Raw genomic sequence first — 53,692 nt, 5'->3', positions numbered from 1 at the left:
CAGCAACAAAAAAGCGTTGCTTGAATATGGCGCCCTGAGCATCAACCGCCCGGAACACATCTGCAGCGTAAACGGGAAAGCCATCCATCTCACAGTTCGCGAGTTTGACCTGCTGAGCACGCTGATGGAGCAACCCAAGCAAGTAATTAGCCGCGAGCAGCTGATCACGGAAGTGTGGGGTGAAGACTATTTTGGCGATATCACCGTGGTTGACACGTACATCAAATATCTACGCGTGAAACTCAGAACCCATGGACTGGGCGAGATGATCCAGACCGTCCGTGGCGTTGGTTTCACTTTACGGGAGAGTGATTAGGCTAGGGCGCCCCAGAAAGACCCCGCACGGCCTCTTGCAAGAAAGATGACTGGGCAAGGCACTCTTGAAATGTTCCGGAGGCCTCAACCTTGCCTCGGTTGATCACCACCATATGGTCACAGTCTCGAACGGTAGCGATTCGATGAGCCACTACGATGCGGGTAATCGATCGCTGTCGCAAGTTTTCAATGATCACCGATTGCGAATAGGCATCGAGGGCACTCGTTGCTTCATCCTCAAGCAGCATGCGCGGATGATTGAGTAGAGCCCGAGCAATGCAGAGCCGCTGCCTCTGACCACCCGAGATCACCGATGAGCCCTCGGAGAGAATCGTCTGAAGCTTCATGGGCATCGCTGCCACTTCTTCAGCAATATTGACGAGACTGAGCGCTTGCCAAACATTGTCCTCTGATGTCTCGAGGCTACCGGTCACAGCATCAAGAATCGAACCCGGCGTGAGCTCAGATTGCTGGAGAACAGCTCCGATTTGCGACCTGAAAGCGCGAATATCAAGCTTGTTGAGTGGAATCCCATCAATAAGAATTGAGCCATCCTGAGGAATCACAAACCCAAGGATCAGCGATAGGATGGTGGACTTACCGGATCCACTGGGGCCAAAGATCACATTAAACTTTCCGGGCTTCAGATCAAAGTTCAGCCCAGAGAAGAGGGGAGAACTACTCTCCGCGCCAGCATAAGAAAAAACCACATCCCTGAATTCAATAGCGCCGTCAAGGCTCTTGCGTTCGTCGCCAAAGTAGGCCGTAGACTCGTCCGACTGCCTGAGCAAGGGCAATACGCGGTCAATCTCGACCAGAAGCGTGCCAGTTACAGTATTAACAAGAGAAGCAAGTGACAACAGCGCATTGGAAAAACCAGAATACGCATTGGTAAAAACGATGAAGGTTGACACCCCCAACGCCACCTGCTCCAAAGAGTTGGCACCGAGAAGCTTGCGAATTAAAGCCACATACAAGATGGCGATGCCAAGCGTTTGCAAGACGCTGGAAGCAGCCCTGTTCCAGTCGGATAACTTCTCAGCCTGGATATTAAGACGCAGGATACCCAATAGACTGGAGTACCACCTTTGCAGAAAGAAAGGCTCGTTACCAGATACCCTGATCTGGGCAATAGACGACAGGGTTTCAATCGTGAGATCATAATTCTCAGCACCCTGAGGAACTGACTGCCGATAGAGCTTGAGCTGCCTGCGAACCAACAGAACCTGGATGATTGAGCTTAAGAAGACATAGATAAACAGTGGCACGCTTAGGCCTGCATCCAGATAGAGCATCATCCCTCCATATCCCAGCAGAGATAAGGAGTTCAACAGGGTGGCGAGAGACTGGGAAGAGATCGTAGAAACAATGCTTGAGATGGAATTCAGACGGGTACTCAGATCTCCGGTGGTGTACTGCTCAAGAAAACCCACCGGCAAAGCCAACACGCGATGAAACAGCGCGGGGTCGAGTCGAAGCGTGAGTTGATTAGAGATTCGAGCGGTATAAAATGACTTGAGATAAGAAAATGCAGACTGATAAACAGCAAGGATGATACCGATCACAAATACAGCAGCTACCCAAGCCAGATCTCCACTTGGCACCACATCACCGACAACACGTCCAGTGATCAACGGAGAAACAAGCGCAAAAGCGATCAGGACAATCGCCAGTGCCAACGAACGAATCAGATCAGCCTGGATGGCGGGCAGAATAAACGCAATCAGAGCCCTAACAGAGGTAGCACCTTCAGGGAGCAGTGGATAAACCTCATATCCAGAGTCGCCTACACGATCAGCGAGCCCAACAGGATCGTGAATTCGCTCTTCAGCAAAATCTTCCAGACTGATCAGGGCCATCTGCCGTGATCTAGTATCAAGAACTGAGAGATTATTACCATCAGGCGAATCAACAAGTATCGGGTTAGATTGCCATGATGGTCGATCTTTCTTCAGGGTTACAGGACGAATGAAGAATCCATTGATAGCGAGAACATCTTCGACTGTATCCGCATCTTTGACAGCGCTCTCCTCAGAAAGGCCAAAATAACGACGCAGAAAGATGATCAGCTTATGCGTTGAATCTTCGTCTGTGAGACGACTAGGTAACTGGCGCCCCTGGGGTTCGAATTCAACGAGAGTGTTAGCAGAAGCCAGAATCTGCTCTTGTAGCTCGCGACTGGAAGATTGAGAAGCCATCGTCAGTCGTTAGGGGTGATGTCGATACTGGATTCGAAGCTGAGCAAATTGGAATAAATTGAGGACTGTTGTGAATTGAGTTCGGAAGGAGAGCCCCGCTCAACGATTGAACCAGCGCGCATCACCACAACTTGATCACTCATTTCAGCTGCGACCAGCCGGTGAGCAACACAAAGAACAGTAATACCGAGCGAGCGAACCGACTCGAGAATCGCCCGCTCTGTAGGAATATCCAAGGCACTAGTGGCCTCATCGAGAATCAAAAGCTTTGGTGAACGGCAAAGCGAACGTGTAATCGCAAGCCGCTGAAGCTGGCCTCCAGATAGGGCCATTCCACCATCCTTGAGACGGGTTTGCAAGCCTCTTGGCAACTGAGCAACCACCTCTGCAAACCGAGCAAGATGAGCAGCTTGCTCAACCTCGGCCTCAGAGATTGACGAATCAAAAAGGCGTATATTATCAAGAATAGTGCCACGAATTGGAATGTTGTCTTGCGAGACGTAACCAAGCGCTGACCGCAATGATGCATCTTCATAATCAGCCCACGTCAAACCATTGAAGAGAAGTGATCCTTCATAAGCACCAGAAAGACCTGCAATAATCTTTAAGAGTGTTGACTTACCGGAGCCGCTAGGACCAACGATGGTAGTCATCGAACCAGGCGGAAGATCGAGGTTGAGCCCTGAAACAACTGGCGCCTGAAGAGGCGAGAATGCGTAGCTGAGATTGACAATTTGCAGATGGAGTGGTTGATCACTCAAGAGGGCACCATTGGAAGGCCTCTGCTGAACAGCGCGGGGGGCGAATCGACTTTGTTGGGCAATAAGATCTAAAGATTGGATTCGAGTATCGTCCTGCACACCAAAGAGATCAACAAGGCGCCCCAGCGAAGCATTCGCACGTTGAAGATCTTCGAACATGGAGGCAAGCTGGGCAATTGGTGCGGTGAGATATCCCCTCAGTGTTTGAAAAGCCGTAAAACCCGCTAGGTTGATATCTCCCTGAATCACGAGTAGCGCCGCCAAAGCAATCGAGCTGTATTCATAAAAAGCCGATAAAAAATCGCCTACAAGCCCTAAGCTGCGTATTTTCAGGTCAATTTGCTGCGTCTTGACCAGCAAAGGCGCATTGAGATCTAGAATTTCTGAGATATAGCGGAAGTCTAGGTTGCAGGCCTTAATGAGGCGAATATCCTTCAGCATCCGGACATAGATTCCAGACACTTTACCCGATTCAAGATCGATCGATCTAAGGTCGTCAACGGTGCTCAACGTTGTTAGAGCCGACAAGGAAGTCGTTAACAACAAATAGATAATCGTCAGCAGAGACAACTGCCACGAGATCAGGAGAATAAAAGGGGCCACGAGGATAGACCCCATAATATCAACAAACTTGGGAGTAAATGTGTGAAAGAGCTCTGAAGAAACCTGATTGCCAATACTCAGACGGCCCGCAATATCGCCGATAAAACGTGTTGTGTAGAAGTCAAAGTTAACTGTAAAGAGCTTCTGCCCAATATCAAGCGTAAGCTTTTTTGAAAAGTCAACTCTTAGCCGGCGATATAGATTGGAATTGAGAAGAGAGTCGACAATGTTGAGAAAAGCGATCAGCAGTGTGAGCCATACAATTGGAATTCCATAGCCAAAGCGCTGATTCTGAATAAATTCCGAGAGAAAAGCTCCGGACAGACCAGCAGAGAATAGGGAAAGCGGGGCCCCAAAGACTGCTAAAACAATAATAATTGCCAGGACAGTCTTATAATTCAGTAAATGCTTTAGAAACGACTGAAATTCACGTTCAGGTCGACCGGCTTTCACAAAGGAAGCGGTTGGCTCTAGCAACAAGGCAATGCCAGAGAAGTGATGATTGAAATCAGATAGGCTCAGTTTGTATCGCCCTTGAGCAGGATCCACAATGCATGCCTTGCGAGAGTGAATTGACTCGAGCACAACAAAGTGATTATAGTCCCACCAGCAGATACAAGGCTGCTTGGGTGAATAGGAAAACATTTCATCCGCAGTCAACTTAATGCCACTACAGCTCATGCCAAGCGTCTCAGCAGCCTTCTTGATATTGAGAAGATTGCTTCCATCTCGACTCACTCCGCATTCATAGCGCAGCTTAGATAGAGGCAGAAAGAGCCCAAAGTATCTAAGAACCATTGATAACGAAGCGGCCCCGCATTCGGCCACCTCATACTGCAGAACAAGAGGAACCTTTCGTCTTAAGACTGCACTTCTCCATGCAGAAAAACGCGCCATCACACCTTGTGGCATCTTATTGACCACCGCCTGCCTGAAGATTGCGGAAGCGCGCTGGCTCTTCCAATCCCATGAACTCCTTAACCGCTGGGATCAGCATTTCCAGAGGAGTTCGATAGCGCGTAGTAAATTGAACTTGCATCAGCATTCCTTCTCGCGGTGGCACGGGAGGATTACTACGGTTATTCCAGACATAGCCACCACGATTGGATCCCACCTCTTCCCTGGAACTTGACGTGTTAACGACACGTTGAAGCTGGACAAACACCTGATAGGCACCACCAGAGGCCACGGTGCTCGCTAAACCCTCAGAGCCCAAACGCTTCGTTAATTGCGCCACCGATAAGGGTTGAGCATCAATGCTGGACACACGACCTTTGATGCCGCCCACCTCCGCTGCACTGAAGCCAGAGGGTGTAGCAATAATTTGGTTGCCAAGCGAAATCATAGAAGCTGAGCGCTGATCAACAAAAACGGGAATGGTATTGGGCTTGAGTTTTTGACTCCACGAGATGGTCATCACTTCCGCCCCAGGCTGTACTTCACTCCACTGCGGTGCAATGAGTGCATCCACACGACCTGGATCATTCGCAAAGACGACCGAGGAACGCAGATAGTCAGAAAAGACATTCTTTAACTCTATTTTGTTTTGAGATATTTCGGTTTTAATCTTATTCAATTGACTGATCTGGCTCGCCTGATTCGACTTTGATGCCGAAAGGCTTGACTTGGACTGCAAGAACTGTTCCCGATTGATCGCACCTTGCTCGTAGACCTTCTGTAGGCGCTTGAGCAAATCAGCCTGCTCGTCAAGAGTTGCTTGCCCATACTCAGTAGATTCTTTCTGGCTGCTCTGCACAGCCTGCAGAAGCTCAATGCTTTCCGTCAGTGCCAAAAGGGCTCCTTGAAGCTTGGTGCGTGCCGCCGAGTTCTCAATGATCACGATCACATCATTCGCCGCAAAATCAAGCGTATAATTCTCACCATCACGTTTAAGGCCACGATTGGCACTATCAACGGGGAATCTTTCTGTATCGTAGACTGTAATTGATTCAAGAACCGACTGAATCAAGCGATAGAGATCTTCATCGGACACACTCCGAGGATTTTCAAGATAATCAAATGCCTGCTTACTCCAAGCTGGTGGCGAGTACCGGTACTGATCCTTAACCCAACGGATGGGGTACAAGACGGTGCCACTCCCGTTCGCCGAAATCGAAAACACGCTATCAATTGGCGTTAGCGTGCCCAATCCAGTTGTGGTCTCAGGAATTCTTGCTAAAACCGCCCAGCCCGTTAGCACCGCCGTCACCGCCACCAATCCACTGGCAACCCAGAACAAGGGAGGCCTCAGGATCTGAAAAGCCTGCTTGCTCGTCTGCTTGACACGGAGTCGCATCGCCGAGCGAAAACCGGATGAATATGAGCCCAAGCCTAGCAGGATACAAGGATCACGATTCAATTGTTTTCCAGAGTTGAACTACAACCCTGCAGCCAATGACGTGATCGATTCGCATCTCTCCAGCAAGAAGATCTATAGCCATCGCAAACATGTTCAACCGAGCATGAGGCTCCCCGCGATCACGGCCCGTTGAAAGAGAGGATGTTGAGCCAGGCGATAGCGCCTTGGCACCACCATCACGACACCATTCGGCGCCACCAATCGACGTTGCCCAACAGTTTCGATCGCTTTCAACGCAAGCCGTTGACGATCTAGGAAATCAAAATCAGTTGAATGCCTTATCACCGAAGGCAATCAAAAGATCGTTTAAAACGGAGAGGGAGGGATTCGAACCCTCGACAGAAGTTGCCTCCTGTAACTCCTTAGCAGGGAGCCGCTTTCAACCACTCAGCCACCTCTCCAGCGGCTCGCCAAGCTTATCAGGCGTCGGGACCAGCCATCGGCAGGCGCGGCAGCCGATGCTTGAACCCGCAGAGGATCTCCCAGGGGATCGTGCCGCAGGGATCGCTCCAGGCCAGCGGATCGATGCGCTCGCCGCCATCGCTGCCCAGCAGCGTCACCACGCTGCCCTGCTCCAGCTCCGGTGCCTCCGTGGCATCGAGCACCAGCTGGTCCATGGTGATCGCCCCCACCTGGGGGATGCGGCGGCCATGGTGCAGCACCTGCAGCCGGTTGGAGAGCAGCCTTGGTACCCCATCGGCATAGCCGATGCTCACCACCGCCAAGCGGCTGGGGCGCTGGGTGGTGAAGCGATGGCCGTAGCTCACACCCGTGCCGGCCGGCACCTCCCGAATCAGGCTCACCCGCGCCCGCACCTGCATGGCCGGCTGCAGCGCCAAGCTGCCCCCCAGGTGCACTGCCGGCCGCTGGCCGTAGAGGGCCAGCCCCACGCGCACCATGTCGTAGTGAAGTTGGGCGGTACGCAAGGTGCCGGCGGAATTGGCCAGGTGGCGGCTGCCACAGGCCAGGCCGGCCTCCTGAACACCGGTGAGCACCTGCTCGAAGCGCTCCTGCTGCTGACGGGTGAGCGGATCGAGGACCGTGCCAGGGGCATCGGCATCCGCCAGGTGGGAATAGAGCCCGGCGAGCTGCACCGCCTCTAGAGCGGAGATGGCCTCCGCGATGCGGCGCCCTTCCTGCCAAGGCGCACCGAGGCGAGCCATGCCCGTATCCAGCTTGAGCTGCACCGCCATGGGCCGGCCGCTGCCCGCCGCCAGGTTCTGGCAGAGCAGCGCCTCGCGCATGCCGCTGAGGGTGGGCATCAACTGCCAGTGCAGGCAGGCCCGCAACTCCTCCGGTTGGGTGAGGTTGCCCAGCACCAGCACCGGCTGACGCAACCCCGCCTGGCGCAGTTCCACCCCCTCCTGCAGGGTGGCCACCCCAAAAGTGCTAGCGCCACCAGCGGCGGCGGCCCGCGCCACCGGCACCGCACCGTGGCCGTAGCCGTCGGCCTTCACCACAGCCATCAGCTGGCAACCGGGGGCCAGGGAACGACGCAGGCTGCGAGCATTGGCCTGCACAGCCGCTTCGCACACCTCCACCCAGGCCCGCTGGCGTGGATGGGGCCAGGGGTCACCCGAAGGGCTGATGGCCGGGGAAGGGTCTGTCATCCGGCAGGGCGTTGCCGAAAGCGTAAGCGGGACTGCATCACCTTTCGAACAGGGCCCTTAGCATGACGGGCAATTCCAGGGCTGCCAGGGGCCACTCCCATGGGCCACGTACTGGTTCTCAACGCCTCTTACGAGCCGCTCAACATCACGAGCTGGCGGCGCGCCACGGTGATGGTGCTCAAGGGAAAGGCCGAAGGCCTGGAGCACGCCAGCGATCTGCAGTTGCGCCCAGGCTTGCACCGCCCCACGGTGATCCGCCTGCGCCAATTTGTGCGGGTGCCGTTCCGGGCCCTGCCGCTCACCCGCCGCAATCTGTTCCAACGCGATGGCCACCGCTGCCAGTACTGCGGCAGCGAGAGCGAACGGCTCTCGATCGATCATGTGATGCCCCGCAGCCGCGGCGGCAGCCACAGCTGGGACAACGTGACCACCGCCTGCCTGCGCTGCAACGTGCACAAGGGCAATCGCACCCCACGCGAAGCAGGGATGCTGCTGCTGCAGCCCCCGCGTCGGCCGCTGAGTGGGCCGTTGTTCGAGGCCCAGCGGCAAATGGCCCGTGGCCAACACAGCGAGTGGGCCAAGTACGTGCAGGGCTGGGACGACAACGGCCAGAACGCCGCAGCCTGAGCCAGCCTCAGCCGCCGGCCTGCTCCGCCAATTCCTCAAGCTGACGGCGCTGATCGGCCGACACGCACGCGCCGATCAGCTCGGCCAACTGACCCTGCAGCACTGGCTCCAACGAGAAGTTGCGGCCGAGGCGGTGATCGGTGGTGCGGTTGTCTTTGTAGTTGTAGGTGCGGATCTTTTCGCTGCGATCGCCCGTGCCCACCTGCGCCAGGCGAGCCGAGCGCTCCTCGGCGTTGGCAGTCGCCAGCTCACGCTCATAGAGCTTGGCCCGCAGGATCTCCAATGCCCGCTCGCGGTTCTGCAACTGGGAGCGCTCCTGGGTGCAGAACACGCGGATGCCCGTGGGTTTGTGGAGTAGATCCACGGCGGTTTCCACCTTGTTCACGTTCTGGCCGCCGGCACCGCCGGAGCGGGCCGTGCTGATCTCCAGGTCGCCGGGGTCGATCTGCACCTCCACGGGATCAGCCTCCGGCATCACCGCCACCGTGGCGGTGGAGGTGTGTACGCGGCCCTGGGATTCGGTAGCCGGCACCCGCTGCACCCGGTGCACGCCGGCCTCAAATTTCAGCTGGCTGAATACGCCATCGCCCTTGATCGCCAGGATCAATTCCTTGTAGCCGCCGAGCTCAGCTTCCGAAGCACTCACCGGCTGCACCTTCCAGCCCACGCTCTGGGCATAGCGCTCATACATGCGCGCCAGATCACCGGCCCACAGCGCCGCCTCATCGCCGCCGGCCCCGGCGCGGATCTCCAGCATCACGCTGCGTTCATCGCGGGGATCACGGGGCAGCAAGGCCAGGGTGAGCTGTTCCTCCAAAGCGCTGATGCGCGTCGCCAGCTCAGCCAGTTCCTCCTGAGCCAGGGCCTCGAGGTCGAGATCACCGCGGCTCTCGCGCAGCAGCTCACGGGCCTGCTGCTCCTGGCCTTGGAGGGTCTGAAGTTCGTCGTAGCCCATCACCAGGGGCTCCAGCCGAGCCCGTTCGCGGGCGATCGGTTCGAGCTGGGCAGGGTTGGCGGCCACATCCGGATCCGCCAGCTGCCGCTCCAGGGTGTCGAAGGTGGTGCGCGCCGCGTCGAGGCGCTCACTCAGGAAGGAGGCATCCATGCAGGAAAGGAACGGCCAGGAACCGGTGGGCAGCAAAAAGCCGGATGCCCTGAAGCATCCGGCTCTCGGTGATCACGGCGCCGGAAGCGCAGCAACCATCAGGGTGAAGGCGATCAGGCCTTGGCCTCGGCGGCCTTCTTCTCGCCAGCATCGGCAGCGGCGGCACCGCCCATGCCGTACTTGCGCATGAAGCGATCCACACGACCCTCGGTGTCGAGGATCTTCTGGGTACCGGTGTAGAAGGGGTGGTTGCCACTCCACACATCCACGTGGAGTTCGGGCGAGGTGGAGCCGGTGGTCATCACCACCTCTCCGTTGCAGATCACCTTGGCATCGGGATACCAGGTGGGATGGATTTCGGCCTTCGGCATGACGAGTAGGGGCTGAGAAGCGAACGCGGGATCAGCGCTTGGAGAACTGAGGAGCCTTACGGGCTTTCTTCAGGCCGTACTTACGACGCTCCTTGGCGCGGGGGTCACGGCTGAGGTGACCTTCGGTTTTGAGGGGCTTGCGGTTCTCGGGGGAGAGCTCACACAGCGCACGGGCTGCACCCTGCTTGATGGCGTCGGCCTGGCCGGTAAGACCACCGCCGCGCACATTCACCAGCAGGTCGTACTCGCTGGCCAGACCCAGGGTCTGGAGAGGAGCGGTGACCGCAGCCAGATAAACGGGGTTGTAGTTGAGGTAGTTATCGCCGGGGCGACCATTGATGGTCACGGTGCCGGTGCCGGGAACCACACGCACACGGGCGACAGCGGTCTTGCGGCGGCCGGTTCCCCAGTAGACGACGGAGTTGGTGCTCATTGGGCGGAAGCGGCGGGATCGAGGGCGAGGGCCTGGGGCTGCTGGGCGGCGTGGGGGTGCTCGGCACCCTTGTACACCTTCAGCTTGCGGAACAGCTGACGACCGAGGGCGTTGTGGGGCAGCATGCCCTTCACGGCCTTCTCGATGATCCGCTCAGGGATACGTGCCTGAAGCGCCGCAAAGGATTCGGTCTTCATGCCACCGGGACGACCCGAGTGACGGCGGTAGACCTTCTCGGTGAACTTGTTGCCGCTGACCTTCACCTTCTCGGCATTGATCACCACGACGAAATCGCCGGCATCAATGTGAGGAGCGAAGTTGGGGTTGTTCTTGCCCCGGAGCACCGATGCCACTTCGCTGGCGAGACGGCCGAGGGTCTGGTTCTCAGCATCCACCAGATACCACTGGCGACTGGAGGGATCCTGAGGGGGAACGAGAGTCTTGTTCATCGCACCGGCGGGCCGGATCGGTAAGAGCTCCACTGCTCAAGCGAGCAGGGGGCGGGACAGGGCGTCTGGACGGAAGGTCTGGACTGGGACGGCAGGGCATCCGATCACTCGGACGTCTGAAGCTCGTGGAGCGACCCTACCTCGCCGCCTGACACGCCCCCTTCACGGAGGGCTTACTCAGGCGCGGGGTGGAGAGTCGGAACACTCCAGCAAATACCGCGGTTGACAATCGTACCAGGCAGCGTCGGGAAACACTGTTGTGGGGTAACCCACCCGCAGCAGGGTGAGCCCGTGGGGCGGTGCGGCTTCTTTCACCTCATCCCGCGCACGGCTGCGCCAGCGCCGCTCAAAGGCGGCCAGGCTCAGGCGCTGCTCCCCCACCGCCACCAGCTGGCCCATCACCAGCCGCACCATGCCGTAGAGAAAACCGCTGGCCTGCAGCTCCACCTCGATCAGATCACCACGCCGCTCCACCGTCACCTCCTGGAGGGTGGTGCGCGAGTGAGACCGGGAACTCCCGGCCCGCTCAAACGCCGCAAAGTCATGCTCGCCGAGCATGCCCTCCAGGGCCTGGCGCATCAGCTGCTCATCGAGGCGCAGCTGATAGCGATGCCAGCTCCAGGGCGCGAGAAACAGATTGGGCAGGCGAGCGTTGTAAAGCGTGTAGCGGTAGCGGCGGTAGCTGGCGCTGAAGCAGGCATGCCAGTCGGCGGGCACCTCCGCACCGGCGCGCACGCGGATGCTGGCGGGAAGCCGCCCGTTCAACGCAGCCGGCCATCGCTGGGCAGGGATAGGCCCCTCAGCATCGAAGTGCACCACCTGAGCTGCGGCGTGCACGCCGGTATCGGTGCGACCGGCGGCCTGCACGCTCAGCGGGCGGCGGGGATCCAAGGCGGCAATCGCCCGTTCGAGGGTCTCCTGAACGCTGGGGTCGCGTGGCTGCCGCTGCCAGCCGCAGTAGGGGGCGCCGTCGTATTGCAGGCAGAGCGCGATGCGCCGTGCTGCGGGAGTGAGAGGGTCAGCAGACGGTTCCACGACGGCGAAGGCACACGGGCCAGACACAACAAAGCCGCGCGGATCCAGGGATCACGCGCGGCCGGTTGAGGCGTTGAAGCTGGATCAGACCAGCTCGATGATCGCCATCTCGGCGTTGTCACCGCGGCGGGGCACGGTGCGGATGATGCGGGTGTAGCCGCCGTTGCGATCGCCGTAACGCTCCTGGGCCTTGTCGAACAGGGCGTGCACGAGCTGCTTGTCGTAGATGTAGCCGATGGCGCGGCGACGGGCAGCAAGGCTGCCGTCCTTGGCCAGGCTGATCATGCGCTCGGCTTCATCGCGCAGAGCCTTGGCACGGGCCTTGGTGGTGGTGAGGCGACCTTCGCGGATCAGCTGCGTGGTGAGAGCGCGCAGCATGGCTTTGCGTTGGTCAGCGGGGCGTCCCAGCTTGGGAACTCGGCACTGGTGGCGCATGACGGATGCGGAGGATGGGTGTGAACAGAAAAGGGAACGACTCGCGCTCGATCAGGCGCTGGTGCGGCTCTGGGGCAGGGAAATGCCGATGCGCTCAAGCGCTTCGATCACTTCATCGGCCGACTTGGAACCGAAGTTCTTGATCTCCAGCAGATCTTCGTAGCTGAAGCCCATCAGGTCGGACACGGAGTTGACCTGGGCACGCTTCAGGCAGTTGTAAGCACGCACGGAGAGATTCAGTTCCTCGAGAGGAATCTGGGCCTCGGCGGAAGGCTCGGGCTCCAGGCCGGGCTCGTCCACCATGGTGAGGCTGGCCAGGGGCTGGAACAGCGCAATCAGCTGGTTAGCCGCCTGGGCCATGGCATCGTCAGGGGTGACGGAGCCGTCGGTTTCGATTTCGAGGCGCAGGCGCTCGCGGGCGGAGCCACCTTCACCCACAGCGGTTTCATCCACGCTGTAGTTCACGCGGCGCACCGGCATGAACACGGCATCGATCTGCAGCAGATCGATGGCGCTGGTGTCTTCGCTGCGACGATCGACGGGGCGGTAACCCACGCCACGCTCCACGTGCACTTCGAGCTCGAGGCTGTAGCCGTCGGCCACGGTGGCGATCGGACGGTCGCCGTCGATCACGCTCACCTGCGAGGAGAACTGCAGGTCGGAGGCGGTGACGGTGCAGGGGCCGTTGGCCACCAGGCGACCGATCTCCAGCTCGCGGGTGCGGCTGCTGACGGCGATGTCCTTGCAGTTGAGCAGGATGTCGAGAACGTCTTCGCGCACACCGGGAACGGTGGCGTACTCGTGGTTCACGCCGGCGATGCGCACGGCGGTGATGGCGCTGCCCTCAAGGGCTCCCATCAGCACGCGGCGCAGGGAGTTGCCGAGGGTGATGGCCTGACCCCGCTCAAGGGGGCCGATCACAAAGACGCCGGTCTGGGAACGGTCGTCGGCGATCTGGTGTTCAACCCGATCGATCTGGTACTGCAACACGGTCTGAAGCTCGAAAGAAGAGGAGGAGCCCCCTCTGGGGCGGGGCAAGGCGTCGGATCAGACCCGGCGACGCTTGGAGCGGCGGCAGCCGTTGTGGGGCAGGGGGGTGACGTCGCGAATCAGGGTGATCTCCAGACCGGCCACCTGCAGAGCACGGATGGCGGTTTCACGGCCGGAACCAGGACCGCGCACCAGCACCTCGATCTGGCGCATCCCCTGCTCAAGGGCGCGACGAGCGGCTGCTTCTGCGGCGGTCTGGGCGGCGAAAGGCGTGCCCTTACGGGCGCCCTTGAAGCCGCTGGCTCCTGCGGAGCTCCAGGAGATCACTTCACCAGCGGTGTCGGTGATCGAAACGATGGTGTTGTTGAAGGTGCTCTGAATGTGCGCCACACCGTTGGGCACATTCCGCTTGGTCTTCTTGGCGCCGGATTTCTTGGCGGGCTTGGCCATGGATAAAGCCCTGCAAGAGCAGGGAGGTGATCAGGGAACTGAGGGGGGCAACCTGGTGACGCCGGTGCCCTATGGGAACCGAGCGGCAGGTGCGAAGGGTTGGGCCGAAGGCCGGAAGTGAGGTCAGGCCTTACTTCTTCTTACCGGCAACGGTCTTACGGGCGCCACGGCGGGTGCGGGCGTTGGTGCGGGTGCGCTGACCACGCACGGGCAGGCCGGCACGGTGACGACGACCACGCACGCAGCCGATGTCCTGCAGGCGCTTCATCGCCATGCCTTCCTGGCGGCGCAGGTCGCCTTCCAGCGTGTAGGACTCAGCGGCGCCGCGCAGCTTTTGCACGTCGGCGTCGTCGAGGTCTTTGACGCGTGTATCAGGGTTGACACCGGTTTTGGCCAGGATTTTTTGGGCCGTGGTCAGGCCAATCCCGTACACGTAGGTGAGGGCGATTTCGATCCTCTTGTCGCGAGGAATATCAACGCCGGCAATCCGAGCCACAGAAACTAACGATGGGGTGAGCAGGGGAGGGGTTGGCCCGAAGGCCGATGGCAAGACTCAACCAGGGATCAACCCTGGCGCTGCTTGTGCTTGGGGTTGGCGCAAATCACCATCACCCGGCCGTGGCGACGAATCACCCGGCACTTGTCGCACATTTTCTTGACCGAGGCACGCACCTTCATGGGAGCGGTCTCTCCAATTTTGCAAACGACGAACCTACCACAGCGGTCAAGCCAAGACCTGGGCGATCCGCGCTCCGATCTCCTCCACCGTGCCTGCGGCTTCAACGGGAGCCAGGAGCTGACGCTCGCGGTAATAAGCGATCAGGGGTTCGGTCTGCTGGCGGTACACCTCGAGGCGGTGGCGGATCACCTCCTCGTTGTCATCGGCGCGGCCGCGGGAGAGCAGGCGCTGCACCAGCACCGCATCGTCGAGCTCCATGAGCACCACCAGCTCAATCTGCTGGCCGAGTTCCTCGAGCAGAGCCGCCAGGGCATCGGCCTGGGCCACATTGCGGGGGAAACCATCCAGCAGCCAACCGCCGCTGTGCGACTGCAGACGGCTGCGCACAATCGCGAGCACCAGCGCGTCGCTCACCAGTTCGCCGCGGGCCATCACCGCTTCGGCTTCCTTCCCGAGCTCACTGCCGGCAGCCACCTCAGCGCGGAGCAGATCGCCGGTGGAGAGATGGAGCAGCCCCTGGCTCTCGGCGAGGCGCTGGGCCTGGGTGCCTTTGCCAGCACCAGGGGGACCCAGGAAGAGGAGGCGTTGCTTCATGACCGAATACGCGAACGGGAACGAGAGAACAAACGGAATCGAGGCAGGCGGGTCGCCCTACTGGCGCACCATGCCCTCGTAGCGCTGCGAGATCACAGCGGTTTGAAGTTGTTTGGCGGTTTGGATCGCCACACCCACCAGGATCAGCAGGCTGGTGGCGCCCAGGCCCTGGAACGTTTTCACCTGGGTGGCCGATTCCACGGCGGAGGGGATGATCGCCACCGCTCCAAGGAACAGAGCACCCAGCAGGGTGAGCCGGTTCTGCACACCGCTGAGATAGCCAGCGGTGGCTGAGCCGGGGCGAACACCTGGAATGGCCACGCCCGAGCGCTTGAGGTTGGTGGCCACATCCACCGGGTTAATCGTGAGCGTGGCGTAGAAGAAGGAAAACCCGATGATCAGCCCGAAAAAGAGCAGGGCATACAACCAGGGGGTACCGCTGTTGGGGCTCAGAGCCGCAGCGATGTTGATCAACCAGGGCTGCTTGGTGATGTTGGCAATGGTGAGCGGCAGAAACACCACGGCCGAAGCAAAGATGATCGGCATCACGCCGCCGGCGTTGAGCTTCAGGGGCAGATAGCTCTGGCGCGCCGAGAGGGTGGCACCACCCACCTGCCGCTTGGCACTAACGATGGGAATGCGGCGGCTGCCCTCCTCCACGCAGACGATGCCCACGATCGTGATCAGGAACACCGCCACCAGCACCACGATGCCGCCAACGGTGCTGCGGTCGCCGCTCTGGGCGAGCTCGATCGTGGAGCCAAGCGCCCGCGGAAGCGTGGCCACGATGTTGAGGTAGATCACCAGCGAGGCGCCCTGACCAATGCCGCGCTCCGTGATCACCTCACTGATCCACATCACCACCATCGAGCCCGTCACCAGGGCGACGGCGGTTTGCAGCACAAACACCAGCTCGGAGGTACCGGCCGTGGCATAGGGCCGCAGGATCAGGGCGAACACCACGCTCTGCAAGATGCCCCAGCCCAACGCCACGTAGCGGGTGTATTGGGCGATCTTGCGGCGGCCCGCCTCACCCTCGTTCTTCTGCAGATCTTCCAGCTGCGGCAGCGCTGAGGTGAGCAGCTGCAGGATGATCGAGGCGTTGATGAACGGAAGAATTCCCAGACCAAACACCCCAAGGGTGGAGATACCACCCCCGGTGAAGATGTCGAGGAAGCCGATCAGCTGACCACCGCGGGCGATGAAGTCCTGAAAGGCGGCCCGATCGATGCCGGGAACAGGGATATAAATCCCCAGACGCACCAACAGGAGCAAGCCCAGGGTGATCAAAACGCGGTTGCGCAGATCCTTGGCCTGAATCAGCTGGGTGAGGATTTCACCGGCACTGGGGTTGCGACCCCGGCTGACGAGCATGACGGGCGGGCGGAGAAGGGAGTACAAAAAACCGCCTGGAGAAGCCGGGAGGCTCCGCCAAGCGGCACCGACGCTAATGGGTCGGGGTCAGAACCAAGCCGAAGCTCAGATCACTTCGCAGGTACCACCGGCGGCCTCGATCTTCTCGCGGGCGCTGGCGGTGAAAGCGGCGGCCTGAACGGTGAGCTTCACCTTGAGGTCGCCGGTGCCGAGCACCTTCAGGGGGTGCTTGGGGCTGGTGACGATGCCGTCCTTCACGAGGCTGTCGAGGTTGACGGTGCTGCCGGCCTTGATCTCAGCCAGCTTGCCGACGTTGATCACCGTGAAGTTCTTGGGGTTGATCACGGTGAAGTGCTTGAGCTTCGGCACACGGCGGTACAGAGGCATCTGGCCACCTTCGAAGCCCGGACGGGTGGGACGACCCGAGCGGGACTTCTGACCGCGCATCCCGAAACCGCAGCTGGCACCCTGGCCAGCAGCGATGCCACGGCCCTTGCGGAGCTTGCGGCGACGGGCGCCCTTCTGGGGGGCGAGGGATTGGAGATTGAGCGACGTCATGGCAATCCTCAGGAGTAGATCTGCTCGAGGGAGATGCCACGCTCCTTGGCGGTCTCCTTGTGGGTACGCAGGCCAGCCAGGGCATCCATGGCGGCACGAGCGTTGTTGAGGGGGGTTTTCGAGCCGAGGCGCTTCGCCAGCACGTTCTTGATGCCGGCGAGCTCCAGCACCGTGCGGATCGAGCCACCCGCGATCACACCGGTACCCGGAGCAGCGGGGCGGATCAGCACGCTGGCGGCACCGTCACGGCCGTTGCCGAGGGTGGGGATCGAGGAGTGACGGGTGAGGGGCACCTTCACCAGGTGCTTCTTGCCATCGGCCACGCCCTTGCGGACGGCTCCGATCACATCGCCGGCCTTGCCGACGCCCACGCCCACCTGGCCCTTCTCGTTGCCGACAACAACGATGGCCCGGAAGCTCATCTTCTTACCGCCTTTCACGGTCTTGGAGACGCGGCGGATTTGCACCACGCGCTCTTGCCATTCGGAGTCACGCTCCTGGCCACGGCGGTTGTCACGGCCGCGACCGCGGCGGTCACCCCGGCCCTCGCCCCGGCCACCACGGCGCTCCTGCTGGCCTTCGGCCGCTGCAGGAACATCAGCCGCGCCCGGGATGTCGTTGGACTGGATTTGGTTGGTTTCGGTCATGGTGAGAGCAGGGATCAGAACTGAAGGCCCGCTTCCCGGGCGGCGTCAGCCAGGGCCTTGACACGGCCGTGGTACAGGTTGCCGCCTCGATCGAAGACCACCTGTTGGATGCCCTTGGCGAGGGCACGCTTGGCGACCAGTTGACCAACGGCGACGGAAGCATCGCAGGTGGCAGCGGCCGAGACGTTGGAGCGCAGCTCCTTATCGACGGTGGAGGCAGAGCAGAGGGTGCTCTGCGCTTCGTCGTCGATGACCTGCGCGTAGATGTGGTTGTTGGAGCGGAACACAGCCAGGCGCGGACGCGCGGCGGTGCCGGAGAGATTGCGACGCAGACGCCGGTGGCGTTTCTGCGTCTGCTGCTTGCGGGACAGTGTGGACATGGCAGTACAGGGTAACGACGCTCAGGCAGACCTCATTTCTTACCGGTCTTACCGGCCTTGCGCAGGATGCGTTCACCCTCGTACTTGATGCCCTTGCCCTTGTAGGGCTCAGGCGGACGAATGGCGCGAACCTTGGCTGCTTCGTTGCCCACCAGTTCCTTGTCGGCACCGGTGACCAGCACGGTGGTGTTGCCATCAACGGCGAAGGTCACGCCGTCGGGGGGCACCATCTCCACCTGGTGGCTGTAGCCAGCGCTCACCACAAGCTTCTTGCCTTGAACGGCAGCGCGGTAGCCCACGCCAACGATCTCGAGCTTGCGGGTGTAGCCCTTGCTCACCCCTTCCACCATGTTGGCGACGAGGGTGCGGCAGAGACCGTGGCGCTCGCGGGAGCGACGGTTGTCGCTCGCGGGAGAAACCACCAGGTTGCTGCCGTCCTGGGCAATGGTCACACCGTCGGGGAGGGTGCGGCTCAGTTCACCCTTGGGGCCTTTGACTTTGACGTCGAGGCCGCTGAGGGTGACGGTGACGCCGCCCGGCACGGGAATCGGCGCTTTACCAATACGAGACATGGATCAACCTCCCTGATCAGTAGACGTAAGCGAGCACTTCGCCGCCGACGCCCTGTTTGCGGGCATCGCGGTCGCTCATCACACCTTTGGAGGTGGAGATGATGGCCACGCCGAGACCGCCCAGCACCTTGGGCAGCTGGCGGGTGTTCTTGTAGATGCGCAGACCGGGCTTGCTGACGCGCTGCACGGTGCGGATCAGCGGCTGACGGTGCTTACCGCTGTACTTGAGTTCGAGCACGAGGTGCTTTTCAACGCCTTCACCCTCTTCAGAGATCTCGGCGATGAAACCCTCCTGCTGCAGCACCTTGGCGATGCTGCGTGCCATGCGCGATGCAGGCACCTTGGTGGATTGATGACGTTTCTCACTCGCATTGCGGATGCGGGTGAGCATGTCGGAAATCGGGTCGTGATTAGCCATGGTCGGGTCCGAAGAGGGCTCAGTTACTGCGGAACGGCATTCCCATCTCGCGGAGGAGGGCCCGGCCCTCTTCGTCGTTACGGGCAGTGGTCACGATGGTGATGTCCATGCCCCGGATGGCATCGATCTTGTCGAAGGAGATCTCAGGGAAAATGATTTGCTCCTTCACCCCAAGGGTGTAGTTGCCCCGACCGTCAAAGCTCTTCTCGCTCACGCCGCGGAAATCGCGGATGCGCGGCAGAGCCAGATGGATCAGACGCTCGAGGAACGCATACATGCGGTCGCCACGCAGGGTGACGGCCACACCGATCGGCATGCCCTGACGGATCTTGAAGCCGGCGATGGCTTTCTTGGCGCGGGTCACATTCACCTTTTGACCGGTGATCGTGGCCAGCTCCTCGATGGAGGCCTCGAGGGCCTTGGCATTCTGGGCGGCTTCACCGAGGCCCCGGTTGACGGTCACTTTGACCAGCTTGGGGACTTCGTGGATGTTCGAGAGGTTGAGATCCTTCAGCAGCTTGGGCTGGATCTTCTCCCGATAGTTCTGTTTAAGGGACATGACGGGGGACAGGGGTTGCGCTTCTGGGCTTGGTCAGAAGGCGGACAAGGTTGATAGAGATGGAGATCAGTCGAGGATCTCGCCGGTTTTCTTGAGGCGGCGCTTCTTGGTGCCGTCTTTCTCCACCACGATTTCGACGCGGCTGGCCACCTTTTTGTCGGTGGAATACAGCATCACGTTGGAGGCGTGCAGGGAGGCTTCCTCGGTGACGATGCGGCCGGTCTCGCCCTCTTGGGTGGGCTTGACGTGACGGGTGCGCAGGTTCACACCCTGCACCACCACACGGTTTTCATAGGGAAGGGTGCGCAGGACCTCACCGGTCTTGCCCTTGTCCTTACCGCTGATCACCTGAACGGTGTCGCCCTTCTTGATGCGCATTTTGGTGCGCACCTGAGCCTTGGCTTTAGGGGTGGCAGTCGCCATCTCAGATCACCTCCGGAGCGAGGGACACGATCTTGGTGAAGTTGCGGTCGCGCAGTTCGCGAGCCACAGGACCGAAGACGCGGGTGCCCTTGGGGTTGTTGTCAGTGCCGAGGATCACGGCAGCGTTGTCGTCGAAACGGATCGAGTTGCCGTTGACGCGACGCAGGGTGGCCTTGGTGCGCACCACCACGGCCTTCACCACATCCGACTTCTTGACGCCCATGTTGGGCATGGCGTCTTTAACGGCGGCCACGATCACATCGCCCACGTGGGCGTAGCGACGATTGGTGCCCAGCACACGGATGCACTGGATGCGCTTGGCGCCGCTGTTGTCAGCGACGTTGAGGAACGTTTCCTGTTGAATCATCGGGAGATCTCCTCAGCTGGCGCTGCTGGTGTTCAGCACCTCGGCCACGGCCCAGCGCTTGGTGCGGCTGAGGGGACGGGTTTCGGTGATGCGGACGCGGTCTCCCACCTTGCAGGCGTTCTCCTCGTCGTGCGCCTTGTAGCGCTTGGTGCGGCTCACCGTCTTTTGATAGATGGGGTGAGGGAAGCGGTTTTCCACCGCCACCACCACGGTCTTATCCATCTTGTCGCTGACGACGGTGCCGACCCTTTCCTTGGTTGCCATAACGGTTACTTAGGGGATCAGGAAGCGGCGGAGCGCTGGCGCTCCGTTTGCACCGTCAGCAGCTGGGCCAGCTTGATGCGGGCGGCCTTGAAGCGGTGCGGTTGCTCGAGACGGCGGGTGGCCTGCTCGAAGCGAAGGGTGAACAGCTCGCGACGGGTGTCGTCGATCTGGGTGGTGATGTCGCCGTCGGAAAGCTTGCGCACCTCGGCGATGTCGGGACGGGCCATGGTCAGGACTCCACGGTGGTGGCCGCTTCGGCAGCCAGGGCAGCTTCCTGATCCGCGAGGGTCAGGAACTTGGTCTTCACGGGCAGCTTGTACTGCGCCAGGCGCATGGCTTCCTTGGCGATCTCGGGGGTGATGTCGGCACCGCCCATCTCGAACAGGATGCGACCGGGCTTGATCACGGCCACCCAGAACTCGGGGTTGCCCTTACCGGAACCCATACGGGTTTCAGCGGGGCGCATGGTCACCGGCTTGTCGGGGAAGATCCGGATCCAGATCTTTCCGCCCCGCTTGACGTAGCGGGTCATGGCACGGCGGCTGGCCTCAATCTGGCGGGAGGTGATCCACCCGCACTCCTGGGCCTGCAGAGCGAACTGACCAAAAGCGATGGTGTTGCCACGGGTGGCGACACCGCGCATGCGGCCGCGCTGCTGCTTACGGAATTTGACGCGTCTTGGACTCAGCATGGTTCAGGCCTCCTGATCACTCTTCGTTCGAACGGTCTTCGAACTGTTGGGGCCGGCGGCTGGCGCGGCGCTTCGGCGCTGCACCCACGGGCACCTTGTCCTTATTGCCGGGCAGCACTTCGCCCTTGAACACCCACACCTTGATTCCCAGCACCCCGTAGGTGGTGGTGGCCACCTTGGTGGCGTAATCGATGTCGGCGCGGAGGGTGTGCAGGGGCACACGGCCTTCGCGAGTCCACTCGGTCCGAGCGATCTCGGCACCGTTGAGGCGGCCGCTCACCTGGATCTTGAGGCCAAGCACGCCAGCGCGCTGGGCACGCTGGATCGCCATGCGCATCACGCGGCGGAACGCCACGCGCTTCTCCAGTTGCTGAGCGATGTACTCGGCCAGCAGGTAGGCGTCGGCGTCGACACGCTCCACTTCCACCACGTTGATCCGCACCTGACGGGAGGTATCACCAATGGTTTTCTGGATGCCGCTGCGCAGCTCCTCGATGCCGCTGCCTTGACGGCCAACGAGCACGCCGGGGCGGGCGGTCTTGAGTTCCACTTCAAGCTGATCGGCCTTGCGGGCGATCACCACGTCGCTGATGCCAGCGGCGCCGTACTTCTTGTGGATGAACTTGCGAATCCGATCGTCTTCCTGCAGAAGGGTCGGATAGGTCTTGCTGGGGGCGTACCAGCGGGACCGGTGCTCCTGGGTGATCCCCAGGCGCAGTCCGGTTGGATGGATCTTGTGTCCCATCGGTCGGTGTCCTCGGGGGTCAGGCGGCAGGAGCCACAGCAATGCTGATGTGGCAGGTCTTTTTCTGGATCGCGTAGGCGCGACCCTGGGCGCGGGGGCGATAGCGCTTCATCACCGGACCCATGTCCGCCGTGGCGGAGGAGATCACGAGAGAAGAGGGATCGAGACCCAGGTTGTGCTCGGCGTTGGCCACCGCACTGCGCAGCACCTTGGTGATCGGGCCGGTGGAGCGGTAGGGCATGAACTCGAGCATGATCAGCGCGTCGCGATAGCTGCGACCGCGGATTTGATCGAGCACCCGGCGCACCTTCGACACGGAACCGCGGATGTAGCGGCCGTGGGCTTGGGCAGTGGTGGATGTGGTGTTAGCCATGTCCTCAGCGGCCTCCTTTCTTGTCCTTGATGTGGCCGCGGAAGTTGCGCGTGGGCGCAAATTCCCCGAGCTTGTGGCCCACCATCTGCTCCGTCACGTAGACGGGCACGTGGGCCTTGCCGTTGTGCACGGCAATGGTGTGGCCGATCATCATCGGCAGGATCGTGGAAGCACGCGACCAGGTTTTGATCACGGACTTGTCATCAGCCGCGTTCTGCTTTTCAACCTTGCGCAGAAGGCTGTCGGCAATAAACGGACCTTTTTTGAGTGAGCGTCCCATAGCGGTTTAAACGAACAGCAAAGCGGTGAGTTGGATCACGAATCGCGTCCGCCGCGGCTCCGCTTGGAGGTGCGACGACGTTTCCGGAGCACAAACCGATTGCTGGGTTTGTTCCGCTTGCGGGTCTTGAGGCCGAGGGCCGGCTTACCCCAGGGGGTAACAGGACCAGAACGACCGATCGGAGCGCGGCCCTCGCCACCACCATGGGGGTGATCGCAGGGGTTCATCACGCTGCCTCGCACCTGCGGGCGACGACCCAGCCAGCGGCGACGACCGGCCTTACCCAGGCTGGTGTTGCGCACTTCCGAGTTGCCCACTTCGCCGAGGGTGGCGTAGCACTCACGGCGCACCAGGCGCACCTCGGTGGAGGGCAGCTTGAGGGCGACGTAATCGCCTTCCTTCGCCATCACCTGGGCGCTGGCACCAGCGGTGCGCACCATCTGGCCGCCACGACCGGCATACAGCTCAACGCAGTGAACGCTGGAGCCGAGGGGGATGGCGGAGAGGGGCAGAGCGTTGCCGTTCTCGATCGGAGCCTCAGGGCCCGACACCACGGTGGAGCCCACAGCCACACCGGCCGGAGCCAGGATGTAGCGCTTCTCGCCATCGGCGTAGAAGAGCAGCGCCAGACGGGCGTTGCGGTGCGGGTCGTAGTGGATGGCAGCCACCTTGGCGACCACACCGTGCTTGTCACGGCGGAAGTCGACCAGGCGGTAGAGGCGCTTGTGGCCACCACCGCGGTGACGGCAGGTGATCACACCGCGGTTGTTGCGGCCTTTGCGCTGGTGCTTGGCCACCACCAGGCCCCGTTCGCGACCGCGGCCGGTGACTTCAGCGAAGTCGCTGGCGACACGGGTGCGGGTGCCGGGGGTGATGGGGCGGTACTTACGGATTCCCATGATTCGTTAAACCCCTCAGGCTTCAGGGAACAGCTGGATGGCGTTGCCATCGGCAAGACGCACCACGGCTTTTTTCACCTGGGCACGCTTGCCGGCGAAACGACCGACGCGACGGGACCGACGCGGAGGATTCATGGTGCTGACGCCGACGACCTTGACGTCGAACAGCTGCTCGACGGCGGCCTTGATGTCGGGCTTGGCAGCGCGGTGGTCCACCTCGAAGGTGTACTGGTTCTGCTCAATGGCCCGGGTGGCCTTCTCAGTGATCAGCGGCCGGCGGATCACATCCGCCAGACGACCGTTAAAGCGTTCAGTCATCGCCGTAGACCTCCTGAATCTTCGCGAGCGCTTCCTCGCTCACCACCAGATGGTTGGCGTGGAGCAGATCGAACACGTTGAGCTGATCAGCGGCGATCAGCTTCACCTTTTCAAGGTTGCGCACCGAACGGCGCACCACCTCGCTGGGGGCATCCAGCACCACCAGCACCTTGGCGCCATCGGCGATGCCGAAGCGGCCCAGGGCTGCCGTGATTTCTTTGGTCTTGGGGGTGTCCAGACCAGCAGCGAAGCCCTTCACCACCGTGATGTCGGCGGCGCGGCTCATCAGCGCGGTGCGCAGGGCCAGACGACGCTCCTTGCGGTTCATCGCCAGGTTGTAGGTGCGGGGCTTGGGCCCGAATACCACGCCACCACCGGGGCGCAGGGGAGTGCGGATCGAACCCTGACGAGCGCGACCGGTGCCCTTCTGCTTGTAGGGCTTGCGACCACCACCGGCCACTTCGGCGCGGGTGAGGGTGCTGGCGGTGCCCTGACGGGCGTGGGCCAGCTGACGCACCACAGCGCGGTGCACCAGGTCGTTAGCCGATGTTTCCTTGGCGACCTTCAGCTCAAGGGTGGCCTTGCCGGCCTCCTTGCCCTGCCAATCGCGAACAACACAGTTAGCCATTTCTGTCCTCCTCAGTTCGCGGCTTTAGCGCCCACCCGCTTGGCGGGGAGGATGTTCAGCAGGGCGCCGGGCTTACCGGGCACCGAGCCCTTCACCACGAGCAGGTTGCGCTCGGCATCCACTTTCAGGATCACGAGGCCGCGGGTGGTGATTTGCTTGCCGCCGTAGCGACCAGCCATGCGCTTGCCGGGGTACACGCGGCCGGGGGTGGTGCCGGCGCCGGTGGAACCCGGTTCGCGGTGGTTCTTTGAACCGTGGGTCATGGGGCCGCGGCTGAAGCCGTGGCGCTTCTGATAACCAGCGAAACCACGACCGATGGTGTCGCCGCTCACATCGACCTTCTGGCCCGCCTCAAAGGCGGCCACGGTGATTGCACCACCGAGCTCCAGACCGTCGACGGTGTCGACGCGGTACTCCTTCAGGTGGCGCAGAGGCTCGCTGCCGGACTTGGCCAGGTGACCCTTGGCCGGCTTGTTGACGAGCTTCTCGCGGATGTCACCGAAGCCCAGCTGAACGGCGGTGTAGCCGTCGGTGCTGTCGGTTTTGAGTTGGGTAATCCGGCAGGGACCCGCCTCGATCACGGTGACCGGGATGGATCTGCCTTCGTCGTCGAAGAACTGGGACATGCCCAGTTTCTTCCCAAGAATGCCGATGGACATATGGAGGGAGAAACGCCAGCAGGACCACCACTCCTCAGGAGTGGCGTGGCTGAATCGGGTTGCGCAGTTGGGCCGGATCGGTTGGGCTGCATCCGGAGCGATCCGGGGAAGCAGCGCGCAGATTCGGTTGGGCTAGCAGCGTCGAAACAGCGGGGGCTGGGACTTGCTGGGATGCGCGGGAGACCCGTTCATCAGATTCAGCAGTTTCCCGGTGACTCGTGAGAGCCACACAGGCCCGGGAAGGCCGCCACCACTGGCGACCTTGTGCAGTGCGCTGGAGGCCCGGCTAGCGGACGGGCACAGTTGCAATTGCACAAGCGAACATGGTATCTCACGACCCGACACCCCATGGCGAGGCGGTGTCCTGCCAGACTCGCCCCAGCATCCCGCCCAGCCCATGCCCCTGCTGCTCACCGGCCGCGGATTTCGCCAGGAGCTGGAGCGCGCTGGTGCCCTCGCCCTCTACGCGCCATTAGAAGGTGGCGCCGAAACGCGTCTGCTGCGCCGGTTGCGCGCCGCGGGCTACAGGGCCCAGATCACCTCAGCCCGGGGACTGGGCGATCCCGAGGCGTTTCTGCTCCAACAGCACGGCGTGCGCCCGCCCCACCTCGGCCACCAGAGCGTGGGCCGTGGCGCAGCCGTGGGTGAAGTGCACATGGCAGCACCGCAACTCGGCCACCTCTTTGATGGCAACGCGCCGGTGTTGCTCTGGCTGCTGGAAGGGCAGGTGCTCTCCCAGGCTGAACTGGCCGCCCTGCTGGAACTCACCCGGCGTGAACCTCGCCTGAAGATTGTGGTGGAACTGGGCGGTGCCCGAGCCCTGCGCTGGCAGCCCCTCGCTTCGGTACTCGCTCAGGCCGCTTGAGCGCTCCGGCGGCTGCCGAAGCCGCCCTGGCGGCCGGCCGCTTTGTGAAGCTGATCTGCGGCGCCGGCAACCAAGACCTGGCCGCGATTGAAGATCTCTGTGCCGTGTACAGCCTGGCGGGCGTGCACTGCATCGATGTGGCCGCCGATGCAGCCGTCGCTGCCGCGGCGCGGCGCGGCATGGCCTGGGCTGAGGAGCGCGGCGCCACCCGCCCCTGGCTGATGCTCAGCCTGAGCGATGGGGCTGATCCCCATTTCCGCAAGGCCAGCTTTGATCCACAGCGCTGCCCCAGCTCCTGCCCTCGGCCCTGCCAAAGGGTCTGCCCCGCCTTGGCGATTGGAGACAGCGGCGGTGTGCTGGCTGAGCGCTGCTACGGCTGCGGCCGCTGCCTGCCGGCCTGCCCTCTCGGGTTAATCAACGAGCAACAGGTGCTGCTCAGCCCGGAGGTGGTGCCGCAGCTGCTGGCGAGCGTGCAACCCGATGCCGTGGAGCTGCACACCCAAGCGGGGCGCCAGGAGGCCTTTGCCCAACGGCTGCAGCAGGTGCAGGCCAGCGGCGTGCCCCTGCAGCGCCTGGCGGTGAGCTGCGGTCTGGAGCGGGGCGCCGGCGCGAAGAGCCATCCAGACGCACCAGCTCCGGAGGCACCTCTCACTGCCCGTGAGCTGGCCGCCGAGCTGTGGCAGCGCTTCGCCTTGGTGCGCCAGGCCCAGCTCCAACCGCTCTGGCAGCTCGATGGCCGGCCGATGAGCGGCGATGTGGGCGTAGGCACAGCCCGCTCCGCCGTGAAGTTGCTGGAGGCGATCCGCCCCTGGGCCCCACCCGGCCCACTCCAGCTGGCCGGCGGCACCAATGCCAGCACCGCTGGATTGCTCGCCGACGATGCCGGCGCGGCGGGTGTGGCCTTTGGCGGGATGGCCCGCAGCCTGCTGCAACCCCTGCTGGTGGAGGCCGAGGGCCACGACCTACCGCTGCGGGACCAGCCCCACCTGCTGGCGCAGGCCTTGAGCCTGGCCAAAGCACTGATCGCGCCCTGGCAGAGCCGCTGATGGCTAGAACGCCAGTTCAGGACGCTCGGCGCCTCTGCCGGCTCAGCCACCCGTGATGGTTTCCGCTCCGATCAGCCCCCAGCGCATCACCGACGACCTCGACCGCCTGCTGGAGGTGCTGCCTGAGGCCGTGCGCCAGGCCCTGGCCCCGCCTGAGGCCCGCGAGCAATTGCTGGAGGTGGTGCTGGATCTGGGGCGCGTTCCCGAGGCCCGCTACCCCGGACGGGCCGTGGGCCTGGGCGATGCCGTGGTGGAGCGGGCCGACCTGGCGGCCGTGGTGGAGCAGCTGGGCGCCTTCGGTGGCGACAACCGCGCCGGCATTGAGCGCACCCTGCACCGCATCAGCGCCATCCGCAACCGCACCGGCACGATCGTGGGCCTCACCTGCCGTGTGGGGCGAGCCGTGTTCGGCACGGTGGCAATGGTGCGCGATCTGATGGATTCGGGCCAATCGCTGCTGCTGATGGGCCGCCCGGGCGTGGGCAAAACCACGGCCCTGCGTGAAATCGCGCGGGTACTGGCCGATGAGCTGGGCAAGCGGGTGGTGGTGATCGACACCAGCAACGAGATCGCTGGCGATGGCGACATTCCCCACCCCGCCATCGGCCGGGCCCGGCGCATGCAAGTGGCCCGCCCTGAACTGCAGCACCAAGTGATGATCGAGGCCGTGGAAAACCACATGCCGGAAGTCATCGTGATCGATGAAATCGGCACGGAGTTGGAAGCCCAGGCCGCGCGCACCATCGCTGAGCGCGGCGTGATGCTGGTGGCCACGGCCCACGGCAATGAACTGGCCAACCTGGTGAAAAACCCCACCCTCAGCGACCTGGTGGGGGGCATTGAATCGGTGACGCTCGGCGATGAGGAGGCCCGGCGACGACGCAGCCAGAAAACCGTCCTGGAGCGCGCGGCTGAACCCACCTTCCCGCTGGCGGTGGAGATGCACACGCGCAACCGCTGGCTGGTGCACCGCGATGTGGCCCGCACCGTGGATCTGCTGCTGCGGGGACAACTGCCGCGGCCGCAGGTGCGCGAACTTGATGGCGATGGTCGCCTGCACCTCCAGGAACCGAGCCCTCCCCAGGCCCTGATCCGCCCCGAACCAGCCCAGGGCGGTCGGCCGCCGCTGCCACGCCGCCCACGGGACCTGGCCCCGGTGCCGCTTCCGGATCCCGTGGCTGCTCCTGAGCCCGAACCAGCACCGGATGAAGCCCAAGCCGGCGCCCCCCAATCGCCCTTGCTGCTCTACGGGGTCGGCGTGAGTGCACTGCTGCTGGAGCAGGCGATCCGCAGCCGCCGCCTGCCGGTGCAGTGCGTGGAGACCGTGGAGGAGGCCGATGTGGTGCTGGCTCTGCGTCAACACCTGGGCCAGCAACCGGAGCTGCGTCGCCGCGCTCAGCAGGCCGGCGTACCAATCCTGGTGATCAAGGCCGACACCCTGCCGCAGGTACAACGGGGCCTCGAGCGGCTGCTGCAGCGGCGAGAGCCGGCGGAACCGCCCCAGGCCGAGCCAGGCCGCAGCGGCGCCGACGACGATCTGGCCGCCCTGGAGGAGTGCCGCTTAGCCGTGGAGCAGCTCGTGCTGGCCAAGGGGCAACCGGTGGAATTGCTGCCCCGCAGCGAGCGGGTGCGTCGCCTGCAGGCGGAGCTCGCCGCTCGCTATCAGCTGGCCACCGCCGACTTCGGCAGCGGCCGCCAGCAGCGGCTGCGCATCTTTCCGCGCTGACGGCGGGAGCAAGATTGGCCGGCGAGATTGACGAAGGTCGACCCGCTGTGGGTAACTATCTGAGTGCTCGCACAGCAGCGCCTCGGCGCCTGACCTGAGCGACTCGTTGGGCCGTCGCCAAGTGGTAAGGCAGCGGGTTTTGGTCCCGCCATTCCTAGGTTCGAATCCTAGCGGCCCAGTTTTCAGAGCTTCCAGCCATGGCTGATGCGCCACTGCTGGTGTTCGATTTCGATGGCGTGCTGGTCGATGGCATGGCCGAGTACTGGTGGAGTGCCCGCCGCGCCGCCCTGGCACTCTGCCCCCAGTGCACGCTGCCCGAGCAGGCACCCCCCGGGTTCAGCCAACTGCGGCCGCTGATCCACAAGGGCTGGGAAATGGTGCTGGCCGCTCTGGAGCTCTCCAGGCCGGAGCTCAACCTGCCCGATTACCTCAGCCATTACGACCGCCATCTCCAGGCCGCACTGGTGCGCTGGCAGGTTGAGCCCTACACCCTGCAACGCAGCCTTGAAGCGCTGCGCCAGGAGGCGATCGACACCAACCCCGAGGCCTGGCTGGCTCTGCACCAGCCCTACCCCGGCGTGATCGAACGGTTGCAGGCCCTGAGCCAAGGCGGCAGCCCCTGGCGGGTGCTGACCACCAAGGGCGGCGCCTTCGCTCAGCAACTGCTGCAGGCCTACGGGCTGGAGCCCGAAGCCGTGGATGGCCACGAGCAGGGCAGCAAGCCCGAGGTGCTGCTGCAGCTGAGCCGCCAGCGGTCTCACCCGATCTGGTTTGTAGAAGATCGCCGGCCCACCCTCGAGGCCGTTCGCGCCACCGCAGGACTCGAGGCCGTGCGCTGCTTCCTGGTGACCTGGGGCTACCTGGCCCCCGGCGACCTGGCGGACCTCCCAGCCGGCATCAGCCCCCTGGAGCCGGAGCAGTTCGCCGCACCCCTGGCGAGCTGGCCCTGATCCGCTAGCGTACGCCTGTACTACAGCCAGGTGAAGCCCTCAGCGGTGAAACATCTGGCGCCTGCGGTGGCACTTCTGTTGATGAGGTCGCCCAGGATGAGCTCGGTTCCGCCGGCTCACTGCACCGCGGCCTGCCCCCATCGCTGAATCGCAGACATGCCAGCCGACACCAAAACCAGCAGCCCCGCCGCTGGCGCCTCCAACACCAACCCCGAGCGCGATAAGGCCCTGGGCCTGGTGCTCAACCAGATCGAACGCAACTTCGGCAAGGGCTCGATCATGCGCCTGGGGGATGCCTCGCGCATGCGGATCGAAACCAGCCCCACCGGCGCCCTCACCCTCGACCTGGCCCTGGGCGGCGGCTACCCCAAGGGCCGTGTGGTGGAGATCTACGGCCCGGAGAGCTCCGGTAAAACCACCCTCACCCTGCACGCCATCGCCGAGGTGCAGCGCCGCGGTGGCGTGGCCGCCTTCGTCGACGCTGAGCACGCCCTGGATCCGGTGTACGCCGCCGCCCTGGGGGTCGATATCGAGAACCTGCTGGTCTCCCAGCCGGATACCGGCGAAATGGCGCTGGAGATCGTGGACCAACTGGTGCGCTCCGCCGCCGTCGACATCGTGGTGGTCGACTCGGTGGCCGCCCTCACCCCGCGCGCTGAGATCGAAGGCGAAATGGGTGATCTGGCGGTGGGCAGCCAGGCGCGTTTGATGAGCCAGGCGATGCGCAAGATCACCGGCAATATCGGCAAATCCGGCTGCACCGTGATCTTCCTCAACCAGCTGCGCCAAAAGATCGGCGTGACCTACGGCAACCCGGAAACCACCACCGGCGGCAATGCCTTGAAGTTCTATGCGTCGGTGCGCCTCGACATCCGCCGCATCCAGACCCTCAAGCGCGGCACCGAGGAATACGGCATCCGCGCCAAGGTAAAGGTGGCCAAAAACAAGGTGGCCCCGCCCTTCCGCATCGCTGAGTTCGACATCCTGTTCGGCCGCGGCATCAGCACCGTGGGCTGCCTGCTGGATCTCGCTGAAGAGAACGGCGTGGTGGTGCGCAAAGGCGCCTGGTACAGCTACGAGGGCGACAACATCGGCCAGGGCCGCGACAACACGATCACCTGGCTCGAGCAAAACCCTGAGCCGAAGGAACAGATCGAGCGCCAGGTGCGCGAGAAGCTGAGCGAAACCAGCGACTCGCTCAAACCCGTGGCCGCCGCCGCCGCTCGCCTGGCCGCCAGTGGCGCCGCTGCCAGCAGCGAGGAAGCTGTGCCAGCCGCCAGCTGAGGCAGCGGTCCAGCCCCCTTCAACGCGAAAGCCCCCGCCGATCAGCGGGGGCTTTTTTGTGCAGACGCATTCAGAGCAACTCAGACAAGTGCCCAGGGAAGCTGCTTCAGGCGCTGATCACGGCCGCGGCCTGGGCTGACTGGGCATGCAGGGCCGCAGCCACACGCTCGAGTTCCTGAATGGCTTCTGCACCCTCGAACTTCACCAGCTCGTGCCCATTGCGGGATTCCACCCAGCTGATGCCGTAGTCGGACACAAGAAAACGCACCATGTGGCCATCGCCGAGATCGGCCACAAAGGAAGCGCCATGACCATCACGGTCATCACCACAGACATAGCAAGTGGCGGCAAAACCCTGTTGCTGCAGACCATCGGCGAGAGCGCGAAGGCTCATCACCAGATCTTCCACAACCGATCGATAGTGCTCAGCCAGACGCGCGAACATGGGCGTAGAGCATTGAATAGAGGGATCCTAAGCTTTTCTTCAGGATTGCGTGGGTAGGAATACTCAGCGCGGCGACTCTGTCACCGTTTGCCGACGCATCGGGATCAGTGGTGATCAGCCATCCGCCAGGGCCCACCAGCCGGCAGCCGGGCCGATGAAGCGCACAATCACCCAAAACAGCACCAGAGCCGCGATCCCAATCCAGGCACCGCGGGTGGTGATCTGCACAAATTGCTCGCCCTGGCGCTGGGTGAGGGGCAACCAGGGCGCCAGGCGCGGTGAGGTATCGACAGGCTTGGTCTTGGCCGGCTTGGGCCGCGGGGGCAATCCCTGTTCAGCGCGGCGCTTGGCCTCTCCCATCGAGCCTGTTCGCATCAGCGCCCCAGGGTAGAGGGCTTAATCGGGCCGCAACCGCGTCAACGCCACCCAAGGCTCGAGTGCCTCCAACACCGTGCGCCCCCAGCCCCGGCGGCGCAGGCGCCCATCCAGCACCGCCAGCCGGCCGCTGTTGCGCCGCACGCCGGCCACGGCCAACTGCAGCCGCTGCAGCGACTCCGGCAACAGCAGCTCCCGAAACCAATCGCGGCCCCGCAGGCGCAGCGCCGACACCCGGGCTGCCGTGAGGGGATCCTCCAGGCTGGCGATCGGCAAGGTGGCGGCCACCAGCTGCGCAGGCAGAGGCAAGCGCTCCTGATGCTCGAGCCACCAGCTCCAGGCGCAACAGATCACACCATTGCTCTCCGGCGCCGTGAGCTGATGCCCCACCCGGGAGCCGAATTCAGCCGCCAGCGCGCTGGTGAGCCGCAGGCGCTGGCCTTCGTCGTCCACCAGCACCACCGTCAGCCCGCTCTGCCCGAGCACGAGCCGGCGGCACTGATCCAGCAGATGGGTGTCGTAATGGGGGGCATTGGGCAGGGGCTGCCCCTGGGGCGCAAACAGCGGTAGGGGATCCAGCAGCGGCGGATCCGCCAGGCTTAACTCCACCTGGGGGGTGAAACCCAGCACCGGGCCCTGGGCCTCTGGCCAGGGGCCCACCAACACCACGCCGCGGCTGTGCAGCAACCCGGGCAGTTCAGCCAGGGGCTGCAGGGGCTGGCGATGCCATTGCCACTGCAAAACGGTGGGATTCACCTGGGCCCAGCTGGTCCAAGCCTCGCCGCTGCTCTCCAGCCAGCGGGGCCAGGGATCGGGCAAGGGGCCAAGCAACGCCAAGAGCTGCCGCAGGGGGGCTTCCTCCTCGGGCGCGATCGCCACCTGCTGATGGGGGCCGCAGGGCCGGGCCAACAGGCGCCGGCTGAGGCGTTCATGCAACTGCAGCAACGTCGCCGCCGCCGAAGGAAGGCTGCGGCGGAGCTGTTCCCAATGCTCCGTCTCGATCACCACGGCCAAGGCCTCGCGCAGCAGAGGCTCCAGTAGCTCCCCCTCCGGCACCACCAATTGGCGGTCCTCCAGAGCACCAGAGCTCCAGGCCTGCGTCAGCTGCTCGTGCTGGAGCAGCCACAACCGGCCAGCCGGTGGGGGCTGGGACCCTTCCCAGCAGGCCAGCTGCAGGCCCACCGCCTCCAGCCGCGGCAGTTCCACCTGCAGCAGCCGTTGGCGCAACGCCGGGCTCACCAGCATCGCCACACCCTCGGAGTGCAGCGCCAGGGGCACCAGCAACCCCAACAGCCAGCTGGGATCACTGCCTGGAGCCAGGCGGATCAGGGTCTGGTCGCCGCGGCGGAGGCTGCGGGCCACCAAACGGCTCAAGGTGAGGTGATGGGGCCAGCGCGGTTCACCGGCCTGGCGGAGCAAGGCCTTGAGTTGATGGTGGGCCCGCGCTTCCAGCATCGTGAAAGCGTAGGAAGCTGGCCAAAAGCCACTGTTCAGAGATGACATCCAGCCAAGGGGAGTCCGCCCAGGGCCCGGGCGCTCTGCACGCACGGCCCGTGGGCCTCGTGGGGTTGGGGCTGATCGGTGGATCGCTAGGGCTGGATCTGCAAGCCGCGGGGCTGGAGGTACGGGCCCTGGTGCATCGCGAACGCACCGCCGAGCGGGCGCGGGAGCGCCGGCTGGCCAATCGGATCGACACCAACCCAGCGGTGCTGCAGGGCTGCGGCCTGATCGTGCTGGCCCTTCCACTCGATCGCCTGTTGGATCCAGCGGCGGAGCTGCTGGCCGCCCTGCCCAGCGATGCCGTGATCACTGACGTGGGCTCAGTGAAGCAACCGGTGCTCGAGCGCTGGCAGCCGCTGCATCCACGCTTCGTGGCCAGCCATCCGATGGCTGGCACCGCTGAAGCCGGCGTGGAAGCAGGTGTACGGGACCTGTTTAGCGGCCGCCCCTGGGTGGCCACCCCCACCGCCAGCACCGACCCCGCTTCCCTTGCCCTGGTGCAGGAGCTCGCCGCCACCGTGCAGGCCCAGTGGCTCTGCTGTGACGCCACTGCCCACGACCAGGCAGTCGCCCTGATTTCGCACATGCCCGTGCTGGTGAGCGCAGCGCTACTCGAAACCGCAGAACGGGGCGGCCAGGCCGCCGCTGCTGACACCCTGGTGCGGCAACTGGCCTCCAGTGGCTTTGCCGACACCAGCCGCATCGGTGGGGGCAACCCGGAACTGGGCACCCTGATGGCCCGCTGCAACCAAGAGGCCGTGCTGCAGGCGATCCAGCACTACCGCCAACAACTGAGCGAGCTAGAAGCGCTGGTGGAGCAGAACGCCTGGCCGGCCTTGCAGCAGCGGCTCGAACACTGCCAGGCCTTGCGCCCTGAGTTCCTCTAGGGCGCCAGCTGCAGCTCACGGCCTGCGGCGGCGAGCAGCTGCCGGCAAGCGGTGAAGGCCGAGAGGCTCACCCCCGCGGTGCCCTCACCCGGATAAATCGCATCACCGCAGAGCCAGAGACCCGGCAGAGGCGTACGGCTGGCCAAGCCGAACGGGCCAAAGCGGCTCGGGTGCTGCCCCAGCCCCCCCACAAAACCGAATGGCCGGCCCGTCCAACCGGAGAAACCCCGGGGCGTGGCCAGTTCAACGTGCAGGTAATGCTCGGGCTGGAGGCCCAGCAGCTGCTGCAAGCCAGCCTGAATCCCGCTCAGGGCCTTCTGTTTGCGCGCTTGATAGTCGGCCTCCGGCAAGCCAAACCAGGGCTTGGCTGGGGTGAACACGCTGGCAATCACGGTGGCCTGCCCGGCCGGGGCGCGGCCATCGCCCTCGGCACTGATCGATACGAACAAGTTGCCGGGCTCAGCCCACTCCAACTGGGCATGCAGCCCCAGATGCTGGGGCAGGCAAGAGCGGGGCACGGCGCCGTAGAGCACCACCGCACCGGAAGGATCAGGGAAGCCAGCAATCCGCTGGCGATAGGCCTCCGGCAGATGCTCGCCCAGTAGCTCAGGCAGCAGCTGCGGCGGAAGGGTGTTCACCACCTGATCGGCCTGCAGCGCAAAGGGCCGCTGCGCTGCCGCCTGCCCGTTCAGCTGCCAGCCAGCTGCTACGGGCTCAAGGCTCTGCACACGGTGGCGCAACCGCAGCCGGCCACCGGCCTGGGCGAGCGCCTGCTCAAGGGCGGTGCTGAGCGCCTGCATCGAGCCCTGCAGATGCCAGAGGCCCAGGGGGGCCTGGGCCATCGCCAACACGGTGGCGCCATAGAGGGCCGCGGTGCGATCGGCGGGCTCCTGGGAATAGAGCTTCAGCTGCAGATCGAGAAAGCGGCGCAGGCGCTGATCGCGGCCGCAGCCGCAGAGCACCAGCAGGTCGGCGACCGTGGCACCCACCAATGCACCACTGGCGAGGCTGCCGGGGCCTACCGCACCCAGCAACTGGCGAAGATCCCAGAGGCTGCGGGGAGGCAGCACCGGATCACGGCCGGCGAAGGCCCAATTGCTGCGATGCAGCCAGGCACACAACTGCCAGAAGCGCTCACTGCCGGGGAACTGGCGCTGCCGCTCCTGCTGCCAGCGCTGGGGGTCGCGCCAGAGGGCGATGGGCTCGTGTTCCCCGGCAAGCTGCACGCTGCAGCCGGGATCCAGCGGGGTGGCCGCCGGCAACGGCAGGCCGAAATGGCGAAACAGGCGCTCATGGATTCCGCCCGGCTCAAACCCAGCCACCTGGGTGGCGCCCGCATCAAAGGTGTAGGGACCCCGGCGGAAGGTGCCGGCGCAACCGCCGCTCTGGCTGTGGGCTTCCAGCAGCTCCACCTGCAGCCCCTCAGCGGCCAACACAGCTGCAGCAGTGAGGCCGGCAATGCCGCCCCCCACCACCGCCACATCACAACGGCTCACCATCGCGGCATGCTGGCAGCGCGCGCGTCGGGATCGGCCATGCAGCAGCAGGTGATGGCGCGCTGGCTGGCGCAGCAGGGGCTCGAGCTAGCGGCGATGCAACCGGTGGGCGGCGGCTGCATCCATCGCGCCTGGCAACTGGAGCTCAGGGATGGCAGCCGGCGCTTTGCCAAAACCAACCGCGCCGCTCTGCTGCCGGTGCTGGAGGCCGAGGCCGACGGCCTGGCCGCCCTGCAGGCCGCTGCAGGCAGCGCAGGCTCCGCAGCAGATCTGCCCACGATTCCTGAGCCCCTGGCCCTCGCCGAGCTTGAGGGTGAAGCGGTGTTGCTGCTGAGCTGGCTCGATCTGGGCGGCAGCCATAAGCAGGGCTGGCGAGAGTTGGGCAGAGGCCTTGCGCGGCTGCACCGGGCAAGCCTCAACAGCGGCGACGGGCGCTTTGGCTGGCACCGCAGGAATTTCATCGGCTCAGGCCCGCAACACAACAACTGGCATTGCAGCTGGGCTGAGTTTTTCAGCGAACAGCGCTTAGTGGTGCAGCTGCAGCTGGCAGCAGAGGCGGGCCGGGCGATACCCCAGGCTCAAGCGCTGCTGGAGGAGGTGCCCCACTGGCTGGCCGCTCATGAACCGGAGGCCTGCCTGGTGCACGGCGATCTCTGGAGCGGCAATGCCGGATTGCTCCATGGCGGCGGCGGCGCCGTGTTTGATCCAGCGGTGTACCGGGGCGATCGCGAAGTGGATCTGGCGATGGCCCGCCTCTTTGGCGGATTTCCAGCGGCCTTCTTTGAGGGTTACCAGCAGGAATGGCCGCTACCCGCAGGCCACCAGCAGCGCGTGGAGCTCTACAACCTGTATCACCTGCTCAACCACGCCAACTTGTTCGGCGGTGGCTACTGGCATCAAAGCGCCGCTTGCATCCAGGAGCTACTGCGCTCCTGGAGCTGACGGCGCTGAAGGAAGGAGCCCTGGCTCAGCCCAGGTATTCCTTACGCAGGCTCTGCACCTTGGTGATCACAGCGGAGCGCTTATCGCTGGTGGTGAGGTTCTGCCAGCTCCATTGGCCCACCACCACCAGGCCCAGCAGCTCCAGCAGGCCGGGCACCACGGGCAGCAGGTTGATGGTGTCGATCACGCCCTTGATCAACACCTGGGCGACGATCACCACCACAAGCACGCCCACACCCTTGCCGATGCGGCCCATCTGGCTCCAATCGACCTTGTCGAGGGTCTCGTTCACCTTGCTGAGCACTTCGCTGTAGCGCTCGGTGAAGCTGGCGCCGGACTCATCAGCAGGGCTGGCCTGGTCCTTGAGGTCGGGGGTCTCGACGGTCATCGGCCAGGTCATGAATTATTACTTCGCCATAAGGTATCCGGGTGCGTGCACTAATGCCAGAGCACCTGCAGTTCGATGGGCATTGCCTGATCGTTCTGGAGCGCACCCTGCAGGCCGCAGAACCCGAGGAGGGCTGCGCCTTGCTGCTGGGCACCCGCAGCAGCACCACCCTGCGGGTGCAATGGATCTGGCCTTGCCGCAACGTGTGGCAACCAGCCCAGGAGCGACCTCAGCGCTTCAGCCTTGACCCGCGCGAACAGCTGCTGGCCCAGCGCTGGTGCCGCAGCCGCGCACTCACGGTGCTCGGCGCTGCCCACAGCCATCCGACCAGTGCTGCCGTGCCATCGCCTACCGACCGGCAGCTCTGCGTGGGCCCCACCCTGATGGTGATCCGCAGTGGGCTCGAGCCAACCAGTGCGGCCCTGCGCGCCTGGTGGATGCAGGAGGGGTATGGCAGCTCAGCCCTGGCGGAGCCCCAAGAACTCACGATTGAGCCGCCGGCAGCGACCGCAGGGGCCGGGCATTTGGGAGAGTAGGGAGCTGGACAGCGTTTCGCTCGCCCCATGCTTCCCCCCGACACCACCGGCATCGAGCTCAGCCCCGATGAGGTGGCCCGCTTTGCGCGCCATCTGATCCTGCCGGAGGTGGGCATGGAGGGGCAGAAGCGCCTCAAAGCCTCCTCGGTGCTGTGCGTGGGCACCGGTGGCCTCGGCTCACCGCTGCTGCTGTACCTGGCGGCAGCCGGCGTGGGCCGCATCGGCATCGTGGACTTCGATGTGGTGGATCACTCCAACCTGCAGCGCCAGGTGATCCACGGCACGAGCTGGGTGGGCAAGCCCAAGATCGAATCCGCCAAGGCGCGGATCCTCGAGATCAACCCCCACTGCCAGGTGGATCTCTACGAAACGGCACTCACCAGCGAGAACGCTCTGGAGATTGTTCGCCCGTACGACATCGTCTGCGACGGCACCGACAACTTCCCCACCCGCTACCTGGTGAACGACGCCTGCGTGCTGCTGGGCAAGCCCAACGTGTACGGCTCGATCTTCCGGTTTGAAGGCCAGGCCACGGTGTTCAACCTGGATGCCGAAAGCCCCAACTACCGCGACCTCTTCCCGGAGCCCCCGCCGCCGGGCATGGTTCCCTCCTGCGCCGAAGGCGGTGTGGTGGGTGTACTGCCCGGAATCATCGGCGTGATCCAGGCCACCGAAGCGGTGAAGATCATCACCGGCATCGGCACCACCCTCAGCGGCCGCCTGCTGCTGTTCGATGCCCTGGGCATGAAGTTCCGCGAGCTGAAGCTGCGGCCCAACCCGGAGCGCCCGGTGATCGACAAACTGATCGACTATCAGGAGTTCTGCGGCGTGGGCGGCAGCGCTCCGGGCCAAGAAGAGGCCGGCGCGGTGGACAACATCAGCGTGAGCGAGCTCAAGGTGCTGCTCGATGGCGACACCAGCGGCATGGTGTTGATCGACGTGCGCAACCCGCCTGAAGCGGAGATTGCCGTGATCCCTGGCGCCACCTTGATCCCCCTCGATCAGATCGAGAACGGCACCGCCGTGGACCGCGTGAAAGACCTGGCCGCCGGCAAAACCCTCTACGTGCACTGCAAGCTGGGCGGCCGCAGCGCCAAGGCCCTAATTGCTCTCAAGCGCCACGGCATCGAAGGCATCAACGTGGCCGGCGGCATCGACGCCTGGAGCCAAGAGGTGGACAGCTCAGTGCCGCGCTACTGATCCAGCCGCAACAGCCGATCAGCCCTTGCTTCAAGGCCGGGGCTGATCAACCAGCTGCTCAGTAATCCACGCCACGCTTGAGATCCACGCCACGCTCGGCGTAGTGCTTGTGGCACACCATCTCGGAGTGCACGCTGGCCAGATCGAAATAGGCCGGTGGGTGCTTGCAGCGGCCCGTGAGGATCACCTCAGTTTCCGAGGGCTTGCGCAACAGCGTTTGCACGATCGGCTCCACCGGCAACAGCTCGAGATCCACGGTGGGGTTGATCTCATCGAGGATCACGGTCTTGTAGAGGCCGCTGGAAATCGCAGCTCTGGCGATCTCCCAGGCCCGCTCGGCCTCCACGTAGTCGATCGGCTGCTGCTGGCCGCGCCAGACGATGGCATCACGACCCGAGCGCAGGTGATCCACCAGGTGGGGATAGCTCTCGCGCAGGGCCGCAATCGCCGCATCTTCGGTGTAGCCGCTGCCGCCTTTGAGCCACTGCAGGATCAGCACCCGGTGGCTCTTGTCCTGGCTGATGCCGCGGCCGATGGCCTGCAGGGCCTTGCCCAGGGCGCTGGTGGATTTGCCCTTGCCCTCTCCTGTGTACACCTCGATGCCATCGATGCCGGCCGCGAGTGCTTCTCCATCGAAATCGGCAGGAGGGGTGTCTTGGCGGCGGTGGGCGCGCATCTCTGAATGGAGATCGGCGATCTGCACGAGCGAACGCGGGGCGCCGCGGCCGGTCACGATCACCTCCATACCGGCGGGTTTGGCGGCCAGGGTGCGCACCACCTCGTCCACATCGAGCAGGCCCAGATCCAGAACGGGGTTGAGCTCATCGAGCACCACCACCGAATAGAGATCGCTCGCAATCGCGCCCTTGGCGATCGTCCAGCCGCGCTCGGCCTCCTGGATATCGATGCGCGTGACCTGATCAGCCCCGAAGAACTCACCACGGCCGGTGCGCACCTGATCAATCAGATGGGGAAAGCCCTGCTGCAGCGCCTCAATCGCGGCGTCTTCGTCGTAGGCGCGGCCGGGCCCCTTGAGGAAGCGCAGCAGCAGCACGCGCGTTTGCTTCTGCTCGCAGATGCCGAGGCCAATCGTGCGCAGCACCACACCCAGGGCTGCCTGGCTCTTGCCCTTGCCCTCACCGTCGTACACGTGCAGCTGGCCGTGGCTGCGCTCACTGCTGCCGGCAGCGGTGCGGATACCGATGCCACGCCCGGTACCGCGGCTTGTTGTGGTGGCGGAAGTTGCCTGCGGGGCCATGGCCAAGCCACTTACCGTCGGACTCTAACGAGGGCTTCTAGGGAGCCATCGCCAGCGGTTTGCAGCGCTGATGCCGGCACAGCACCCCACCGTGGACGGGCTCGAGCCCGCTTGGCAGCAGGCCCTGGCGGACCTGCGCGCCAGCATCGCCCGCCAGCCGGCGGCCTTGGTGGCCTACTCCGGCGGGGTCGACAGTGCCCTGGTGGCAGCGATCGCCGCGGAACAGCTGGGTGCACAAGCCCTAGCGATCACGGGGGTGTCACCGGCGCTGGCACCACACCTGCGCGAAGAGGCCCAACTGCAGGCGCAGTGGATGGGCATCGAGCACCGCGAAATCGCCACCTCAGAACTGAACGATCCGGCCTACAGCAGCAATCCGGCCGATCGTTGCTACGCCTGTAAACGAGAGCTCCACACCCTCCTGGCCGAGATGCGCGATGCCGCCGCCGCTGCAGGATTCGAGGCCGCCGTGGTGCTCGATGGGGTTAACCACGACGATCTGGGCGATCACCGCCCCGGCATCCGCGCGGCCCAGGAACGCGGCGTGATCTCCCCCCTGGCGGAGCTCGGCATCAGCAAAGCCGGGGTGCGCGCCATCTCCAGGGCCCTGGGCTTCCCCTGGTGGGATAAGCCGGCGCAGCCCTGCCTGGCCTCTCGCTTTCCCTACGGCGAGGTGATCAGCGCCGAGCGCCTGCAACGGGTGGCCCGCGCTGAAGCCTGGCTGCGGCAGCGGGGCTTTGCAGAGCTGCGGGTGCGCAGCCAAGGGGAGGCCGCCCGCATCGAACTACCACCCGATCAGCTACCGGCCTTGCTCGACACGCAGCTCCGACCAGCGCTGGTGACGGCCTTCCTCGAGCTGGGCTTCACCGCCGTGAGCCTGGATCTCGAGGGTCTGGTGAGCGGCAAACTCAACCGCGCTCTGCCGCAGCCCTGAGATGCAAGGCCACGAGATGCAGATCGCCACGCTGTTTGTGGCTGTGGCGCTGGCGGCCTGGCTGCCATCCCTGCTGCCCTGGCTGGCCATTCCGGCACCGGTGCTGGAATTGCTGCTCGGCATCGCCATCGGCCCCCATGGCTTCAACCTCAACAGCAATGGTCCGGTGATCACCTTGATCTCCACGCTGGGGATGGCGGTGCTGTTCCTGCGGGCCGGCTTTGAAGTGGAGCCGGAGATGGTGCGCGGCCGGGCCCTGAAGCTGGCCTGGAACGGCTGGCTGGCTTCTGCGGGTTTCGCCGTTGTGGCAGCGGCGGGGCTGGTGATCGCAGGAGCGTTCCCGGCCGGAGCCTGGCCATGGATCGCCCTGGCGCTGAGCACCACAGCCCTTGGCGTGGTGCAGCCCCTGCTGCGCGACCGCGGCTCGCTACCGGATGGATACGGCCAAACCCTGGTGGTGGCGGCGGGATTCGGCGAAGTGATGCCCACACTGCTGCTCAGCCTGGTGGTGGCCCGGGCTGATCGCATCGCGGATCAGGGGCTGGCGATCCTGGGCTTCAGCGGGCTGTGCGCCCTGTTGCTCTGGCTGGTGATCCGCCACCGACACCGCTGGGAAGGCTTTGTGGAGCGCACCATGCACGATTCGGCCCAGCTGCCGATCCGCCTGGTGATGGGGCTGCTGGTGTTGATGGTGGTGATCAGCAACCTGGTGCAGATCAACCTCGTGCTGGGGGCGCTGGTGACCGGCGTGCTGCTGCGCTTCGGCACCAACACATCCCATCAACAAGCCCTGGCCGATCGCCTGGATGGCCTGGGGAGTGGCTTTCTGATCCCACTCTTTTTCATCCAATCCGGGATGCTCCTCGATTTCAGCGTCCTGGCACGGGATCCCCTCTCCATCGCCTGGATCCCGGTGGTGGCGGCGCTGATGCTGCTGGTGCGCGGCGGGCCGATGTGGTGGCTGGATCGCCCTTGGCTGCCGCAGCGGGCGCGCCTAGCCCTCGCCCTCGACTGCGGCACGCAGCTGCCGCTGGTGGTGGCCATTGCCATGCTTGCGCTGCAGCGCCAGGTGCTGACCTCAACCCAATCCACCCTGCTGGTGGCAGGCGCGATGCTCACCGTGCTGGTGTTTCCAGCCGCTGCAACCCGCCTGCTCAGACCGACGGCTGAGCTGCCGCGTTGATCAGCTGATCGATCAACTCAGCCTTGCGCAGGCGGCTGATGCGGCTGAGGCCCTGACGGCGAGCCATCTGCTGCAGTTCCGCCACGGTGCAGCCCTCCAATTGCGCACGCCGAGGCTGAGGTGGATGGGCAACCACGCTGTTGGCTGGCGGCGCTGCAACGGAGCGGCGCTGGGCGAGCAGGCTGATCGCCCCCAGAGCCCCTGCTCCCAGGAGCAGCACCTCGATCGCAAAGGTGAAATCGTGCATGGGTCATCGCACAAGTTGGCGGCATTACAGCCAACTTGTGCAGTCCATGCCAATCAAAAAGCCCCTTCCGAAGAAGGGGCTTCAGGGGGCTATGGAAGCTTCAGGCAGCAGCCAGAGCCGGTTCGCGCTCAGCACCAGCCACGGAACCGGGGGTTTCGCGGCGGAAGCTCTTGAGCTTGTAGTTTCCGGCGTCGAGCTCTTCACTGAGCACGATGCAGGCGCGTTCGGGCATGGTGTGGTCACCGCAGGTGAACACGTCCACAGCGGCATAGCCCGATTCAGGCCAGGTGTGGATCGAAATATGGGATTCGGCCAATAGAGCCAGCCCCGTCACACCCTGGGGGTCAAACCGGTGGGTGATCAGGTTCAGGAGAGTGGCGCCAGCACGCTTCGCAGCGGTGGTGATGGCGTTCCTGAGGAAAGCCTCGTCGTCGAGCTTGGCGGGATCGCAGTTGTACAGCTCGAGAATGCAGTGTTTACCCACCATTTCGGTGGCACTGGGTGCTTGGGGGCTCGCGGAGAAGGTCTCAGCTCCGGTCCATCCCGGGTTGGGGTGGAGGCAGGCCGCTTGGGTCATCAGATCCAGGCAAAACAGCAAATCACCTTACTGGCCGGGCCGCAGCGATCCGGCCTCAACGGTCACCACCTGCGAACGCTGATGCCAGCCGCCGCTGAAGGCCCCCAGATGCGTGGCACTCACCAGGCACTGGTGGCCCTCCCCCACAGCTTCCAACAACAGCTGCTGGCGGCCTGGATCTAGCTCCGCGAGCACGTCGTCGAGGAGCAGCAGTGGCGGTTCACCCCAAAGCTGATGCACCAGCTCCAGCTCCGCCAGCTTCAAGGCCAACACCAAGGTGCGCTGCTGCCCCGCTGATCCATAGCGGCGGGCCGGCTGATCCCCCAGCTCCAGCGCCACCTCATCGCGATGGGGGCCCACGCTGCACTGGCCAAGCCGCAGCTCCTCGGGCCGCTGCTGCCGCAGCTGCTCCAGCAGCGCATCGCGCCAAGGCCCCTCTGCCTCCTCCCCCTCCAGCTGACTGCCAGGCCGGTAACGCAGCTGCAGCTGCTCGCGGCCACCACTGAGGCGCTCCTGCCAGGCGGCCGCCAGCGGCTGCAGGCGCCGCAACGCCCGCAGGCGGCGGCGATGCAGGCGGGTGCCGATCAGGGCCATCTGCTGGTCAAACGCCTCCAGCAGCTCGGGTTGCATCCCCGCCCCCAAACCGCGCCGCAACAGTTGCGAGCGTTGCCGCAGCAAGCGGCCATAGCGGCTGAGCAGCTCGGCATACACCGGCTCGAGCTGCAGCACCACCCGATCCAGCCACTGGCGCCGCAGGGCCGGCTCACCGCGCACCAGCTCCAGATCGAGGGCGCTGAACCCCACGCAGCGCAGCGGCCCGATCAACTCATGCTGACGCTCGAGCACCTTGCCGTTGCGCCGCGCCTGGCGCCCCCCCTGAAGACGCAGCTCCAGCTCCAGCAGATCGCCCCCTTCACAGCTGGCGCTGATCAACGCCTGGCGCTCCCCCTGGCGGATCAGATCGCGATCGCTGCTGCAGCGGTGGGAGCGCAGGCTGCCCAACAGCTCCACCGCCTCCAGCAGATTGGATTTGCCCTCGCCGTTGCGGCCGATCACCAGCAACCGCGGCGCCTCAAAGGCGAGGCTCAGGCCGCTGTAGTTGCGGAACTGGCGCAGCTCCAGGCGATGCAGCCGAATGGGTCTGGGGCGCTCTGACGGCTAAGGTAAAGCCCGTGAGGTGCTGCTCCCGCGAGGGCATGTAGCTCAGTTGGATAGAGCATCAGATTCCGGTTCTGAGTGTCGGGGGTTCGAGTCCCTCCATGCTCGTGAGGTTCGGAGTAGCCCACTCACCCTCCAGCCCTGCTTCGGCAGGGTTTTTTTGTGCCTGTTCAGAGGCTGAGGCCCATGGCGCGGATGCCACCGGGATCCACCACAAAGCCATGGCGCTTGAGGGCCTCCTGAGCCATGGGCGTCGCCGCCACCGAGATGCTGCAACCCGGCAGCTCCCGCCGCAGCCGGCTCAGGGCGCTGTGCACCAGCACGATCATCAGCTGCTCCTGCTGGGCATCAGCGGGATGGGCGCTGAGGTCCCAGAGGTTGGCATTGAGGGCCAGGTCGCTGGTGACCCGCACAAAGCCCACCAGTGCACCGGAGGCATTACGCACACTCAGCTGCCAGGTGCTGCGCTGCAGCGCTGCCTCCACCCGGGGCAGCGGACGGCTGGGATCCCCGCAAGCCACGAGCAGGGCATTGAGCTCCTCCGCGAGGGGCGGCGACTCACTGCTGAGGCTGTAGCCCGGCGGCAGCGCCGGAGCCTGGGGCTGCGACCGGAAGGGAATCAACAGGGAGTCGAGCACCGCGCGTCCTCAGCCGGTGTTGCGCATGCCAGCGGCAATGCCATTGATGGTGAGCAGGGCTCCGCGCAGCAGCTCGCTGCGGCTGTAGGTGCGGCCGTCGTCGCTGGCGGCGGCTTCGCTCATGGGGGGCTGGCGGTTCTGATCCCGCAGACGACGCAGCAGGGCCACCTGCAGGTAGCCCAGGGGAATGATCGTGCGATTGCGCAGCTCCACCGAGAGCTGCAGGGCCGGATCGCCATCCAGCAGGCGCTGATGGCCCGTGATCGCCAGCACCAGATCGCGGGTGAGGGCAAATTCCTTGGCGATCACCCCAAAGATCTGCTCAAAGGCTTCCCGCAGCTCGGGCCGCCCCAGGGAGCGCACGTAGTGATGGGCCAGATCCAGATCCACCTTGGAGAGGGTCATCTCCACCTTGGAAATCAGCATCCGGAAGAAGGGCCAGCGCTGATAAAGCTGCTGGAACAGCTCCAGCTGCCCAGGATCGCCATCCAGCTCCTCCTGCAGAGCCGCGCCCACACCAAACCAACTGGGCAGCAGGAAGCGGCTTTGGGTCCAGCCGAACACCCAGGGGATCGCCCGCAGGCTGGAGAGGTCTTTGGCGCCGCTCTTGCGGCGGGCCGGACGGCTGGAGATCTGCAACTTGCTGATCTCCTCGATCGGGGTGACCTGCTGGAAGAAGGCCACCAGATCCGGGTTGTCGTGCACCAGGGCGCGGTAGTGGCTGCGGGAGGAGGCCGCCAGGCGAGCCATCAGCTCGTTCCAGTCAGGGGTGTCATCCACATGGCTGGTGATCAGGCTGTTCTGGATCACCGCGGTAGACACGGTTTCGAGGTTGTAAAGCGCCAGCTCGGGCAGGGAGTATTTCGAGGCGAGCACTTCACCCTGCTCGGTGATCTTGATGCGGCCGTTGAGGGTGCCGCTCGGCTGGGCCAGGATCGCCTGATAAGCAGGGCCACCGCCGCGACCCACCGACCCGCCGCGGCCGTGGAAGATGCGCAGCGCCACGCTGTGGCGGGTGGCCAGCTGCTGCAGGGCGATCTGGGCCTGGTGAATCTCCCAGTTGCTGGAGAGGAAGCCGGAGTCCTTGTTGCTGTCGGAATAGCCGAGCATCAACTCCTGCAGGGGCTTGCCGGTGGGGCTGGTGCTGGCGATCAGCTGCCGGTAGAAGGGCTCGCTGAACAGCCGCTCCATCACCGCCGGGGCGGCTTTGAGGTCTTCCACCGTTTCAAACAAAGGCACCACCAGCAGATCGGAGCGCTGCGCCATCGGATCCACCAGGCCGGCCTCCTTGGCCAGCAGCAGCACCTCCAGCAGATCCGACACCGTGTGGCTCATCGAGATCACATAGGTGCGGCAGATGCGGCTGCCGAATTCCTGCTGCAGGCGATGCACCACCCGCAGCACGTCGAAGGTTTCAGCCGTGGCCGGGCTCCACTCCACCGCAGGCGGGATCAGGGGGCGGCGGGTCTGCAGCTCGGTGAGCAGCCACTCCACCCGCTGAGCCTCCTCCATCTCGCCGTAGGGCACCGGCAGCTGCAGGTAGCGGGTCAGCTCATCGAGAGCATCGCTGTGGCGGGTGCTCTCCTGGCGGATATCAAGGCTGGCCAGGCAGAAGGCAAAGGTGTGCACCTGTGCGATCAGGTTCTCGAGGGGCTCACAGCTGAGGCCCGTGCCCTGAAGGCTGTCGTTGATCAGCTCCAGATCCGTACGGAATTCGGTCACCGTGGCGTAGTGCAGCTCCGGCGTCGGTGCGGCCGCGAGCACGCCCTGGCCGAATTCCGGCAAGGGCGGACGGGTTTCACCGGGGGCTTCCCAACCGGCACTGGCGAGCTGCTGATTGCGCTGATGGGTGAGCCGCAACCGCTCGAGCACATAGCTGAGCTTGAGGCGGTAGGGCTCGAGCCGGTAACGGGCGGCGCGCTCCTCGTAAATCTCGGGGAAACGCAGCCGGTCCATCTCCAGCGATTCGAGCAGCGGCGCGCTCACCTGGCTCCACTGCATCGAGATGCTGAGCTGATCCCGCAGATCGCCCACGGCCGCCACGTAGCGCTCGAGCATCAGCTGGCGCTGATAGCAAGCGGTGCGCCAGGTGATGTCGGGGGTGACCGACGGATTGCCATCGCGGTCGGAACCCACCCAGGAGCCGAAGGTGCAGAAGGCGTCACTGGGGGGCGCCACATCGGGGTAGGTGGCGGTGAGGGCATTGCGGATGCGCTGCCGCAACTGCGGCATGGCGCCAAACAGCACTTGTTGGAAGTAGTGGAGGGCGTAATCCACTTCATCCAGCACCGAAGGCTTGAACTGGTGCAGTTCATCGGTGCGCCACCACAGCCGGATCTCCTCCTCGAGCTGCAGGCGCAGGTTCTGATGGTCGTTGAGGTTGGTGGGCTGGCTCTGCTGCAGCTGCTGGATCAGGGCAGCGACGCGGCGCTGTTTATGGCGCACCGTGTGGCGCACGATCTCGGTGGGGTGAGCGGTGAACACCAGGCGGATGTCGAGCTCCACCAGCAGCTGCTCGATCTGGGCAGGCGGAACGCCGAGGGCCCGCAGGCGGGTGAACAACTCGCGGAATGTGGCCGGCTCGCTCTGGCTGGCCAGGGGCGGCACGAAGGGATCGTTGAGATCCTCAGGGTGATGGGCCCGCAGGCTGGCCAGGTAGCTGTCTTCCTCGATGTGCTGTTCGAGGATGTTGACCAGCTGGAAATAGAGCGAGAAGGCCCGGGCAGCGGCGATCGCCTCCGCCAGATCCATATCGCGGATCAGTTCGATGATTTCCGCAGTGGAGCGCGCCACCGCCTCCGAGTTGGACGCATCGCCGGGCACACCATCAACCGCGCAACTCAGCTCCTTCATGCGGAGCAACCGCTCCGCCTGCTGCGACGGACATTCACTGCGCAGCACCGTCTGCCAGAGGTCTTCCACCAGCTCGAGGCGCTCATCAAGCAGACGCGTGACCCTGGGCTCAACCGCGACAGCAGAGGCTTCGTTGGCGGTGAGGGTGAGCCCCATGGAACTGTGCGAGGCAGAGACGTTGGCCATGATCATCCCAAAGTGGCCACGCCGTCTGTTGCAAGCACGGCCGTGAGCTCGCTTTCGCGCTGGGCCATTTCCGCCGCACCAGCCGCGATCAAGGTCGCCACATCAGCACCGGCGCCATGGGCCGCGATCCATTGCTGTGCCTGATTGCCCTCCTGCAACACGCGCTGCAACGGCGCCAACCAGCCCTCCAGCTCCAGCTGCTGGGCCAGGGGGGCCATGGCCTCAAGCTCAGCCGCCAGCCAGTGGCGGGCCAGCAGCGGTTCGCCGCTGCGCCAGTGGCGCAGCTCCGCATCAAGGCTGCTGCGGGCAGCGGCCCGATCGTTGGCATCGGCGAGCTCGGCCAGCTGCTCGAGGCTGAGGCTGCTGGCCTGCTGGGGGTCGTGAGCCGCCGGATCGCGGAGCAGCTGATGGATGCGCAGCTCAGCGAACGCCGTGATCGCCAGCAGCAGCAGCGGATCGGCGATCAGATCACAGATGCGGATCTCAAGCCGATTGAGATCGTGGGGGCGGTTGTCGCCGTTGGGCCGCACGGAGGTCCACAGATGGCGCACGTTTTGCATGGTGCCCAGCTGCAACTGCTCCTCCACCCAGCTCACGTAGTGCTGGTGACTTGCAAACAGCGGCACCTGCTGCGGGGTAATCGGAAACTGCAGCCAGCGCTGGGAGTGGGCACCGGTGGCCTGACCATCGAGAAACGGTGAACTGGCACTCAGGGCGAGCAGCAGCGCCGCTTCGCAGCGCACCAAACGGCAGGCCGCAAACAGGGCCTCCATCTCGGTGAGGCCAAGATTGATGTGCACGCTGGCAGTCACCACCCGGGTGCCGTAGGTGGCCTCGATGTAGGCGTGATAAGGGTTGTTGGGATTGGATCGCTCGAAGCGATGGCTATCGCCGGTGCTCAGGGTGCTGCCGGGCAACATCGTGAGCTGGCGATCCGCCAGCCAGCGGCGCAGGCGCAGGCGCGGCTCCAGCAGCAGCTCCAGCTGGGTGGCGTAGCTGGCAGCCGGGGGGGTGGTGTATTCGAGGTTGCGGCAGTCGGGTTCGGTCACGAACCCATCGAGGGCCGCAGCCGCCTCCGCTGAACAACCCACCACCGTGCCGTCGGCGCGGCCGGTGTAGAGCTCCACCTCGAAGCCCTTGAGCAACAGGGGATGGCTCATGCCAGGCAGGCCAGAGCTTTGAGCATGCCGCGGGCCTTGTTGAGGGTTTCCTGAAACTCTGAAGCCGGCACTGAATCGGCCACCAGCCCAGCACCGGCCTGCACCTGCACCCGCCAGCCCCCGTTCTCGGCCGGCAGCACCACCATCGTGCGGATGGTGATGGCGGTGTTGAGGGCACCACTGAGATCCATGGCGCCGTACACACCGGAGTAGGGCCCGCGTGCATCGGGTTCGAGGGCGTTGATCAGCTGCATGGCGCGGATCTTGGGGGCGCCGCTCACGGTGCCCGCAGGGAAGGAGGCCATCAGCAGATCCCACACATCGCGCGAGGGATCGAGGAGACCTTCCACTTCACTCACGATGTGCATCACGTGGGAGTAGCGCTCAATCACCATCAGCTCACTCACGCTCACGCTGCCGGGCTGGCAGACGCGGCCCAGGTCGTTGCGGCCCAGATCCACCAGCATCACGTGCTCAGCTCGCTCCTTGGGATCGGCCAGCAGATCCGCTTCGAGGGCCTGATCCTCCGCCTCATCCACGCCGCGGGGGCGGGTGCCGGCAATCGGCCGCAGGGAGGCCTTCACCCGGCCACTGCCATCGGCCATGGGCTCAGCCTTCACCATCACCTCAGGGCTGGAGCCGATCAGGTGCCAGCCGCCGAAGTTAAAGAACGCCATGTAAGGGGATGGGTTCACCATCCGCAGGCTGCGATACAGCTCAAAGGGCTCACGCTGCACCTCTGTTTCCAGCCGCTGGCTGATCACCAGCTGGAACACATCCCCAGCCGCGATGTGGTCCTTGGCGGTGAGCACGGCCGCCTCAAAGTCCTCCCGGGTGCGGTTGCTGCGCGTGGGCAGTTCCGCCGTGGGCGATTCACGCCAATCCAGGGGCGTGAGACCCGGCGGCAGCGGCGCATGCATGCGCTGCTCCAGGCCATCTAAACGGCCAATCGCCGCGTCATAAGCGACGGCCGGATCAGCGCCCGCGCTGCAATCCACATAAGCCACGGCCGTGATCTGCCGCTTCACCTGGTCGAACACCAGCAGGCTGTCCGCCAGCATCCAGCAGCCATCCGGAGGGCCGTCAGGGTCGGTGGGATGCACCGGCACGCTGGGCTCGATCCAGCGGATCAGCTCATAGCCCCAGAAGCCGAACAGCTGGCCCACCGGCGGCAGGCCTGGAATCGAGGAAGGGGTGTACGGCTGCAGGGCATCGCGCAGCAGATCAAAGGGATTGCCCTGGAGGTGTTGGCGACGACCATCGCGCCAGCACTGCTCCGCCTGATCAGCGCGCACGGTGAGCGTCCAGAGCGGATCGCTCACCACGAAGCTCCAGCGGCCGATGTGCTCACCGCCCTCCACCGACTCGAGCAGCACGCCGTGTTCACCGCCAGCCCCCACCTTCAGCCAAGTGGTCAGCGGCGTTTCCAGATCCGCCGGCCAGGTGCGCCAGATCGGGATGTAGCTGTTGCCCGCTTCAGCCTGGGCCAGAACAGTGGCGCGGTCGGGAGAAGGCATCACAGGGCGTGCAGGCAAAAAAAACGGGGCGCCTGGCCCCGCCTTTATAGAGGTTGATCGCCCCGCCGCAGACCCCGGGCTGGGCCGATCCAGCCTCAGGAATCGAAGGTGTTCTTGCCGGTGAACTTGATGCTGGCGGGGTTGCCGTTCTGACCGATGCGACGGGCGTTATGACCCACCATCAGACGACCCTCGTTCACCTTCTCGGGGAACACGCCATCTTTGGGGTGCAGGAACTCGGTATCACCGCCGGGGAAGATCCGATAGATCTTGTAGTCCTCGATGCGAGGCTTGAACTTGGTGCGCAGCTGGGTACCCAGGGCCAGGCACTGCTCCTTGCGCGCGAAATACATGATGTTTTCGCCCTCGTTCATGTGAGCAGCACCACCGGTGGGGAGCTCGAACGCCTGAACCTTGCTGCTGGTCCAGGTGATGGCGTACTTCTCTTCGGTTTCAGCGGCGTTGAGCAGACCGCCCGTGCTGCCGATGTACTTCGGGAGTTGACCGCTCAATGCCATGGCTGTTCCGGAGAGGGGAGTCGGCGGACCGCAGACCGTTTCGACCGGAAGCTAGCACCGTGTTTTGGGGCCAACAGCCTGTGGCAGCGGGGTCTTCACACCCGTCAACAAACCGCGGGCTTCAGGCCTGTGCCACCGGGAAAAACACGGTGAGATCGTTGCCGGCTCGCTCCGCCAGCCGCCCCCCCAGGCTGTGGAACAGCCGCTGGGTGGCCTGACGGCTGAGCTGCAGGCTGCCGGTGCCCGGATTCCAGCTCAAAACCGGCCCCACCCGCTCTGCCGCCGCCGCCTCGCCGGACTCCACCAACGCCGCTTCACTGGCGCTGAAGCGCAGCTTCAGGCGGGCACCGGCGGGCTGCAGGCTCAGGCGCACCACCGCCCCTGAGGGCAAGCCACGGCTGAAGCGATCCACCAGACCGCCGAGCACGGTTTCGAGCCGAGCCGGATCGCTGAGCACCGGCGGCAACTCCGGGCTGCAGCGCAACTCAATCGCGAGGCTGCGGCGCAGCAGCTGCTGGCGCCAAACCGGCTCCAGCTGCTCCAGCAACCGGGCCAGATCGGTGCGTGCGAGCGCCTGGGGCGGTTCAGCGCTGCCCGGCTGGCGCTGCAGCTCGGCCGCCAGAAAAATCAAACCGAACCGATCGATCTGTTCACTGCATTCCCCATCGATCTGCTGCAGGCGCTGGCGCACCAGAGCCGGTAGGTCGCTGCGGCGCAGCAACGACCGAATCAGGGTGCGGATCGTGGCCAGCGGGGTGCGCACCTCATGGGTGAGGGCTTCCAGTAGCGCCAGCTCGCTGCTGGGGCCCGTGGTGGCGCCGGCATCGGCGGCGCTGCTGCGGTGCACCAGGGGCTGCAGGGTGAGGCTCGGGGCCATGGCCGCCAGCCGCTCCGCCAGCCGCGGCCAGAAACGCTGGGCCAGATGCTCATCGCTCTGCAAGGGCCCCAGGCCCTGAATCGCCTGGCGCAGCCGCTGCCCCTGCTCAGGATCGCTGTGCTGCAACCGCTCATCCAGCAAACTCAGGGCCGCCGAGAGCGTGGGCGGGTCAAAGCGCACCACCAGTCGGCGCTGGCCGCTGTCGCCCAGGAGTGCCATGGCCACCTGCAGGCGCGGGGTGAGCACGAGTAGCAGCGGATCGGTGCCATCGCTCTCGAGCAGCGGCTGGCGCTGGAACCCACCAACCGACCGTGCCGGTGCCTGGCTCACCCCCGGCGGCAACAGCGGTGAACCCGCCTGCAGCAAATCCCCAAGCTCTGCCGGCGCCCACACCCAACCCTGCAGCTGCTGCAGCAGAGCCGGCTCATGCAGAGCAGGCAGCGGTGAGGCGAGCCACACCCCTTGCTGCGCCCCCAGGGGCAGCAAAAAATCCGACTGAAGGGTGGCCAGCGCCGCCCACCACTGGCGGCGCACGCTGTCGTCGTCACTGCAGCCGGGCGGCACCCCCTCCGCCAGCCGCTCCCGCAGCCGCGCAAGGCTCACGGGCTCTGAAACGCTCACCAGCGGGGCAGCCCCTGGCCGCCGCGGCGGGCCACCGATGCGCACAGGCCAAGGGCAATGAAGTTCACCAACATCGCCGAGCGGCCGTAGCTCAACCAGGGCAGGGGAATGCCGGTGATCGGGCCCAGGCCAATGGTCATGTTGATGTTCACCACCACTTGAAACATCACCATCGCGCCAACGCCCACCACCACCAGCGACTCCACATCGCTGCGGGCTTTGCCGGCGATCTGCAGCAAACGCCAGATCCAAAACACAAACCCGAGCACCGCCAGCACCGAGCCCACAAACCCCAGCTCCTCGCCTAGGGCGCTGAAGATGAAATCGGTGTGCTGCTCCGGGATGAACCGCAGCAGCGTGAGATGCCCCTGCAACAGCCCGGTGCCGAACACACCACCAGAGCCGATGCCCACGGTGCTCTGCAGCAGGTGATAGCCACCGCCAAGGGGATCCTTATTGGGATCAAGGAACAGGGTGAGGCGATCGCGTTGGTGGGGCTGCAGGAAGTTGTTCCACAGCCAGGGAGTGGCCACCGCAAACACCCCTTGCACCGCCAGCACCAGCGAGAGCCCCACCCGCTTCCAGGGCAGGCTCTTCCAGGCCACAAGCCCCATCGCCGGAATCCAGGCCAGCAGCAACCAGGGGAACACCCCCGCCACGATCGCCGTGATCACCGGCGAGAGGAACAGCACCACCCAGCTGCCCGGCATCCCCGACCAGAACATCATCACCAGCAGCACCGCACCAAACACCAGCGAGGTGCCCAGATCGGGCTGCACCAGCACCAGCAGCCAGGGAAAGCTGATGATCGCCACCGGGCGCACCAGATCCACCGGGCGCTCCACCGGATGGCGCGAGAGCACCCGAGCCAGCAGCAGGATGGCGCCGATCTTGGCGAACTCTGAGGGCTGCACATTGAAGCCAGCGATATTGATCCAGCTCTGGGCGCCGAGGGCACTCACCCCCACCACCCGCACCGCAATCAAGCTGGCCACGGTGACGCCATAGATCACCCAGGGCCAGCGGGTGATGCTCTCCACGGGCACGCGCGCCAGGCCCAGCGCGATAGCCAACCCCACCGCTGCGGTGACCCAGTGCTGGTACCAATCGGCGTAATCCGCCTGGCGCTGGGTGCTGGCGATCAGGATCCCCGACA

At 64.3% G+C, this 53,692-nt stretch carries 63 protein-coding genes and 3 tRNA genes (2 of these 66 cut by a window edge); 15 read left to right on the top strand and 51 right to left on the bottom strand.

The window, feature by feature from the left end; translation table 11 throughout:
- Window positions 1–316, top strand: the final stretch of a protein-coding gene (locus CB0101_RS10855; RefSeq protein WP_010311598.1) for a response regulator transcription factor. It extends 386 nt beyond the left edge of the window; only the last 316 of its 702 coding nucleotides appear in the window; its start codon lies beyond the left edge, outside the window; its stop codon occupies window positions 314–316.
- A gap of 1 nt (window position 317) precedes the next feature.
- Here the strand turns inward: CB0101_RS10855 and CB0101_RS10850 are convergent, their stop codons facing one another.
- The 5 genes from CB0101_RS10850 to alr form a co-directional block, all read right to left on the bottom strand.
- Window positions 318–2,513 carry a peptidase domain-containing ABC transporter gene (locus CB0101_RS10850; protein ID WP_083798696.1) on the bottom strand — a complete coding sequence of 732 codons (2,196 nt, stop codon included), beginning with the start codon at window positions 2,511–2,513 and terminating at the stop codon, window positions 318–320.
- 2 nt (window positions 2,514–2,515) lie between these two features.
- A complete protein-coding gene (locus CB0101_RS10845) occupies window positions 2,516–4,789 on the bottom strand; it encodes a peptidase domain-containing ABC transporter (RefSeq protein ID WP_071778161.1) in 2,274 nt (757 codons plus the stop codon).
- A 1-nt stretch (window position 4,790) separates the two neighbouring features.
- Window positions 4,791–6,116, bottom strand: coding sequence for a hypothetical protein (locus CB0101_RS10840; RefSeq protein WP_136644091.1), 1,326 nt, complete (start codon window positions 6,114–6,116; stop codon window positions 4,791–4,793).
- A 432-nt stretch (window positions 6,117–6,548) separates the two neighbouring features.
- Window positions 6,549–6,637, bottom strand: a tRNA-Ser gene (locus tag CB0101_RS10835).
- A gap of 18 nt (window positions 6,638–6,655) precedes the next feature.
- Window positions 6,656–7,846 (bottom strand): alanine racemase, encoded by a 1,191-nt coding sequence (alr, locus tag CB0101_RS10830; protein WP_010311607.1) that lies wholly within the window; start codon window positions 7,844–7,846, stop codon window positions 6,656–6,658.
- Window positions 7,847–7,945: 99 nt separating this feature from the next.
- Here alr and CB0101_RS10825 point away from each other — a divergent pair, with 99 nt between their 5' ends.
- Complete coding sequence (locus CB0101_RS10825) at window positions 7,946–8,473, top strand: HNH endonuclease (RefSeq protein WP_010311609.1); 528 nt, start codon at window positions 7,946–7,948, stop codon at window positions 8,471–8,473.
- Between the two features lie 7 nt (window positions 8,474–8,480).
- Here CB0101_RS10825 and prfA read toward each other — a convergent pair whose 3' ends face one another.
- The 30 genes from prfA to rplC all read right to left on the bottom strand — a co-directional run bounded on the left by prfA (window position 8,481) and on the right by rplC (window position 25,169).
- Window positions 8,481–9,578, bottom strand: a complete 1,098-nt coding sequence (prfA, locus tag CB0101_RS10820; protein ID WP_010311610.1) for a peptide chain release factor 1 — start codon at window positions 9,576–9,578, stop codon at window positions 8,481–8,483.
- 113 nt (window positions 9,579–9,691) lie between these two features.
- Window positions 9,692–9,949: a 50S ribosomal protein L31 gene (rpmE, locus tag CB0101_RS10815; RefSeq protein ID WP_010311614.1), complete on the bottom strand. Its 258-nt coding sequence runs from the start codon at window positions 9,947–9,949 to the stop codon at window positions 9,692–9,694.
- Window positions 9,950–9,980: 31 nt separating this feature from the next.
- Window positions 9,981–10,382, bottom strand: coding sequence for a 30S ribosomal protein S9 (gene rpsI, locus CB0101_RS10810; RefSeq protein ID WP_010311617.1), 402 nt, complete (start codon window positions 10,380–10,382; stop codon window positions 9,981–9,983).
- Window positions 10,379–10,831, bottom strand: a complete 453-nt coding sequence (gene rplM / locus CB0101_RS10805; RefSeq protein ID WP_029553138.1) for a 50S ribosomal protein L13 — start codon at window positions 10,829–10,831, stop codon at window positions 10,379–10,381. Before rplM ends, rpsI begins: the two co-directional genes overlap by 4 nt.
- Window positions 10,832–11,008: 177 nt before the next feature.
- The gene (gene truA / locus CB0101_RS10800) at window positions 11,009–11,866 is read right to left on the bottom strand and encodes a tRNA pseudouridine(38-40) synthase TruA (RefSeq protein ID WP_029553139.1); all 858 of its coding nucleotides are present in this window, start codon (window positions 11,864–11,866) and stop codon (window positions 11,009–11,011) included.
- Between the two features lie 84 nt (window positions 11,867–11,950).
- Window positions 11,951–12,301: a 50S ribosomal protein L17 gene (gene rplQ / locus CB0101_RS10795; protein ID WP_010311623.1), complete on the bottom strand. Its 351-nt coding sequence runs from the start codon at window positions 12,299–12,301 to the stop codon at window positions 11,951–11,953.
- A 51-nt stretch (window positions 12,302–12,352) separates the two neighbouring features.
- Complete coding sequence (locus CB0101_RS10790; RefSeq protein ID WP_010311625.1) at window positions 12,353–13,291, bottom strand: DNA-directed RNA polymerase subunit alpha; 939 nt, start codon at window positions 13,289–13,291, stop codon at window positions 12,353–12,355.
- Window positions 13,292–13,348: 57 nt separating this feature from the next.
- On the bottom strand, window positions 13,349–13,741 hold the full coding sequence (gene rpsK, locus CB0101_RS10785) for a 30S ribosomal protein S11 (protein ID WP_010311626.1): 393 nt from the start codon (window positions 13,739–13,741) through the stop codon (window positions 13,349–13,351).
- A gap of 130 nt (window positions 13,742–13,871) precedes the next feature.
- Complete coding sequence (gene rpsM / locus CB0101_RS10780) at window positions 13,872–14,237, bottom strand: 30S ribosomal protein S13 (protein ID WP_010311628.1); 366 nt, start codon at window positions 14,235–14,237, stop codon at window positions 13,872–13,874.
- Window positions 14,238–14,305: 68 nt separating this feature from the next.
- Window positions 14,306–14,419, bottom strand: a complete 114-nt coding sequence (gene rpmJ / locus CB0101_RS10775; RefSeq protein WP_010311631.1) for a 50S ribosomal protein L36 — start codon at window positions 14,417–14,419, stop codon at window positions 14,306–14,308.
- 46 nt (window positions 14,420–14,465) lie between these two features.
- Window positions 14,466–15,014, bottom strand: a complete 549-nt coding sequence (locus CB0101_RS10770; protein WP_010311633.1) for an adenylate kinase — start codon at window positions 15,012–15,014, stop codon at window positions 14,466–14,468.
- 57 nt (window positions 15,015–15,071) lie between these two features.
- On the bottom strand, window positions 15,072–16,388 hold the full coding sequence (secY, locus tag CB0101_RS10765; protein ID WP_010311635.1) for a preprotein translocase subunit SecY: 1,317 nt from the start codon (window positions 16,386–16,388) through the stop codon (window positions 15,072–15,074).
- Between the two features lie 105 nt (window positions 16,389–16,493).
- Window positions 16,494–16,946: a 50S ribosomal protein L15 gene (gene rplO / locus CB0101_RS10760; protein ID WP_010311637.1), complete on the bottom strand. Its 453-nt coding sequence runs from the start codon at window positions 16,944–16,946 to the stop codon at window positions 16,494–16,496.
- Window positions 16,947–16,954: 8 nt separating this feature from the next.
- A complete protein-coding gene (gene rpsE, locus CB0101_RS10755; protein WP_010311640.1) occupies window positions 16,955–17,593 on the bottom strand; it encodes a 30S ribosomal protein S5 in 639 nt (212 codons plus the stop codon).
- Between the two features lie 14 nt (window positions 17,594–17,607).
- Window positions 17,608–17,973 (bottom strand): 50S ribosomal protein L18, encoded by a 366-nt coding sequence (gene rplR / locus CB0101_RS10750; RefSeq protein WP_010311643.1) that lies wholly within the window; start codon window positions 17,971–17,973, stop codon window positions 17,608–17,610.
- Between the two features lie 32 nt (window positions 17,974–18,005).
- Window positions 18,006–18,545, bottom strand: a complete 540-nt coding sequence (gene rplF / locus CB0101_RS10745; protein WP_010311645.1) for a 50S ribosomal protein L6 — start codon at window positions 18,543–18,545, stop codon at window positions 18,006–18,008.
- 16 nt (window positions 18,546–18,561) lie between these two features.
- Window positions 18,562–18,963 (bottom strand): 30S ribosomal protein S8, encoded by a 402-nt coding sequence (gene rpsH / locus CB0101_RS10740; protein ID WP_010311648.1) that lies wholly within the window; start codon window positions 18,961–18,963, stop codon window positions 18,562–18,564.
- Between the two features lie 19 nt (window positions 18,964–18,982).
- Window positions 18,983–19,522, bottom strand: a complete 540-nt coding sequence (rplE, locus tag CB0101_RS10735) for a 50S ribosomal protein L5 (RefSeq protein ID WP_010311651.1) — start codon at window positions 19,520–19,522, stop codon at window positions 18,983–18,985.
- Window positions 19,523–19,588: 66 nt separating this feature from the next.
- The gene (gene rplX, locus CB0101_RS10730; RefSeq protein WP_010311652.1) at window positions 19,589–19,945 is read right to left on the bottom strand and encodes a 50S ribosomal protein L24; all 357 of its coding nucleotides are present in this window, start codon (window positions 19,943–19,945) and stop codon (window positions 19,589–19,591) included.
- 1 nt (window position 19,946) lies between these two features.
- A complete protein-coding gene (rplN, locus tag CB0101_RS10725) occupies window positions 19,947–20,312 on the bottom strand; it encodes a 50S ribosomal protein L14 (RefSeq protein WP_010311654.1) in 366 nt (121 codons plus the stop codon).
- A gap of 12 nt (window positions 20,313–20,324) precedes the next feature.
- Entirely contained in the window at window positions 20,325–20,576 is a 252-nt protein-coding gene (rpsQ, locus tag CB0101_RS10720) for a 30S ribosomal protein S17 (protein ID WP_010311655.1), read from the bottom strand.
- A gap of 17 nt (window positions 20,577–20,593) precedes the next feature.
- Window positions 20,594–20,803 (bottom strand): 50S ribosomal protein L29, encoded by a 210-nt coding sequence (rpmC, locus tag CB0101_RS10715; protein WP_010311657.1) that lies wholly within the window; start codon window positions 20,801–20,803, stop codon window positions 20,594–20,596.
- A gap of 2 nt (window positions 20,804–20,805) precedes the next feature.
- A complete protein-coding gene (gene rplP / locus CB0101_RS10710) occupies window positions 20,806–21,267 on the bottom strand; it encodes a 50S ribosomal protein L16 (RefSeq protein ID WP_029553140.1) in 462 nt (153 codons plus the stop codon).
- A gap of 16 nt (window positions 21,268–21,283) precedes the next feature.
- The gene (gene rpsC, locus CB0101_RS10705; protein ID WP_010311659.1) at window positions 21,284–22,012 is read right to left on the bottom strand and encodes a 30S ribosomal protein S3; all 729 of its coding nucleotides are present in this window, start codon (window positions 22,010–22,012) and stop codon (window positions 21,284–21,286) included.
- 19 nt (window positions 22,013–22,031) lie between these two features.
- The gene (gene rplV / locus CB0101_RS10700; protein WP_010311662.1) at window positions 22,032–22,385 is read right to left on the bottom strand and encodes a 50S ribosomal protein L22; all 354 of its coding nucleotides are present in this window, start codon (window positions 22,383–22,385) and stop codon (window positions 22,032–22,034) included.
- Between the two features lie 4 nt (window positions 22,386–22,389).
- Entirely contained in the window at window positions 22,390–22,665 is a 276-nt protein-coding gene (gene rpsS / locus CB0101_RS10695) for a 30S ribosomal protein S19 (RefSeq protein ID WP_010311665.1), read from the bottom strand.
- Between the two features lie 35 nt (window positions 22,666–22,700).
- Window positions 22,701–23,564 (bottom strand): 50S ribosomal protein L2, encoded by an 864-nt coding sequence (rplB, locus tag CB0101_RS10690; protein WP_010311667.1) that lies wholly within the window; start codon window positions 23,562–23,564, stop codon window positions 22,701–22,703.
- Between the two features lie 15 nt (window positions 23,565–23,579).
- A complete protein-coding gene (locus CB0101_RS10685) occupies window positions 23,580–23,882 on the bottom strand; it encodes a 50S ribosomal protein L23 (RefSeq protein WP_010311670.1) in 303 nt (100 codons plus the stop codon).
- Complete coding sequence (gene rplD, locus CB0101_RS10680) at window positions 23,875–24,510, bottom strand: 50S ribosomal protein L4 (RefSeq protein WP_010311672.1); 636 nt, start codon at window positions 24,508–24,510, stop codon at window positions 23,875–23,877. The genes CB0101_RS10685 and rplD overlap by 8 nt, the downstream gene beginning before the upstream one ends.
- Window positions 24,511–24,521: 11 nt before the next feature.
- A complete protein-coding gene (rplC, locus tag CB0101_RS10675) occupies window positions 24,522–25,169 on the bottom strand; it encodes a 50S ribosomal protein L3 (protein WP_010311675.1) in 648 nt (215 codons plus the stop codon).
- 397 nt (window positions 25,170–25,566) lie between these two features.
- On the opposite strand from rplC, the gene ndhN reads away from it, so the two are divergent.
- The 6 genes from ndhN to recA all read left to right on the top strand — a co-directional run bounded on the left by ndhN (window position 25,567) and on the right by recA (window position 31,040).
- Window positions 25,567–26,034, top strand: coding sequence for an NAD(P)H-quinone oxidoreductase subunit N (gene ndhN, locus CB0101_RS10670; RefSeq protein WP_010311677.1), 468 nt, complete (start codon window positions 25,567–25,569; stop codon window positions 26,032–26,034).
- Entirely contained in the window at window positions 26,031–27,080 is a 1,050-nt protein-coding gene (locus tag CB0101_RS10665) for an LdpA C-terminal domain-containing domain (RefSeq protein WP_010311679.1), read from the top strand. Before ndhN ends, CB0101_RS10665 begins: the two co-directional genes overlap by 4 nt.
- Window positions 27,081–27,135: 55 nt before the next feature.
- Complete coding sequence (locus CB0101_RS10660; protein ID WP_010311682.1) at window positions 27,136–28,806, top strand: AAA family ATPase; 1,671 nt, start codon at window positions 27,136–27,138, stop codon at window positions 28,804–28,806.
- Between the two features lie 107 nt (window positions 28,807–28,913).
- A tRNA-Gln gene (locus CB0101_RS10655) sits at window positions 28,914–28,985 on the top strand.
- A gap of 18 nt (window positions 28,986–29,003) precedes the next feature.
- Window positions 29,004–29,756, top strand: a complete 753-nt coding sequence (locus CB0101_RS10650) for an HAD family hydrolase (RefSeq protein WP_010311684.1) — start codon at window positions 29,004–29,006, stop codon at window positions 29,754–29,756.
- Window positions 29,757–29,912: 156 nt separating this feature from the next.
- Window positions 29,913–31,040 carry a recombinase RecA gene (gene recA / locus CB0101_RS10645; protein ID WP_010311686.1) on the top strand — a complete coding sequence of 376 codons (1,128 nt, stop codon included), beginning with the start codon at window positions 29,913–29,915 and terminating at the stop codon, window positions 31,038–31,040.
- A gap of 106 nt (window positions 31,041–31,146) precedes the next feature.
- Here the strand turns inward: recA and CB0101_RS10640 are convergent, their stop codons facing one another.
- The 3 genes from CB0101_RS10640 to CB0101_RS10630 all read right to left on the bottom strand — a co-directional run bounded on the left by CB0101_RS10640 (window position 31,147) and on the right by CB0101_RS10630 (window position 33,315).
- Window positions 31,147–31,485 carry a DUF1815 family protein gene (locus CB0101_RS10640; protein WP_010311689.1) on the bottom strand — a complete coding sequence of 113 codons (339 nt, stop codon included), beginning with the start codon at window positions 31,483–31,485 and terminating at the stop codon, window positions 31,147–31,149.
- A gap of 114 nt (window positions 31,486–31,599) precedes the next feature.
- Complete coding sequence (locus CB0101_RS10635) at window positions 31,600–31,845, bottom strand: DUF2839 domain-containing protein (RefSeq protein WP_010311691.1); 246 nt, start codon at window positions 31,843–31,845, stop codon at window positions 31,600–31,602.
- 36 nt (window positions 31,846–31,881) lie between these two features.
- Entirely contained in the window at window positions 31,882–33,315 is a 1,434-nt protein-coding gene (locus CB0101_RS10630; protein WP_010311693.1) for a helicase, read from the bottom strand.
- Window positions 33,316–33,356: 41 nt separating this feature from the next.
- Between CB0101_RS10630 and CB0101_RS10625 the strand changes: the two genes are divergently transcribed.
- Window positions 33,357–34,247, top strand: a complete 891-nt coding sequence (locus CB0101_RS10625; RefSeq protein WP_050778812.1) for a prephenate/arogenate dehydrogenase — start codon at window positions 33,357–33,359, stop codon at window positions 34,245–34,247.
- On the opposite strand, the gene crtD is transcribed toward CB0101_RS10625, so the two are convergent.
- Window positions 34,244–35,746, bottom strand: coding sequence for a C-3',4' desaturase CrtD (gene crtD, locus CB0101_RS10620; RefSeq protein WP_010311696.1), 1,503 nt, complete (start codon window positions 35,744–35,746; stop codon window positions 34,244–34,246). The two genes, CB0101_RS10625 and crtD, sit on opposite strands and share 4 nt — an antisense overlap.
- 6 nt (window positions 35,747–35,752) lie before the next feature.
- Between crtD and CB0101_RS10615 the strand changes: the two genes are divergently transcribed.
- Complete coding sequence (locus CB0101_RS10615; protein ID WP_029553143.1) at window positions 35,753–36,685, top strand: fructosamine kinase family protein; 933 nt, start codon at window positions 35,753–35,755, stop codon at window positions 36,683–36,685.
- 25 nt (window positions 36,686–36,710) lie between these two features.
- Here the strand turns inward: CB0101_RS10615 and CB0101_RS10610 are convergent, their stop codons facing one another.
- Window positions 36,711–37,073, bottom strand: coding sequence for a CAAD domain-containing protein (locus tag CB0101_RS10610; RefSeq protein WP_029553144.1), 363 nt, complete (start codon window positions 37,071–37,073; stop codon window positions 36,711–36,713).
- 53 nt (window positions 37,074–37,126) lie between these two features.
- On the opposite strand from CB0101_RS10610, the gene CB0101_RS10605 reads away from it, so the two are divergent.
- Both CB0101_RS10605 and moeB read left to right on the top strand, forming a co-directional pair.
- Window positions 37,127–37,609 (top strand): M67 family metallopeptidase, encoded by a 483-nt coding sequence (locus CB0101_RS10605; protein ID WP_010311703.1) that lies wholly within the window; start codon window positions 37,127–37,129, stop codon window positions 37,607–37,609.
- Between the two features lie 27 nt (window positions 37,610–37,636).
- Entirely contained in the window at window positions 37,637–38,809 is a 1,173-nt protein-coding gene (gene moeB / locus CB0101_RS10600; RefSeq protein WP_010311705.1) for a molybdopterin-synthase adenylyltransferase MoeB, read from the top strand.
- A gap of 58 nt (window positions 38,810–38,867) precedes the next feature.
- Here the strand turns inward: moeB and CB0101_RS10595 are convergent, their stop codons facing one another.
- Window positions 38,868–40,067, bottom strand: coding sequence for a cob(I)yrinic acid a,c-diamide adenosyltransferase (locus CB0101_RS10595; protein WP_010311707.1), 1,200 nt, complete (start codon window positions 40,065–40,067; stop codon window positions 38,868–38,870).
- Between the two features lie 70 nt (window positions 40,068–40,137).
- On the opposite strand from CB0101_RS10595, the gene larE reads away from it, so the two are divergent.
- Window positions 40,138–41,001, top strand: a complete 864-nt coding sequence (larE, locus tag CB0101_RS10590; RefSeq protein ID WP_010311709.1) for an ATP-dependent sacrificial sulfur transferase LarE — start codon at window positions 40,138–40,140, stop codon at window positions 40,999–41,001.
- A 1-nt stretch (window position 41,002) separates the two neighbouring features.
- Window positions 41,003–42,184 carry a cation:proton antiporter gene (locus tag CB0101_RS10585; protein ID WP_010311710.1) on the top strand — a complete coding sequence of 394 codons (1,182 nt, stop codon included), beginning with the start codon at window positions 41,003–41,005 and terminating at the stop codon, window positions 42,182–42,184.
- On the opposite strand, the gene CB0101_RS10580 is transcribed toward CB0101_RS10585, so the two are convergent.
- The 3 genes from CB0101_RS10580 to recF form a co-directional block, all read right to left on the bottom strand.
- The gene (locus CB0101_RS10580) at window positions 42,156–42,431 is read right to left on the bottom strand and encodes a Rho termination factor N-terminal domain-containing protein (protein WP_010311712.1); all 276 of its coding nucleotides are present in this window, start codon (window positions 42,429–42,431) and stop codon (window positions 42,156–42,158) included. The two genes, CB0101_RS10585 and CB0101_RS10580, sit on opposite strands and share 29 nt — an antisense overlap.
- Before the next feature lie 100 nt (window positions 42,432–42,531).
- The gene (speD, locus tag CB0101_RS10575) at window positions 42,532–43,008 is read right to left on the bottom strand and encodes an adenosylmethionine decarboxylase (protein ID WP_029553147.1); all 477 of its coding nucleotides are present in this window, start codon (window positions 43,006–43,008) and stop codon (window positions 42,532–42,534) included.
- A 27-nt stretch (window positions 43,009–43,035) separates the two neighbouring features.
- Window positions 43,036–44,124, bottom strand: coding sequence for a DNA replication/repair protein RecF (recF, locus tag CB0101_RS10570; RefSeq protein ID WP_246833877.1), 1,089 nt, complete (start codon window positions 44,122–44,124; stop codon window positions 43,036–43,038).
- Window positions 44,125–44,200: 76 nt separating this feature from the next.
- On the opposite strand from recF, the gene CB0101_RS10565 reads away from it, so the two are divergent.
- A tRNA-Arg gene (locus tag CB0101_RS10565) sits at window positions 44,201–44,274 on the top strand.
- A gap of 62 nt (window positions 44,275–44,336) precedes the next feature.
- Here the strand turns inward: CB0101_RS10565 and CB0101_RS10560 are convergent.
- The 7 genes from CB0101_RS10560 to rodA form a co-directional block, all read right to left on the bottom strand.
- Entirely contained in the window at window positions 44,337–44,804 is a 468-nt protein-coding gene (locus CB0101_RS10560) for a hypothetical protein (RefSeq protein WP_010311719.1), read from the bottom strand.
- A gap of 9 nt (window positions 44,805–44,813) precedes the next feature.
- The gene (ppc, locus tag CB0101_RS10555; protein WP_010311721.1) at window positions 44,814–47,849 is read right to left on the bottom strand and encodes a phosphoenolpyruvate carboxylase; all 3,036 of its coding nucleotides are present in this window, start codon (window positions 47,847–47,849) and stop codon (window positions 44,814–44,816) included.
- Window positions 47,846–49,003 (bottom strand): glutamate--cysteine ligase, encoded by a 1,158-nt coding sequence (gene gshA / locus CB0101_RS10550; RefSeq protein WP_010311723.1) that lies wholly within the window; start codon window positions 49,001–49,003, stop codon window positions 47,846–47,848. Before gshA ends, ppc begins: the two co-directional genes overlap by 4 nt.
- Window positions 49,000–50,520 (bottom strand): anthranilate synthase component I family protein, encoded by a 1,521-nt coding sequence (locus CB0101_RS10545; RefSeq protein ID WP_010311725.1) that lies wholly within the window; start codon window positions 50,518–50,520, stop codon window positions 49,000–49,002. The genes gshA and CB0101_RS10545 overlap by 4 nt, the downstream gene beginning before the upstream one ends.
- Before the next feature lie 95 nt (window positions 50,521–50,615).
- Window positions 50,616–51,038: a photosystem I reaction center subunit II PsaD gene (locus CB0101_RS10540; RefSeq protein WP_010311728.1), complete on the bottom strand. Its 423-nt coding sequence runs from the start codon at window positions 51,036–51,038 to the stop codon at window positions 50,616–50,618.
- A gap of 121 nt (window positions 51,039–51,159) precedes the next feature.
- A complete protein-coding gene (locus CB0101_RS10535) occupies window positions 51,160–52,536 on the bottom strand; it encodes a sensor histidine kinase (RefSeq protein WP_246833747.1) in 1,377 nt (458 codons plus the stop codon).
- Window positions 52,533–53,692: the 3' portion of a rod shape-determining protein RodA gene (rodA, locus tag CB0101_RS10530; RefSeq protein WP_010311732.1), read on the bottom strand. It continues 127 nt past the right edge of the window; the window shows 1,160 of its 1,287 coding nt (coding positions 128–1,287); the start codon falls outside the window, past its right edge; it ends in the stop codon at window positions 52,533–52,535. Before rodA ends, CB0101_RS10535 begins: the two co-directional genes overlap by 4 nt.

It is taken from the genome of Synechococcus sp. CB0101 (assembly GCF_000179235.2).
Classification (GTDB): domain Bacteria; phylum Cyanobacteriota; class Cyanobacteriia; order PCC-6307; family Cyanobiaceae; genus Vulcanococcus.
This window is presented reverse-complemented; position numbering and strand designations above follow the sequence as displayed.

Bases quoted from the DNA above. Each gene is read 5' to 3' on its own strand.
- rpsS (WP_010311665.1), bottom strand. From the start codon at position 22,665: ATGGGACGCTCACTCAAAAAAGGTCCGTTTATTGCCGACAGCCTTCTG.
- alr (WP_010311607.1), bottom strand. From the start codon at position 7,846: ATGACAGACCCTTCCCCGGCCATCAGCCCTTCGGGTGACCCCTGGCCC.
- moeB (WP_010311705.1), top strand. From the start codon at position 37,637: ATGCTTCCCCCCGACACCACCGGCATCGAGCTCAGCCCCGATGAGGTG.
- CB0101_RS10650 (WP_010311684.1), top strand. From the start codon at position 29,004: ATGGCTGATGCGCCACTGCTGGTGTTCGATTTCGATGGCGTGCTGGTC.
- CB0101_RS10540 (WP_010311728.1), bottom strand. From the start codon at position 51,038: ATGGCATTGAGCGGTCAACTCCCGAAGTACATCGGCAGCACGGGCGGT.
- CB0101_RS10610 (WP_029553144.1), bottom strand. From the start codon at position 37,073: ATGACCGTCGAGACCCCCGACCTCAAGGACCAGGCCAGCCCTGCTGAT.
- CB0101_RS10580 (WP_010311712.1), bottom strand. From the start codon at position 42,431: ATGCACGATTTCACCTTTGCGATCGAGGTGCTGCTCCTGGGAGCAGGG.
- rplX (WP_010311652.1), bottom strand. From the start codon at position 19,945: ATGGCGACTGCCACCCCTAAAGCCAAGGCTCAGGTGCGCACCAAAATG.
- CB0101_RS10630 (WP_010311693.1), bottom strand. From the start codon at position 33,315: ATGCTGGAAGCGCGGGCCCACCATCAACTCAAGGCCTTGCTCCGCCAG.
- rplP (WP_029553140.1), bottom strand. From the start codon at position 21,267: ATGCTGAGTCCAAGACGCGTCAAATTCCGTAAGCAGCAGCGCGGCCGC.
- CB0101_RS10585 (WP_010311710.1), top strand. From the start codon at position 41,003: ATGCAAGGCCACGAGATGCAGATCGCCACGCTGTTTGTGGCTGTGGCG.
- CB0101_RS10685 (WP_010311670.1), bottom strand. From the start codon at position 23,882: ATGACTGAACGCTTTAACGGTCGTCTGGCGGATGTGATCCGCCGGCCG.
- CB0101_RS10625 (WP_050778812.1), top strand. From the start codon at position 33,357: ATGACATCCAGCCAAGGGGAGTCCGCCCAGGGCCCGGGCGCTCTGCAC.
- CB0101_RS10845 (WP_071778161.1), bottom strand. From the start codon at position 4,789: ATGCCACAAGGTGTGATGGCGCGTTTTTCTGCATGGAGAAGTGCAGTC.
- rplO (WP_010311637.1), bottom strand. From the start codon at position 16,946: ATGACGTCGCTCAATCTCCAATCCCTCGCCCCCCAGAAGGGCGCCCGT.
- rplE (WP_010311651.1), bottom strand. From the start codon at position 19,522: ATGTCCCTTAAACAGAACTATCGGGAGAAGATCCAGCCCAAGCTGCTG.
- rpsC (WP_010311659.1), bottom strand. From the start codon at position 22,012: ATGGGACACAAGATCCATCCAACCGGACTGCGCCTGGGGATCACCCAG.
- ndhN (WP_010311677.1), top strand. From the start codon at position 25,567: ATGCCCCTGCTGCTCACCGGCCGCGGATTTCGCCAGGAGCTGGAGCGC.
- CB0101_RS10640 (WP_010311689.1), bottom strand. From the start codon at position 31,485: ATGTTCGCGCGTCTGGCTGAGCACTATCGATCGGTTGTGGAAGATCTG.
- rpsQ (WP_010311655.1), bottom strand. From the start codon at position 20,576: ATGGCAACCAAGGAAAGGGTCGGCACCGTCGTCAGCGACAAGATGGAT.
- rpmE (WP_010311614.1), bottom strand. From the start codon at position 9,949: ATGCCGAAGGCCGAAATCCATCCCACCTGGTATCCCGATGCCAAGGTG.
- rplC (WP_010311675.1), bottom strand. From the start codon at position 25,169: ATGTCCATCGGCATTCTTGGGAAGAAACTGGGCATGTCCCAGTTCTTC.
- rplF (WP_010311645.1), bottom strand. From the start codon at position 18,545: ATGTCTCGTATTGGTAAAGCGCCGATTCCCGTGCCGGGCGGCGTCACC.
- rpmC (WP_010311657.1), bottom strand. From the start codon at position 20,803: ATGGCCCGTCCCGACATCGCCGAGGTGCGCAAGCTTTCCGACGGCGAC.
- CB0101_RS10850 (WP_083798696.1), bottom strand. From the start codon at position 2,513: ATGGCTTCTCAATCTTCCAGTCGCGAGCTACAAGAGCAGATTCTGGCT.
- CB0101_RS10825 (WP_010311609.1), top strand. From the start codon at position 7,946: ATGGGCCACGTACTGGTTCTCAACGCCTCTTACGAGCCGCTCAACATC.
- rplN (WP_010311654.1), bottom strand. From the start codon at position 20,312: ATGATTCAACAGGAAACGTTCCTCAACGTCGCTGACAACAGCGGCGCC.
- crtD (WP_010311696.1), bottom strand. From the start codon at position 35,746: ATGGTGAGCCGTTGTGATGTGGCGGTGGTGGGGGGCGGCATTGCCGGC.
- CB0101_RS10635 (WP_010311691.1), bottom strand. From the start codon at position 31,845: ATGGGAGAGGCCAAGCGCCGCGCTGAACAGGGATTGCCCCCGCGGCCC.
- ppc (WP_010311721.1), bottom strand. From the start codon at position 47,849: ATGATCATGGCCAACGTCTCTGCCTCGCACAGTTCCATGGGGCTCACC.
- recA (WP_010311686.1), top strand. From the start codon at position 29,913: ATGCCAGCCGACACCAAAACCAGCAGCCCCGCCGCTGGCGCCTCCAAC.
- rpsK (WP_010311626.1), bottom strand. From the start codon at position 13,741: ATGGCCAAGCCCGCCAAGAAATCCGGCGCCAAGAAGACCAAGCGGAAT.
- CB0101_RS10545 (WP_010311725.1), bottom strand. From the start codon at position 50,520: ATGCCTTCTCCCGACCGCGCCACTGTTCTGGCCCAGGCTGAAGCGGGC.
- rplB (WP_010311667.1), bottom strand. From the start codon at position 23,564: ATGGGAATCCGTAAGTACCGCCCCATCACCCCCGGCACCCGCACCCGT.
- rpsE (WP_010311640.1), bottom strand. From the start codon at position 17,593: ATGACCGAAACCAACCAAATCCAGTCCAACGACATCCCGGGCGCGGCT.
- larE (WP_010311709.1), top strand. From the start codon at position 40,138: ATGCCGGCACAGCACCCCACCGTGGACGGGCTCGAGCCCGCTTGGCAG.
- rpsH (WP_010311648.1), bottom strand. From the start codon at position 18,963: ATGGCTAATCACGACCCGATTTCCGACATGCTCACCCGCATCCGCAAT.
- CB0101_RS10770 (WP_010311633.1), bottom strand. From the start codon at position 15,014: ATGAAGCAACGCCTCCTCTTCCTGGGTCCCCCTGGTGCTGGCAAAGGC.
- rplV (WP_010311662.1), bottom strand. From the start codon at position 22,385: ATGGCTAACACCACATCCACCACTGCCCAAGCCCACGGCCGCTACATC.
- secY (WP_010311635.1), bottom strand. From the start codon at position 16,388: ATGCTCGTCAGCCGGGGTCGCAACCCCAGTGCCGGTGAAATCCTCACC.
- speD (WP_029553147.1), bottom strand. From the start codon at position 43,008: ATGACCCAAGCGGCCTGCCTCCACCCCAACCCGGGATGGACCGGAGCT.
- CB0101_RS10615 (WP_029553143.1), top strand. From the start codon at position 35,753: ATGCTGGCAGCGCGCGCGTCGGGATCGGCCATGCAGCAGCAGGTGATG.
- rplR (WP_010311643.1), bottom strand. From the start codon at position 17,973: ATGTCCACACTGTCCCGCAAGCAGCAGACGCAGAAACGCCACCGGCGT.
- gshA (WP_010311723.1), bottom strand. From the start codon at position 49,003: ATGAGCCATCCCCTGTTGCTCAAGGGCTTCGAGGTGGAGCTCTACACC.
- rpsI (WP_010311617.1), bottom strand. From the start codon at position 10,382: ATGAGCACCAACTCCGTCGTCTACTGGGGAACCGGCCGCCGCAAGACC.
- rplM (WP_029553138.1), bottom strand. From the start codon at position 10,831: ATGAACAAGACTCTCGTTCCCCCTCAGGATCCCTCCAGTCGCCAGTGG.
- CB0101_RS10605 (WP_010311703.1), top strand. From the start codon at position 37,127: ATGCCAGAGCACCTGCAGTTCGATGGGCATTGCCTGATCGTTCTGGAG.
- rpmJ (WP_010311631.1), bottom strand. From the start codon at position 14,419: ATGAAGGTGCGTGCCTCGGTCAAGAAAATGTGCGACAAGTGCCGGGTG.
- CB0101_RS10660 (WP_010311682.1), top strand. From the start codon at position 27,136: ATGGTTTCCGCTCCGATCAGCCCCCAGCGCATCACCGACGACCTCGAC.
- CB0101_RS10595 (WP_010311707.1), bottom strand. From the start codon at position 40,067: ATGGCCCCGCAGGCAACTTCCGCCACCACAACAAGCCGCGGTACCGGG.
- rplQ (WP_010311623.1), bottom strand. From the start codon at position 12,301: ATGCGCCACCAGTGCCGAGTTCCCAAGCTGGGACGCCCCGCTGACCAA.
- rplD (WP_010311672.1), bottom strand. From the start codon at position 24,510: ATGGCTAACTGTGTTGTTCGCGATTGGCAGGGCAAGGAGGCCGGCAAG.
- prfA (WP_010311610.1), bottom strand. From the start codon at position 9,578: ATGGATGCCTCCTTCCTGAGTGAGCGCCTCGACGCGGCGCGCACCACC.